At 73.9% G+C, this 56546-nt stretch carries 47 protein-coding genes (1 of these 47 running past the window's edge); 15 read left to right on the forward strand and 32 right to left on the reverse strand.

Annotation, left to right across the window (positions count from 1 at the left end):
• The 3 genes from ACZ6EM_RS31955 to ACZ6EM_RS31965 form a co-directional block, all read right to left on the reverse strand.
• Positions 1-713 (reverse strand): ABC transporter permease (locus ACZ6EM_RS31955; RefSeq protein ID WP_401056577.1); only part of this gene is annotated, 713 nt, incomplete at its 3' end.
• Complete coding sequence (locus ACZ6EM_RS31960) at positions 710-2305, reverse strand: sugar ABC transporter ATP-binding protein (RefSeq protein ID WP_452177736.1); 1596 nt, start codon at positions 2303-2305, stop codon at positions 710-712. The genes ACZ6EM_RS31960 and ACZ6EM_RS31955, both read right to left, overlap by 4 nt.
• A gap of 5 nt (positions 2306-2310) precedes the next feature.
• Positions 2311-3360, reverse strand: a complete 1050-nt coding sequence (locus ACZ6EM_RS31965; RefSeq protein WP_401048109.1) for a substrate-binding domain-containing protein — start codon at positions 3358-3360, stop codon at positions 2311-2313.
• Between the two features lie 186 nt (positions 3361-3546).
• On the opposite strand from ACZ6EM_RS31965, the gene ACZ6EM_RS31970 reads away from it, so the two are divergent.
• The 8 genes from ACZ6EM_RS31970 (at position 3547) to ACZ6EM_RS32005 (ending at position 9887) form a co-directional block, all read left to right on the forward strand.
• Positions 3547-4314 (forward strand): SDR family NAD(P)-dependent oxidoreductase, encoded by a 768-nt coding sequence (locus ACZ6EM_RS31970; RefSeq protein ID WP_401048112.1) that lies wholly within the window; start codon positions 3547-3549, stop codon positions 4312-4314.
• Between the two features lie 60 nt (positions 4315-4374).
• The gene (locus tag ACZ6EM_RS31975; RefSeq protein ID WP_401048114.1) at positions 4375-5091 is read left to right on the forward strand and encodes a FadR/GntR family transcriptional regulator; all 717 of its coding nucleotides are present in this window, start codon (positions 4375-4377) and stop codon (positions 5089-5091) included.
• Positions 5088-6233 (forward strand): galactonate dehydratase, encoded by a 1146-nt coding sequence (dgoD, locus tag ACZ6EM_RS31980; protein WP_401048117.1) that lies wholly within the window; start codon positions 5088-5090, stop codon positions 6231-6233. Before ACZ6EM_RS31975 ends, dgoD begins: the two co-directional genes overlap by 4 nt.
• A complete protein-coding gene (locus ACZ6EM_RS31985) occupies positions 6227-7114 on the forward strand; it encodes a hypothetical protein (protein ID WP_465773868.1) in 888 nt (295 codons plus the stop codon). The genes dgoD and ACZ6EM_RS31985 overlap by 7 nt, the downstream gene beginning before the upstream one ends.
• Before the next feature lie 15 nt (positions 7115-7129).
• Complete coding sequence (locus ACZ6EM_RS31990; RefSeq protein WP_465773869.1) at positions 7130-7756, forward strand: bifunctional 4-hydroxy-2-oxoglutarate aldolase/2-dehydro-3-deoxy-phosphogluconate aldolase; 627 nt, start codon at positions 7130-7132, stop codon at positions 7754-7756.
• Complete coding sequence (locus ACZ6EM_RS31995; RefSeq protein WP_401048123.1) at positions 7753-8718, forward strand: sugar kinase; 966 nt, start codon at positions 7753-7755, stop codon at positions 8716-8718. Before ACZ6EM_RS31990 ends, ACZ6EM_RS31995 begins: the two co-directional genes overlap by 4 nt.
• A gap of 18 nt (positions 8719-8736) precedes the next feature.
• The gene (locus ACZ6EM_RS32000; RefSeq protein WP_401048125.1) at positions 8737-9621 is read left to right on the forward strand and encodes an SMP-30/gluconolactonase/LRE family protein; all 885 of its coding nucleotides are present in this window, start codon (positions 8737-8739) and stop codon (positions 9619-9621) included.
• Positions 9622-9692: 71 nt separating this feature from the next.
• On the forward strand, positions 9693-9887 hold the full coding sequence (locus ACZ6EM_RS32005) for an integrase core domain-containing protein (protein ID WP_465773904.1): 195 nt from the start codon (positions 9693-9695) through the stop codon (positions 9885-9887).
• A gap of 1314 nt (positions 9888-11201) precedes the next feature.
• On the opposite strand, the gene ACZ6EM_RS32010 is transcribed toward ACZ6EM_RS32005, so the two are convergent.
• From ACZ6EM_RS32010 to ACZ6EM_RS32130, 25 genes are all read right to left on the reverse strand, one after another.
• Positions 11202-12617: a DUF6519 domain-containing protein gene (locus tag ACZ6EM_RS32010; protein WP_465773870.1), complete on the reverse strand. Its 1416-nt coding sequence runs from the start codon at positions 12615-12617 to the stop codon at positions 11202-11204.
• A gap of 29 nt (positions 12618-12646) precedes the next feature.
• Positions 12647-14866 carry a hypothetical protein gene (locus tag ACZ6EM_RS32015; RefSeq protein WP_465773871.1) on the reverse strand — a complete coding sequence of 740 codons (2220 nt, stop codon included), beginning with the start codon at positions 14864-14866 and terminating at the stop codon, positions 12647-12649.
• A gap of 64 nt (positions 14867-14930) precedes the next feature.
• Positions 14931-18710: a putative baseplate assembly protein gene (locus ACZ6EM_RS32020; protein ID WP_465773872.1), complete on the reverse strand. Its 3780-nt coding sequence runs from the start codon at positions 18708-18710 to the stop codon at positions 14931-14933.
• On the reverse strand, positions 18707-21916 hold the full coding sequence (locus ACZ6EM_RS32025) for a putative baseplate assembly protein (RefSeq protein ID WP_465773873.1): 3210 nt from the start codon (positions 21914-21916) through the stop codon (positions 18707-18709). The genes ACZ6EM_RS32020 and ACZ6EM_RS32025 overlap by 4 nt, the downstream gene beginning before the upstream one ends.
• Complete coding sequence (locus ACZ6EM_RS32030) at positions 21913-22353, reverse strand: GPW/gp25 family protein (RefSeq protein WP_401051361.1); 441 nt, start codon at positions 22351-22353, stop codon at positions 21913-21915. The genes ACZ6EM_RS32025 and ACZ6EM_RS32030 overlap by 4 nt, the downstream gene beginning before the upstream one ends.
• Positions 22350-22682: a hypothetical protein gene (locus ACZ6EM_RS32035; RefSeq protein ID WP_359900772.1), complete on the reverse strand. Its 333-nt coding sequence runs from the start codon at positions 22680-22682 to the stop codon at positions 22350-22352. The genes ACZ6EM_RS32030 and ACZ6EM_RS32035 overlap by 4 nt, the downstream gene beginning before the upstream one ends.
• A 14-nt stretch (positions 22683-22696) precedes the next feature.
• Entirely contained in the window at positions 22697-23206 is a 510-nt protein-coding gene (locus ACZ6EM_RS32040) for a phage baseplate assembly protein V (protein WP_401051365.1), read from the reverse strand.
• Between the two features lie 22 nt (positions 23207-23228).
• Complete coding sequence (locus ACZ6EM_RS32045; protein WP_452177744.1) at positions 23229-24386, reverse strand: hypothetical protein; 1158 nt, start codon at positions 24384-24386, stop codon at positions 23229-23231.
• Entirely contained in the window at positions 24379-24738 is a 360-nt protein-coding gene (locus ACZ6EM_RS32050; protein ID WP_452177745.1) for a LysM peptidoglycan-binding domain-containing protein, read from the reverse strand. The genes ACZ6EM_RS32045 and ACZ6EM_RS32050 overlap by 8 nt, the downstream gene beginning before the upstream one ends.
• Entirely contained in the window at positions 24738-25370 is a 633-nt protein-coding gene (locus tag ACZ6EM_RS32055; protein WP_380541228.1) for a hypothetical protein, read from the reverse strand. Before ACZ6EM_RS32055 ends, ACZ6EM_RS32050 begins: the two co-directional genes overlap by 1 nt.
• Positions 25371-25375: 5 nt before the next feature.
• Entirely contained in the window at positions 25376-25960 is a 585-nt protein-coding gene (locus tag ACZ6EM_RS32060; protein ID WP_401051372.1) for a hypothetical protein, read from the reverse strand.
• A gap of 20 nt (positions 25961-25980) precedes the next feature.
• Positions 25981-32190, reverse strand: a complete 6210-nt coding sequence (locus ACZ6EM_RS32065) for an eCIS core domain-containing protein (RefSeq protein WP_465773874.1) — start codon at positions 32188-32190, stop codon at positions 25981-25983.
• Positions 32187-32567, reverse strand: a complete 381-nt coding sequence (locus ACZ6EM_RS32070; RefSeq protein WP_465773875.1) for a hypothetical protein — start codon at positions 32565-32567, stop codon at positions 32187-32189. The genes ACZ6EM_RS32065 and ACZ6EM_RS32070 overlap by 4 nt, the downstream gene beginning before the upstream one ends.
• Positions 32558-34537 (reverse strand): ATP-binding protein, encoded by a 1980-nt coding sequence (locus tag ACZ6EM_RS32075; RefSeq protein ID WP_465773876.1) that lies wholly within the window; start codon positions 34535-34537, stop codon positions 32558-32560. Before ACZ6EM_RS32075 ends, ACZ6EM_RS32070 begins: the two co-directional genes overlap by 10 nt.
• A gap of 20 nt (positions 34538-34557) precedes the next feature.
• On the reverse strand, positions 34558-35826 hold the full coding sequence (locus tag ACZ6EM_RS32080; RefSeq protein ID WP_401046445.1) for a Pvc16 family protein: 1269 nt from the start codon (positions 35824-35826) through the stop codon (positions 34558-34560).
• A gap of 37 nt (positions 35827-35863) precedes the next feature.
• Positions 35864-36562, reverse strand: a complete 699-nt coding sequence (locus ACZ6EM_RS32085) for a hypothetical protein (RefSeq protein ID WP_465773877.1) — start codon at positions 36560-36562, stop codon at positions 35864-35866.
• Positions 36555-37286, reverse strand: coding sequence for a T4 family baseplate hub assembly chaperone (locus tag ACZ6EM_RS32090; protein WP_465773878.1), 732 nt, complete (start codon positions 37284-37286; stop codon positions 36555-36557). Before ACZ6EM_RS32090 ends, ACZ6EM_RS32085 begins: the two co-directional genes overlap by 8 nt.
• 11 nt (positions 37287-37297) lie before the next feature.
• Complete coding sequence (locus ACZ6EM_RS32095) at positions 37298-37822, reverse strand: phage tail protein (protein WP_049649365.1); 525 nt, start codon at positions 37820-37822, stop codon at positions 37298-37300.
• Between the two features lie 7 nt (positions 37823-37829).
• On the reverse strand, positions 37830-39677 hold the full coding sequence (locus ACZ6EM_RS32100; RefSeq protein ID WP_465773879.1) for a phage tail sheath C-terminal domain-containing protein: 1848 nt from the start codon (positions 39675-39677) through the stop codon (positions 37830-37832).
• A gap of 186 nt (positions 39678-39863) precedes the next feature.
• Entirely contained in the window at positions 39864-40322 is a 459-nt protein-coding gene (locus ACZ6EM_RS32105; RefSeq protein WP_465773880.1) for a hypothetical protein, read from the reverse strand.
• Between the two features lie 19 nt (positions 40323-40341).
• Positions 40342-42087 (reverse strand): peptidoglycan-binding protein, encoded by a 1746-nt coding sequence (locus ACZ6EM_RS32110; protein WP_465773881.1) that lies wholly within the window; start codon positions 42085-42087, stop codon positions 40342-40344.
• A 621-nt stretch (positions 42088-42708) separates the two neighbouring features.
• Positions 42709-43104, reverse strand: a complete 396-nt coding sequence (locus ACZ6EM_RS32115; RefSeq protein ID WP_401055986.1) for a hypothetical protein — start codon at positions 43102-43104, stop codon at positions 42709-42711.
• Positions 43105-43281: 177 nt separating this feature from the next.
• The gene (locus tag ACZ6EM_RS32120) at positions 43282-44187 is read right to left on the reverse strand and encodes a ketopantoate reductase family protein (protein ID WP_465773882.1); all 906 of its coding nucleotides are present in this window, start codon (positions 44185-44187) and stop codon (positions 43282-43284) included.
• Between the two features lie 61 nt (positions 44188-44248).
• Complete coding sequence (locus ACZ6EM_RS32125) at positions 44249-44977, reverse strand: hypothetical protein (RefSeq protein ID WP_465773883.1); 729 nt, start codon at positions 44975-44977, stop codon at positions 44249-44251.
• Positions 44974-45135, reverse strand: coding sequence for a hypothetical protein (locus ACZ6EM_RS32130; RefSeq protein WP_465773884.1), 162 nt, complete (start codon positions 45133-45135; stop codon positions 44974-44976). Before ACZ6EM_RS32130 ends, ACZ6EM_RS32125 begins: the two co-directional genes overlap by 4 nt.
• 382 nt (positions 45136-45517) lie before the next feature.
• Between ACZ6EM_RS32130 and ACZ6EM_RS32135 the strand changes: the two genes are divergently transcribed.
• The 3 genes from ACZ6EM_RS32135 to ACZ6EM_RS32145 all read left to right on the forward strand — a co-directional run bounded on the left by ACZ6EM_RS32135 (position 45518) and on the right by ACZ6EM_RS32145 (position 49057).
• On the forward strand, positions 45518-46246 hold the full coding sequence (locus tag ACZ6EM_RS32135) for an ABC transporter ATP-binding protein (RefSeq protein ID WP_465773905.1): 729 nt from the start codon (positions 45518-45520) through the stop codon (positions 46244-46246).
• 5 nt (positions 46247-46251) lie between these two features.
• Entirely contained in the window at positions 46252-47643 is a 1392-nt protein-coding gene (locus ACZ6EM_RS32140; protein ID WP_465773885.1) for an FtsX-like permease family protein, read from the forward strand.
• A gap of 160 nt (positions 47644-47803) precedes the next feature.
• On the forward strand, positions 47804-49057 hold the full coding sequence (locus ACZ6EM_RS32145; protein ID WP_465773886.1) for a sensor histidine kinase: 1254 nt from the start codon (positions 47804-47806) through the stop codon (positions 49055-49057).
• A gap of 112 nt (positions 49058-49169) precedes the next feature.
• Here the strand turns inward: ACZ6EM_RS32145 and ACZ6EM_RS32150 are convergent, their stop codons facing one another.
• Positions 49170-49838 (reverse strand): response regulator, encoded by a 669-nt coding sequence (locus ACZ6EM_RS32150; protein WP_465773887.1) that lies wholly within the window; start codon positions 49836-49838, stop codon positions 49170-49172.
• Positions 49839-49921: 83 nt separating this feature from the next.
• Here ACZ6EM_RS32150 and ACZ6EM_RS32155 point away from each other — a divergent pair, with 83 nt between their 5' ends.
• Both ACZ6EM_RS32155 and ACZ6EM_RS32160 read left to right on the forward strand, forming a co-directional pair.
• Positions 49922-50410 (forward strand): MarR family winged helix-turn-helix transcriptional regulator, encoded by a 489-nt coding sequence (locus ACZ6EM_RS32155; protein WP_380630730.1) that lies wholly within the window; start codon positions 49922-49924, stop codon positions 50408-50410.
• The gene (locus ACZ6EM_RS32160; RefSeq protein WP_465773888.1) at positions 50410-51909 is read left to right on the forward strand and encodes an MFS transporter; all 1500 of its coding nucleotides are present in this window, start codon (positions 50410-50412) and stop codon (positions 51907-51909) included. Before ACZ6EM_RS32155 ends, ACZ6EM_RS32160 begins: the two co-directional genes overlap by 1 nt.
• Positions 51910-51916: 7 nt before the next feature.
• On the opposite strand, the gene ACZ6EM_RS32165 is transcribed toward ACZ6EM_RS32160, so the two are convergent.
• Positions 51917-52447: a DUF5959 family protein gene (locus ACZ6EM_RS32165; protein WP_465773889.1), complete on the reverse strand. Its 531-nt coding sequence runs from the start codon at positions 52445-52447 to the stop codon at positions 51917-51919.
• A gap of 383 nt (positions 52448-52830) precedes the next feature.
• The gene (locus tag ACZ6EM_RS32170; RefSeq protein ID WP_452177757.1) at positions 52831-53829 is read right to left on the reverse strand and encodes a ScbA/BarX family gamma-butyrolactone biosynthesis protein; all 999 of its coding nucleotides are present in this window, start codon (positions 53827-53829) and stop codon (positions 52831-52833) included.
• A 461-nt stretch (positions 53830-54290) separates the two neighbouring features.
• Here ACZ6EM_RS32170 and ACZ6EM_RS32175 point away from each other — a divergent pair, with 461 nt between their 5' ends.
• Both ACZ6EM_RS32175 and ACZ6EM_RS32180 read left to right on the forward strand, forming a co-directional pair.
• Positions 54291-55019, forward strand: coding sequence for a ScbR family autoregulator-binding transcription factor (locus ACZ6EM_RS32175; RefSeq protein ID WP_465773890.1), 729 nt, complete (start codon positions 54291-54293; stop codon positions 55017-55019).
• A 281-nt stretch (positions 55020-55300) separates the two neighbouring features.
• Positions 55301-56155, forward strand: coding sequence for an AfsR/SARP family transcriptional regulator (locus tag ACZ6EM_RS32180; RefSeq protein ID WP_380541222.1), 855 nt, complete (start codon positions 55301-55303; stop codon positions 56153-56155).
• Between the two features lie 101 nt (positions 56156-56256).
• On the opposite strand, the gene ACZ6EM_RS32185 is transcribed toward ACZ6EM_RS32180, so the two are convergent.
• Positions 56257-56546 carry the 3' portion of an SgcJ/EcaC family oxidoreductase gene (locus ACZ6EM_RS32185; RefSeq protein ID WP_465773891.1) on the reverse strand. It continues 130 nt past the right edge of the window, so the window shows 290 of its 420 coding nt (coding positions 131-420); its start codon lies beyond the right edge, outside the window; it ends in the stop codon at positions 56257-56259.

A 56546-nucleotide genomic window follows, 5' to 3' on the forward strand; every position in this document is an offset into this window, starting at 1 on the left:
GCGGCGATCAGGTACTTGTTGAGGTTGATGCCGGCCAGGCGGGCGGCGGTGTCGTTGCCGCCGATCGCGTAGATGTTGCGGCCGATGTCGGTGTACTTGAGCAGGACGTGAACGGCGGCCGCGACGAGCAGCAGCAGCCAGACCATGACCGGCAGGCCGGCGATCTTGCCCCGGCTCAGGAAGACGAACAGGCTGTCGTTGAGTACGTAGCCCTGCGCCGAGCCGTTGGAGATGAGCTGGGCGACGCCCTTGTAGGCGGCGAGGCCGGCGAGGGTGGCGATGGTCGGGTTGACCCGGCCGTAGATGATGACGACACCGTTGAAGATGCCGACCCCGGCGCCGATGGCGACGGCGGCGCCGATCCCGAGGAGGGAGTTGGAGCCGGTCGAGGTGAAGACCATGGCGCTGGTGACGGAGGCCAGGCCGGCCTGGGAGCCGACGGAGATGTCGAGGCCGCCGCAGATGATCACGACGGTCTGGACGACCGCGAGCAGTCCGGAGATGGTGGCGGCCTCGGCGATGACCTGGATGTTGTCCCAGCCGACGAAGTTGGGGTTGAGCGAGCCGAACAGGGCGACGACGGCGACGAGGGCGCCGATCAGGCCCAGGTTCTGGCCGCCCGCCCGGGCCAGCCAGCTGCGGGCGTCGGTTGCCGGTGTCGGCCCGTCGCCGCTCTGGTCGGGCTCTCGGTCGACGGAGAGGGCAGTCGTCATCGGGTGCCTCCGGGGGCCGGGTCGGTTCCGGTGCGAGGCGCCGTGGCGCTCTCGTGCGGAAGGTCGGGGGTGAGGTCGTCGGCCATGGCGAGGGCGAGGATGGCCTCTTCGGTGGCCTCGGTGTGGTCGAGCCGGCCGGTGATGCGGCCGTTCTGCATGACGAGGATGCGGTCGGCCAGGCCGAGGACTTCGGGGAGTTCGGAGGAGATGACCAGGATCGCGGTGCCCTTGCGGGCGAGGTCGGCGATGATCTGGTAGATCTCGGCCTTGGCACCGATGTCGACGCCGCGGGTGGGTTCGTCGAGGATCAGTAGGGCGGGGTTGCGGGCGAGCCAGCGGGCGAGGACGACCTTCTGCTGGTTGCCGCCGGACAGGGTCCGGACCTCGGCCTCGATGGAGGGGGTACGCACCCGTAGGCGGTCCGCGTACTCCTGGGCGAGGGCCTTCTCCCGGGTCCGGTTGACGAACCGCCAGCGGCGCAGCCTGCCGAGGCTGACCAGCGAGGTGTTGTCGCGGATGGTGCGCTGCAGGAACAGCGCCTGGGCCTTGCGCTCCTCCGGAGCGAGGCCGATCCCGGCGCGGATCGCGTCGGCCGGGCCGCGCAGCTGGATGCGGTTGCCATCGACCCGGACGGTTCCGGATCGCAAGGGGGTGTCGCCGGCCAGGGCGAGGGCGAGTTCGGAGCGGCCGGCACCGATGAGTCCGGCCAGGGCGACCACCTCGCCGGCTCGGACCTGGAGGCTGACGTCGTGCACATCGTCGGTGCTGAGTCCGTCGACCTCCAGCACCACGCGGTCACCGGCCACGTGCTGGCGCGCGAAGAGGCTGGACAGGTCACGGCCGACCATGAGGCGCACGAGTTCACCCTCGCTGGTGGTCGTGGCCTCGACGGTGCCTGCGACGGTGCCGTCGCGCAGCACGGCGATCCGGTCGGCGAGCCGGAAGATCTCCTTCATCCGGTGGGAGACGTAGATGACGGCGATGCCCTCGTCGCGCAGCCGGCCGATGAGGGCGAACAGGGCGTCGACCTCGTGGTCGGAGAGCGAGGAGGTGGGCTCGTCGAAGGCGATGGCCCGTGGCGCGGTGTCGCCGGTCAGGGCCCGCATGATCTCGACCAACTGCCGCTGGGCCGCGGTGAGTTCGGAGCCGAGCAGGTCGGGGTCGAGGACGTTGTCGAAGCCGAGGCGTTCGAGGTCGGCGGTGATCCGGCGGCGCAGTTCGGCCCGGTCGAGCCGTCGGCCCGCGCGTCGCGGCAGGGCGCCGGCGTAGACGTTCTCGGCGACGGAGACGTGCGGGATGATCTCCGGCTCCTGCGGGATGATCCGGATGCCGGCGCGCCGCGCGTCGGTCGGCGAGTTGAGGTCGAGGACCTGACCGTCCAGCCTGATCCGGCCCCCGGTGGGCTGGTGGTCACCGGTCAGGATGCGCAGGAGGGTGGACTTCCCGGCGCCGTTCTCGCCCATGAGGGCGGTCACCTGACCGGGTGGGAAGTGCAGGGTGACGTCTCGCAGAGCCTGGACGGGGCCGAACCGCTTGGTGATCGATTCGGCCGCCAGCCCGGGCCCGGCCGTTGCGGTGCTGGGGATGTTCATTCGGCTCAGCTGCACTTCACGCCGGCGGACTGCCAGGTGGAGGCGTCGACCATCGCGGTCGGGGCGAACGCCTCGGCGGGCATCGGCTTGCCGTTCTTGAGGTTGTCGTACATGGTCTGCACGGCGAGGGCGCCGATGTCGCTGCCGTTGATGAACAGCGAGGCCTTCATGCCCGACGGTGCGCCCGGGCCCCAGTCCTTGCAGGCGAGGTAGGCGCCGAGGCCGACGCCGATGATGTTGTCGGGGCCGACGCCCGCGTTCTGCAGGGCCGTCACGCCGCCCTGCACGTTCTCGTCGTTGCAGCCCCAGACCACCCAGTGCTTGACGCCCGGGTTGGCGGTGATGGTCGCCGCGACCTTGTCCTGCGCACCGGTCGGGGTGTTGTCGGTGGCCACGTCGATGGTCTGCACGCTCGCGCCGGCGCCGCTGTTGAAGGCCTCCTTGGCGGCCTTCACGCGGTCGCCGCAGACGGTGACGTCCTGCTTCGAGGCGGAGATGACGCGGGTGTCGGCGGCGTTCCAGCCGGCCTTCTTGAAGTCCTCGGCGGCGCGCTTGCCGACCTCGGCGCCCATCTGCTGGCCGGAGAAGCCGATCCGCGGGACCAGGTTGGCCTTGTCGCAGTTGGCCGGGGTGGGGCTGTTGGTGCAGACCTGGTCGTCGGAGGTGAGCAGGGCCACCTTGGCGTCCCGCGCGGTCTGCACCACCTGCGGACCCACCGCGGGGTCGGGAACCACGACGATCAGGCCGTTGGTCTTCTGCGCGATCGCGGACTGGACCTCGCTGACCGTCTTGTTCGCGTCGCTGCCCAGGTTGACCACCTTCAGGTCGATGCCGAGTTCGGCGGCCTTGGCCTTGGCACCGTTGGCCTCGTCGATGAAGTACTGCTGGTCGCCCTGCTTCTGCAGGTAGGTGAGGGAGACCTTCCCGGTGACCGGAGCGACCGAGGCCGGGCCGGCGCCGCTCGACGAGGTCTGACCGGTCGAACAGGCCGTCAGACCAAGGACGACAGCCGCGCCCAGGACGGCGGCCGCACCACGGGTGCGCGCAGTGATCATTTCGAGCTCCTACCAGGGTGGGGGTGTTCAGGAAGCCGACTGGCCTTACGGGTGTGGTCCGGGAGCTGCGGCGGCTTCCGCCTCGCGCTGCCTGCTTGCCTGTCGTCCTGGGCTCGAATCCTGGGACCGGGCGACCAGGACTGTCAAGATATTTGCATAATTAATCAGAAGCGCTACGGTGGCGCCGTGACTGAGCAGACCTGTCGAAGATTCCAGGGCCGTGTCGCCCTGATCACCGGTGCCGCCAGCGGCATCGGTGCCGCGACCGCGCGGCGGCTGGCCGCCGAGGGTGCGGCCGTCATCGCCGTCGACATCGCCGATTCGGCCGGCCGGGCCGTGGTCGAGGCCATCACCGCCGAGGGCGGCCAGGCCGAGTACCGGCACGGCGACGTGACCCGCGCCGCGGTGTGGGACGAGCTGGCCGCGCACGTGCGCAGCCGCTACGGACGGCTGGACGTGCTGCACAGCAACGCCTACGCCGTGGTGGTCAAGCCCGCCCACGAGCTGACCGAAGTCGAGTGGGACACCCAGCTCTCGGTCACCCTCAAGGCGTCCTGGCTGGCGGTCCGCGCGTTCGCCGGGATCCTGCGGGACAGTGAGGGCTCGGTGGTGCTCACCTCCTCGGTGCACGCGCTGGTCGGCCTGCCGGGGCACCCCGCGTACGCCGCCGCCAAGGGCGCCCTGTGCGCGATGGGCCGTCAACTCGCCGTCGAGTACGGCCCGCAGGTGCGGGTCAACACCATCGTGCCCGGACCGATCATGACCGCGGCCTGGGACCGGGTGGACGAGGCCGGGCGGACCGACAGCGTTGCCGAGACGGTCGCCAAGCGCTTCGGCCGGCCCGAGGAGGTGGCGGCGGCCGTGGCCTTCCTCGCCTCCTCGGACGCCTCCTACGTCACCGGTGCGAACCTGGTGGTGGACGGCGGCTGGTCCGTCGTCAAAGCATCGTCGTGAACACTCGTCTGATCGGCGCGCGGGCCACCGGCCCGCGCGGAACAACGGAAGGGGGCCGCCGTGAACACCCCGGTACGAGGCCTGCACAGGCAAGCCGTCGAGGTCATCGGCGAGCAGATCGTCCGCGGCACGTACGCCCCGGGCGACTCGCTCCACCCCGACCGGATCGAGCAGGAACTCGGCGTCAGCAAGACCGTCGTGCGTGAGGCGCTACGGGTCCTGGCGTCCAAGGGACTGATCGACTCCCGACAGAAGCGCGGCACCTTCGTGCGACCGCGCTCCGACTGGAACCTGCTGGACAGCGACCTGCTGCGCTGGCAGGGCCGGGGCATCCCCGACGCGGCCTTCCTCGACAACCTCGGCGAGGTCCGCGGCATCGTCGAACCGGCCGGGGCACGGCTGGCCGCCGAACGCCGCGACGACGCCGACCTCGCCGCACTGGAGGACGCCCTCGACCGGATGGCCGCCGCGGGCAGCGACGCCCACGCCGCGGTCGAGGCCGACCTCGCCTTCCACCGCGCACTGCTGGCCGCCGCCCACAACGAACTCCTCACCCGCATGGAGGTCGTGATCGAGGCCGGTCTGCGGGTGCGCGACCACCTCGTGCACGGCGCCGACCACAGTGCCGACGCCGTCCCCGCCCACCGGGCCGTCCTGGACGCCGTCCGCGCCCGGGAGCCCGAGGCCGCCGCCCGCGCCGTCGAGGAACTGCTCGCCCAGGCAGCCGCCGACCTCCACCAGCTGACCGTCGACGCCGACCGGGGAGAGACCGGATGAAGATCACATCACTGGAGACATTCCTCGTCGCTCCGCGCTGGCTGTTCCTGCGCATCGCCACCGACGAGGGGATCACCGGCTGGGGCGAACCCGTCGTCGAAGGCCGCGCCGAGACCGTCCGGGCCGCCGTCCACGAACTCGCCGACTACCTGGTCGGCCAGGACCCGCTGCGCATCGAGCACCACTGGCAGACCCTCACCAAGGGCGGCTTCTACCGCGGCGGCCCGGTGCTCTCCAGCGCGGTCGCCGGCATCGACCAGGCCCTGTGGGACATCGCCGGCAAGACCCACGGCGTCCCCGTCCACCAACTGCTCGGCGGCCACGTCCGCGACCGGGTGCGGGTGTACGCCTGGATCGGCGGCGACAGCCCGGCCCATGTCGCCGAACTCGCCCAGGCCCAGGTCGACGCCGGCTTCACCGCCGTCAAGATGAACGGCTCCGCGCAGCTGCGCCCCATCGACACCCCCGCCCAGACCCGGGCCGTCATCGACCGGGTGGCCGCCGTGCGCGAGGTCCTCGGCGACGAGCGCGACGTGGCGATCGACTTCCACGGCCGGATGTCCACCGCCATGTCCCGGCGGGTGCTGCCCCTGCTGGAGCCCCTGCACCCACTGTTCGTCGAGGAGCCCGTCCTCCCCGAACACTCCCGCGACCTGCGCCGCCTGGTGGACTCGACGTCCGTTCCCCTGGCCGTGGGCGAACGGCTCTACTCCCGCTCGGACTTCCGCGACGTGCTCGCCACCGGCATCGCCGTCGCCCAGCCCGACCCGTCGCACGCCGGCGGCATCTCCGAGGTCCGGCGCATCGCGGCCCTGGCCGAGGTCCACGACGTCACGATGGCCCCGCACTGCCCGCTCGGCCCGATCGCCCTCGCCGCCAGTCTCCAACTCGCTTTCTCCATACCGAACTTCCTGATCCAGGAACAGAGCCTCGGGATCCACTACAACCAAGGCAACGACCTGCTGGACTACCTGCTGGACCCCGAGCCGTTCCGCTTCACCGACGGCCACGCCGCCCGGCCCACCGGCCCCGGTCTGGGCATCGAGATCGACGAGGCCGCCGTGCGCCGCGCCGCCGAGACCGGACACCGCTGGCGCAACCCCGTCTGGCACCACACGGACGGGTCCTTCGCGGAATGGTGACCGACCAGCCCGTCACCGTCCGCACCGACCAGCCCGTCACCGTCCGCACCGACCTGCCCGTCACCGTCCGCACCGACCTGGCCCACGGCGGCCGGTGGACCTCGCTGCGAGCCGGCGAACGCGAGTGGCTCTGGCACCGCCCCGACCCGGCCCGCGCCACCGTCCGCCCCGGGGACGCCTTCGTCGACGCCGGCGGCCTGGAGGAGTGCGTCCCGACCGTGCGCGGCACCCCCGACCACGGCGACGCCTGGTCCCGGCCCTGGCAACGCGACGGCGACGCGGACACCCTGCACTGCCCCGACTTCGTCCTGAGTCGACGCATCGACAGCGGACCGGTGGCGCTGCGCATCGACTACGAGCTGCACGCCGACCCGGGCTACCGGTTCCTGTGGGCAGCCCACGCCCTGCTCGACGTCACCCCGGACGCCCGGCTGGCCGCACCCGACGCCACGCCGACCCGGCTCTTCCCCGAGGCGGCCGAACTGCTGGCCCGGCCCTGGCCGGACGGCGCCCACCACCTCACCGGACCGTGGCCGGCGCCGCACGGCCTGCGCCTGGACCGGCTCGGCCCCGACGACGGCACCGCGGTCGGCGCGATCCTCACCGACTGCGCGAGCGTGACGGTCACCGACGGCCCCGACACGCTCACCTTCTCCCTGCACGCCGACGCCGACGCCGAGGTCCCGGTCTCCGTCGCCCTCTGGCGCAACCTGCGCGGCTTCCCCGCGTCGGCCCCCTACCGCAGCATCGGGGTCGAGCCGATGCTCGGCTCCGTCTTCGACCTCGCCGAGGCCGGGCCGGGAGACGCCGCACAGGTACCGCCCAGCGGGGTACTGCGCTGGCACCTCGACATCACCGCGACCAGCACCCGCACCGACTGACCGACAAGGGCTGCCATGCACCTGACCGAACTGCCGTACCGGACCCTGGCCATCGTGCGCGGCACCGACCGCGACGCGGCACTGCGCACCGTGCTCGTCCTCGCCGAAGAAGGCATCACCGCCGCCGAGGTGTCGCTGACCACCCCCGACGCACTCTGGGTGATCGAGCAGGCCCGCCGCGAACTCGGCCCGCACGCCACACTCGGCGCCGGCACCGTGCTGACCGCTGCGGACGCCGCCCGCGCCGCCGACGCCGGCGCGAGCTTCCTCGTCACTCCCGGCCTCGGCGACGACCTGCGCCGCCACCCCGTCCCCGAACTCCCGCTACTGATAGGCGCACTGACACCCAGCGAGGTGATCGCCGCGAACGAGTACGGGGCCCTCGCCGTCAAGCTGTTCCCCGCCTCCCTGGGCGGCCCCGGCTACCTGAAGGCCCTGCGCGCCCCCTTCCCCGGCGTGCCGTTCGTCCCCGTCGGCGGCATCGACGCCGCCTCGGCGCTCGCCTACCTCGCCGTCGGCGCGGTCGCCGTGGGCGTCGGATCACCGCTGATCGGCGACGCCGCCGGCGGCGGGGACCTGAACGCCCTCCGTGCGCGCGCCGCCGACTGGCGCACCGCCCTGACCGAGGAGATCGCGGCATGACCGGCTCGCCCCCGCTCGAAGTCGTCACCGTCGGCGAGACCATGGCCGCCCTACGGGCCACCGGCCCGGTCAGGCTCGGCGCGCCGATGCAGCTCTCCATCGCGGGCGCGGAGGCCAACGTCGCCATCGGCCTGGCCAGACTCGGACACCGCACCGGCTGGGTCGGCCGCGTCGGCGACGACGAGTTCGGCGCACTCGTCCTGCGCACGCTGCGCGCGGAACAGGTCGACCTCAGCCACGCCCGGCTTGACACCGACGGCCGCCCCACCGGCCTGCTGGCCCGCGAGGACCGCATCGCCGACCTGGTCAGCGTCACCTACTACCGTGCCGGTTCGGCCGGCTCTGCCCTCCGGACCGAGGACGTCCTGCCCGCCCTCAACCCGCAGGTCCGCATCCTTCACCTGACCGGGATCACCCCCGCCCTGAGCCCCGGGGCCGCCGAAGCCGTCCACGCGGCGGCCATCAGGGCCGGTGAACTCGGCATCACCGTCTGCCTCGACGTCAACTACCGGGCCCGCCTGTGGTCACCGACCGAGGCCCGCGGCGCCCTGCTGCCACTGGCCCGGCTCGCCGACGTGCTGGTCGCCTCCGCCGACGAACTGCACCTGGTCGGCGAAGACCCGTCCCTGCCCGAGGACGACGCGATCGCCGCACTGCTCGCCCAGGGCCGCGGCGAGGTGGTGGTCACCCGCGGCGGCGACGGCGCGAGCGCCACCACCGCCCAGGGCACCGTCAGCACGCCCGCGCGCCGGGTGCCCGTCGTCGACGTGGTCGGCGCCGGCGACGCCTTCGTCGCGGGCTACCTCTCCGGCCTGCTCGACGGACTCGACGTCGAAGGCCGCCTCCACCGGGCCACCACCACCGGCGCCTTCGCCGTCACCTCACGCGGCGACTGGGAGGGCCTGCCCACCCGACGCGACCTCCCGCTCCTCGACCAGCCCGCCGGCACCACCCTGCGCTAGCCCTCCCGGAGAGTTCCGATGTCCTTCTCAAGCCACCTGCCCGGCCAGGTCGACGTCTGGGCCGCCGGCGACCACGAACTCGCCGAAGGCGCCCGCTGGATCGACGGACGGCTCGTCTACGTCGACATCCTCGCCGGCCGCCTCCTCGAAGTCCCCGGCCTCACAGGGCCGCGAACCCCGCGCGAGATCGCCCGCCTCGACGTCCCGCTCGGCGCCGTCGCGCCGGTCGGCGGCCGCCCCGGACACTGGATCGCCGCCGCCGGCACGGGCATCGCCCTGCTCGGCCCCGACGGCAGTCCGGACTGGCTCGCCCGCCCCGAGGACGGCTCCCCCGTCCCCACCAGGATGAACGACGGCGTCTGCGACCCGCACGGCCGCTTCTGGGCCGGCAGCATGCCCTACGACGGCACCCCCGGCGCCGGATCGCTCTACCGCACCGACCACGACGGCTCCGTGCACCGCGTTCTCGACGGCATGACGATCGTCAACGGCCCCGCCTTCAACAGCACGGGCAACCTCCTCTACGTCGCCGACAGCGCGGCGGGCGTCATCCACCGCTACGCCCTCGACCCCGACGGCAACCCGACCGACCACGCGGAGTTCACCCGCACGGCGGACGGCGGCTCCCCCGACGGGATGACCGTGGACACCGACGGCTGCCTCTGGGTGGCGATCTGGGGACACGGCGCCGTCCACCGCTACCACCCCGACGGCACCCACCTGACGACCCTGCGCCTCCCCGCCCGCCAGCCCACCTCCGTCTGCCTCACCCCGACCGGCGGCCACCTGCTGATCACCACCGCCCGCCACGGCCTCGACCACCCGGCCGGCCCGGACGGATCCGTGCTCCGCGCACCGGTCGCCGCAGCCGCCCCGCCCGCCCGCGCCTACCGGCAGGAGTAGCCGCACCCGACCGGCAGGACGGGGCCCTTCGGCATCGGCGTCGCCCCGCTCGACCTCGGACAGCGTCCGCGCTGGCCCGACCTCGGTCGTTCTTCGCCACGTTGAAGCGCGAACTGCTCTACGGCTCACGCCGGCTGATCAGGTTGCAAGCCCGCATGGCGGCCTTCGCCTGGATGGCCTGGTGCAACCGAGGGCGGCGTCACTCCGCCCTCGGCTACCGCAGCCCGGTCGACTATGAACGGCAACACGCCACGAGCGGTCATTAACCTGGGCTTGGTCGCATAACAAGCGAGTGTCTACAACATGGGGCAAAGCCCGTACCACGTCACGAAGGCCTGCGTCGCCCAGTGGGCCGCAGCCACGGCCCAGGGCGACCACGAAGCCGCTGACCAGTGGGCCGGGGTCGTCAACGAACAGCCGATGGCCGATGTCGTGCAGGCGATGCTGCATCAGGCGCTCGATCCCGCCGCCGAGCTCGTCTTCGAGGACGACTCCCGGCTCCTTGCACATCTTCGCGAGGTCGGGCTCAGGTCTGCCCTGCTCATCCGTTGGGCAATGCGGCCGGAGACCCGGTCGGCCATGCGTTGCCCGAAGGGAAGCGGGAGATTCCCGGCTACACCTGCCGACGCACATCAGTGGCAGCACGAACCTGACGCCGGCGAATCAGCAGTGCTCGCGTACGCCCCTGGTACGCGCCCCGAACGTGCGGCTTAGTCGGGTAGCCGGGTCACGGCAACGTGGCCCGGCTACCCGACTAAGTATTCGGCGGCGAGGGCGGGGAACTGGAAGGCGAGTGAGTCGAGGGATCGTGCGCCACTCGGGGCAGCGCAGGGGATCCGCGCACAGTTGGACCGTCTGTCAACGATCTCTGAATTTTCAGCGATCGGCGACACCATCACAGCGAGTTCGGTGAGTACGACCTGTGGATGGGTATTCCGAGTTCCACTGCTCTGTATGCGGTTGCCCACCAAGCGTGGCTGAGGGGCGCAGCGGAAGGGGTATCGGTGGGGACTTGTCGGGGACCACGCGTCGGTCACCACCTCCTCTGAGGAGCCCTTCGGTGAACGAACAGCGCGGGCTGTCTACCGTCTGACGTGCAGCGATGAGTCTCACCGGGCGACTGGGGGTCAAGTGGTTCTCGGAGAGGGGCAGGTTTCCGATCCGTTCGGTGTTTCGGTCTTCGAGACCGGGGCCCTGTGGCCGGGGCCGGCCGGTCAGTCGTCCGAGTCCACGCTCCGAGGTCCGGGCCCTCGCGGGGTCAGGCCCTGGGGATGAGGGTGTTTTCGTTGGTGCGGCCGGTGGCGTCGATGATCCGGCTGACGGCGGTGCGGGTTCTTTGTAGACGTCGAGGCCGACGCCGGAAAGGCGTCCGGCGCGCAGGGTCTCGACCAGGGCGGTGCTGTCGACGAGGCCGCGCCGCGACTGGAGTTGATGAGGATGGTGCCGTCCTTCATTCGGGCTGGTGCGGCGGCGACAGGCCGGGGGCGGCGCCCCTACCCCTCCCGGCCGGTCCGTGTGCCGGGCCGGGAGCCGGTGGAGCGGGCGACCGCCCCGCACCCGCTCCCACCGGGCTGCACGCCCTACTGCGGGGTGGGGGCGGTCAGCGGGGCGAAGGTCTGTCGGAGGTCGACGACCGTGGTCGGGCCCTTCACCCAGGCGAGAGGGGCATGGTGCACCCGGACCCCGGCCGGTTCCCGGAGCAGCGCCTCGCCGGCCGCGTTCTGCGGCCACTCCACCGAGCCGGTGGCGGTTCGCGCGGGGATGAGCCAGTAGTCGCCCCGGGTGTACTCGCCGCCCGGTCGGAAGTACACCTGGACGCCGTCCTCCAGGTCGAGCCAGGCGCCCTCCTGGAGCTGCCGGGCGCCGCCGGCCAGCGGCAGGGCGTCCCGGCCGCGGGGCGCCCGGTGGTCCCAGCGGCGCAGGAACGGGTGACGCCCGGCCGCCCGCCCGACCTCCGGCACCGGTTCGGCGGACAGTCGCACCCGGCGCCCCGGCAGGTCGGTCTCCTCCACCTGGAGCAGGTTCGCCGCCTCGCCCCGGCTGACGTACGCGCTGTCCGCGACCTCGACCCAGTCGCCGACCGAGAGGCTGAGTTTGTCGTCGTCGCCCAGCGTGGTGAGGTCGACCCAGACGCCCTCGATCGAGGCGATCGGCAGGACGACCGAGCCGTTCTCCCGGGACCACTTGAACGTGGCGCAGCCCTCCGCCGAGCCGCCGTGGTGGACCTCCACCCGGTACAGCTGGTTCTCCGGACCCCGGTAGCCGGCCTCGGGGTGGGCCAGGCACGGGTCCTCGCTCACCCGCTCCGGCCGCCGGGCGCGTGCGGCCAGCAGCCCGCCCGGCCGCTCGTGCGCGTCGGCCCACGTGTCGAAGGCCTCCCGCACCCGGGACGCCCCGCCGTCCGGAACGCTCAACTCCGAGGCGGGAAGGGCGAGTACCTGCCAGACGAGCTTGGCCCGGGCCGCCGTGTCGGGCATCGCCGCACCGAGCGCCACCTCGCGGATCTCCGGGTCCTCGACGGCGGTGACGCTGCGCTCCCAGACCTTCAGGTAGACCAGGAACGGGAACTCGCCGGGCAGCCGGTCGCCGTCGCGCTCCTGGTCCCGGTAGGCGTCCGGCTGGTCCCAGTACGTCCAGCCGGCGGGCGCCTCCCGGGCGTCGCCGCCGTTGCCCTGGCCGCCGTCGTCGGGCACGGCGATGCCGGGCTCGGGCCGGTCGGCCTCGCACAGGATGCCGTCCACGTAGTAGCGGCCGCCGCCGATGGTGAGGTCGTCCACGTCGTGGTTGCCCGGCACGTAGCCGATCGCGAATCCGGCCGCCCCGGCCGGTCCGCCGCGGCGGCCGATCAGGTCGGTGGCGAGCGTGCGCAGCTGGTACCGCTCGATCGCTGCCTGCTCGTTGGCGTCGGCGTCGAGCTGGACCCGGCCCTGCTGGGTCAGCACCGCGGAGTAGTGCTTGCCGGGCCGGAAGGTCAGGCGCGAGAAGTCTGCGTGCACGGTTTCCCTTTCGGAGTCATCAGGGCGGGTCAGGAGACGAAGAAGATCCCGGCGTCGGTGCCGGCCGGGGTGTACTCGGTCAGCCGCGCCCGCAGGTTGTCCTCGCGCTGGGGCTGGAACAGGTCGTGGAAGGCGCCGAGTTCGGAGCGGTCCTCGGCGCCGCGGGTGATCTCCGGGGCGCACCCGGCGGCCAACTGCCCGTAGCCGGGCGTGCCGTAGCGGAGGCTGGTGAACAGCGGGCGGACCCGCTCGGCCTCCAGCTCGCGCAGCCGGGCGGCCGGCGCCGGGTCCAGCTCGCCGCGCTCGACCAGCTCGGTCACCACCGAGCGCACCAGGTCGGGTTGGCACTCGTACCGGCGCGGGGTGCGCGAGCCCGGTGGGACGTAGCAGAACCGCAGGCAGCCGAGCGAGCGGCGGGCCATCCGCAGCCGCCCGGTGAACACGCAGTCCTCGGCGATCGGCACCGCGTGGGTGTGCACCTCGCCGACCACCGTGGAGCGGTGGGCGTGCAGCAGCGCGTGGGCGTGCTCGCAGTCGGGCCCGGAGAGTGCCGGGTGCTCGGGTCCGGTGGCGTCCAGGATGCTGTCGGCGAGGTGGATCTCCAGCGGGTCGGTGTCCACCTCGTCGCCGACGACCTGGATCGTGCCCAGGATGCTGCGCTCGATCGTCACGCAGGCGGTGGTGTGGTCCAGCACGAGGCTGGGCTCCTGCGGCGAGTGCGGCTCGCAGTGCGGCTCCAGCGACCAGCCCGGCACCAGGGTGCAGTGCCGCAGGGTGACGGAGGCCAGCGGTCCGGTGACGTTGACCCCGCGACCGGTGATCAGCAGCCCGTCCAGGACCAGCCGCCCGCCCGGGCAAACGCCCCGCACGTTGAGCGCGTCCGGCCGGTTGCTGTACCAGTCGAGCAGCCGGATCACCGGCCGGGTGCCCTCGGCGGCGCGCAGTTCGAGGCGGTCGTCCTCCGCCAGGTCGAAGTCCAGCTGTTCCTGGTAGGCGCCGCTGTCGGTGATCTCGATGACGGCGGCACCGCCCGCGCTGCCGTCCTCCTGGTCGGCGCGCCACTGCTGGTAGGCGTCGTTGATCCGCTCGTACGGCCCGCCGGGGCCGACCCGGTAGAGCGCCCGGTGCCGGACCTCCGGGCGGTCGCGCGGGTACTCCCCGCCGCCGGTGTCGTCGCCGAACGCGTGGTGGTAGTCGACCCAGACGCCGCGGCGCGGGGCGGAGCGGGCGCCGAAGGCGATCCGGCCGAGCAACGGGTCGACGGCGACCTGGCCGCGCTTGGGGCGGTACGTCCAGTCGCTCAGGTCGGCCACCGTGATCTCGGCGGGCGGGACCGGCTCCTGGGCGCCGTCGCGCCAGATGGCGAAGCTCTTGCCGGGTCCGTAGTAGTCGGCCAGGCGCTCGGCGAGCTGCCGGCGCCGGATCGGGGCCGGCACGTTGTCGAGCGCCGCGAGGTGGGTGGTCGACGGCTCCGGTTCGGGTTTGGTGACCAGCTGGGCGTCGTTGCCGAGGACCGAGAAGGTGAAGAGGTTCCTGGCCCGGTCGATGCAGTAGGCCGGCGCCCGGGTGACCGGGTACGGCTTCAGCCGCCAGACGTACAGGGCGACCCCGGCCGGCGTGCAGCCGCCCTGGCGGCGGGCGGAGGCGGCCCGGCGGACGTCGGCGGTGTGCGCCTGCCCGTCGAAGGGCCCGCCGAGCAGGTCGAGTTCGGCGCCGCGCCGCACGTCGACCAGCCGGCCCCGGCTCAGCCGCCGGCGGTCGGCCGCCTCCTCGTCGGGGCGCAGCAGCCGCACCGGCTGGGTGCCGCCGAGCAGCCGGGAGAGCTCCACCGCCCGGGCCGGCCAGTCGGCGACAGAGGCGGACAGCTCCTCCAGCAGGGCGAGCGTGCCCTTGCGCCGGCGGTAGGCGACGGTGTTCGCGACGTCGTGCCGCGGCGCCAGCCGGGCGGCGAGCCGGTCGCGGGCCGCGACCCGTTCCGGGGAGGCCCCGCCGTGCAGGCCGGTGGCGAGCACCTCCTCGTAACCGGGCAGGATCCGGTAGCCGACCAGGTCGCCGAGGTAGGCGACGGCCCAGTCGGCGGCGGTCTCGACGAACCAGTCCTGGTAGCCCTGTTCGATGCCGCTGCGCACGACGTCGACCTGCTCGGCGACGACGGCCAGCAGGGCGCGCAGCGGCTCGCCCGCCTCGGCGTCGCGCAGCCGGTGCCACTGCGGCAGCAGCTCCAGCAGTCCGTCCGGGTCGCGGCTCATCGGACGCACCTCTCGACGATTCGCTCTCCCCCGGCCTCCGGCCGGGGGGACCCCCGTCGCTCACTCATGCGCGGATCTCCTTGAGGATCAACGTGTCGGGAAGATTCGGTGACAGCAGGGCGAGTTGGGCCGGACGGATGCCGCGGAACACCGTCACCACGCGGCCGGCCGGCAGCGGGCGGGTATCGGTGACCGCCGGGTTGAGGCGCAGCAGCTCCGCGACGGAGATGCCGTTGCGGGCGGCGATGTCGGTGAGGGTCTCCCCGTCGGGGTCCCGCACCCGGTAGCGCTGCTCGTCGAAGCGGGCGGGCCGGGCCGGGACGGTCGGCTGCGGCTGCGCGAGTTGCTCGGACAGGTGCTCCAGGCCCTCCGGGGTGAGGCTGCCGGGCACACCGGTGAAGGCGTCGACGTCGACCCGGTCCACGCCGGGGACGGCCTGGGCGACGGCGAGCACCTCGGACAGGTGGGCGCTCTGGCCGAGTTGGCGCCCGGCGTAGCCGAGGCGGTCGAGCAGGGCGCGGCGCAGCGCCGGCTCGACCAGGTCCCAGGAGTGGTCCGGGTCGACCTTCACGTTCACGGCGACGACCAGCAGGACGAGTTCGCGCAGCGCGACCTCGACCGGCAGCTTCGGGTCCCCGTACGCGGTGAGCGAGGAGTGCAGGGTGCGGATCAGGTCGGAGTCGGCGGTGAGCGGGATGTCGTCCACCCCGGCCACCGTGACGTGGACGAGCTCCCGCCGGCCGTCCGAGAGCCGGGTGGCGCCGGCGCGCCCGATGCCGGCCCGGGAGCGGGTGAAGTCCTCGTAGTCGGGAACCGAGACCAGCCGGTCGAGTGCCGTGACGGCGAGCGGGATGTTGCGCCTGGCCGGACCCGGGCCGTCCGGGCCGGCGCCGCCGGTGGCGGGCAGCGGGTTGACGACGGCGGAGACGCCGAGCGGGCGGGTGGTGAGCTGGGTGATCCGTCCGGCGCCGACGTTGCCCGACTCGCCGATGCCGATCCGGTAGCGGGCGCGGACGTTCTCCCGGCCGGTGGGCAGGCGCGAACCGTGCACGCCGTCGCCGAAGGTGACGGTGGTGCGGCCGTCGGCCGCCGTCGAGGTGACGTAGACCCGTTCGTCGGCGCCGCGCCCGGCGAGGCTGTCGACCTCGTGCCAGCGCACCCCGTCGACCCGGATCTCCAGGGTGCTGCGCGCGCCCCTGGGGGTGTCGGCGGCCAGCCAGGTGAGCGGCGACTGCCAGAGCGTGAAGCGCTGGCCGGGGACCCCGGCGTCGCCGCTGCCGACGGCCTCGTCGCGGGTGGCCCCCTGGGTGGCGCGGACCACGTTGCCGAGGACCTGGACGGTGTCGCGCCGGTAGCGGTGGGCCAGCGGGGCACTGAGCGTGATCGCGGTGCGGACGGTGTCCCCGGGCAGGCGCGGGTCGACGCTCTGCCCGACACCGGCGATCATGGCGAGTTCGGTGCCCCGGACCCCGGTGGTGTTCGGGATGTCGGTCCGCTCGCCGCCGACCGCGATCCATCGGCCGGGGGTCAGCCCGTCGTAGAGCCGGGCGAGTTCGATCCGGTCGCCGTGGACCTCCTCGGTGACGGGCTCGTCGGCGAGCCGCAGCGACTCGCCGCGGGCGTAGACGGTGGTGTCCCGGATGTCCGAGAGCTGGGTGTCCTTCTCGTCCAACCACGGCTGCTGCAGCGACAGTTCGGTCACCTTTCCGGTGATGCCGAAGTCGGCGCGGGAGATCACGCGCACGTCGGTCACCTGGGTGATGACCTCGGCGAGGTCGCGGCTGCCCGGGATGCCGCCGTCGATCCCCTTGCGCGGGCGCTGGATGACCACCCAACTGCCGGGCGCGATCTGGTCGTAGACGGCGTCGAGGGTGAGGACCGTGCCGGAGACCGGCTGCAGCTTGGTGGTGAACACCACCTCGACCGCGGGCGGCGACTCGTCGGTGGCGGTGTAGCGGTGGACCCGGACGTTCAGCTCGCCGGACTCGCCGGTCTTCTCCTGGCCCGGTTCGAGCTGGTAGTCGAGCGCGGGGCCGGGCCCGCCGTCCACCGTCACGTGGATGCGCCCGTCGGCCTGCGGGCGGGACACGAAGACGGTGCGTTCGGGCAGTTTGGCCAGGAACCTGGCGCTGACCCCGGCCTCCTGGTCGGGAGCGGGCACCGCGGCGCGCACGGCGGCGGCGTGCGGGTTCGGCGTCGGTGCCGGCGGCTCGGTGGTGACCACCTTGACCTGTCCGGGGCCGAGGGTGAAGGTGTGGTCCCACGGCAGCGAGAAGCCATCGTGCGTCAGGCTGCCGGCCTCGACGTACGTGAAGTCGGCGGTCCTCGGGACGGTGCCGGCGGTGTCGAAGCCGATCCGGACTCCGATCAGCGTGCTGCCGGCGAGCGGCCAGTCCACGTAGCGGTCGATCCGGCCGTCGTTGCCGTAGACGGGCTTGAGCGGCGCGGTGGCGCCGAACGGGGTGGCGACCACCCGCATCGCCTGGATCTCGTGCACGGCGAGCGGCACCGTCAGGTCGACCCGCCGCCAGGCGGGGTAGAGGCCGTCGCGCAGCCGGGGGTCGAGTGCGGACAGCAGCTGCACGCCGAGGTCCGAGCCGGACGCGAACAGGCGCTGCGGGTCGCGGGTGAGGTCCCGGGCGCTCAGCGGGGGCCGGGTGGGGGCGGTGCGCAGCGCCGCCAGCACCGAGCCGAGCCCGCGGACGGCCGGGTCGGCGGCTCCGGTGCCGGGAGGGTTCGGCCCGGGCTTGTCGGGGGCCTGCGGCGGCTCCAGCTGGTGGGCGCGGTCGCGCAGGCCGGACAGCTCCTCGCCGAGGCGTCCGAACCAGTCGGCCACCGGCTGCTGGGAGTGCGCCAGTTCGGCGGCCTCGGCCGCCCGGGCCATCACCGGGGTGAGCCGCTCGGCGAAGTCGGCCGGGGTGCTCAGCGGGCCGGACGGTCGGTCGAGGTCGGCGCGCAGCGGGGCCAGCACCTGGTCGTCGAAGTCCCGGATGATCCGGCTGTGCCCGGGCCTGGGATTCGGGGCGCCCTCGGAGACGGTGATCCGGTCCGCCAGTTCGGCGCGCAGGTCCTTGAGGGTGCGCAGGTCCCGGGGCAGCCCGATCACCGTGACGTCGTTCTCGCGGTCGAGCCGCACCTCGGGCACCAGCCGCATCACCCGGTGGACCGGGTCGGCGGCCTTGTCGGCGCTGAAGACGAACAGCAGCCGGTCGCCGGGCTTGATGTTGTTGGCGGTCCCGGCGGCGAACAGCTCGGCCCGCCCGCCGGGGTTCAGCTGTCCGGGTGTCAGCTGGTACGGGCGGCGGCGCAGCACGGCCAACTCGTTCCAGGCCGAGCGGGCGGCGAGGTCCTCGGCGGTCTCGAAGGACTGCGGGTCCTCGCCGGGGCCGGGGACGCTCTGGCTGCGGGCGCCGCGCGGGACGACCACGGTCGGGTCCTCGGCGGCCCGCGGGTCGTGGTCGAGGGTGTAGGCGAGGTAGGTGTCGGCGGCCACGCCGGGCCGGGGCCGGTGCCCGACGAGGCGGCCGAGCAGGGTGAGCGACTCCTCCTCGACGGCGGTGCGCAGGTAGCCCTCGTTGGCGATCCGCTCCGAGTAGAAGGTGAGCACGTCGGCGAGCACGGCCCAGGAGTCCAGCAGCGCGATCGCCGGGTCGTCCGGGGTGCGGACGGTCAGGTCGCGCAGCGCCGGGTAGGCGGGGCCGGACAGCCGAGCGAGCAGGCTGTCGAGGAACTCCCCGTAGCGGCCGACCCGGTAGCCGATGGCGTCCAGCCCGGGCGGGTTGAACAGCGGGGCCGGGGTCGCGGTGGCGGTGCCCGAGCAGCCGCAGGTGCACTGGCCGTTCATCGGCCGCCTCCGATCACGATCGAGAGCCGGCCGTTCTCCGGCCGGTCGGGGTCGTTGTCGCAGCCGGCGATCTCCAGCGCGCCGGGCCGCAGCAGCCCGTCGGCCAGCTCGCCGTCGTCCCGCCCGAACTGCCGCCGCAGCCGGGTGACCCGGGCGCTGACCACGCCCGGCACGGCGGCGGCGACGGCCACCAGCCGGGAGACCCGGACCGGCTCGCCGAAGCCCAGCGCGTCCGGGTGGAAGAAGCCGAGCCGGCCGTCCGGCAGGGCGCGGCTGCCCAGCACCCGGCGCAACTCGGCCAGCACGTGGCCGCGTTGGTAACCGGGGGCGGCGCAGACCTGCAGTTCGAGGTCGAGCGGTACCACCAGGGCGGGGCGGACGACCAGGTCGTGGCCGATCCGGCGGTACGCCTCCAGGCCGTCGCCGACCGCCGCCAGCAGGGCGGTGTCGGCGGTGGCCTGCCCGTACGGCTCGACGGCGACGTGGACCTCCTGGACGCTGCCGGTCCAGCGGAGTTCGGCGGCGGCCCGCCGGACGCCCGGCAGGGCTGCGGCCAGCTCCGCGTAGTCGGCGGCGGTGACGGCACGCAGCCGGGTGCGGCTCAGCGCGAGCGGGGCCGACTGCCGTACCTGGTCGAGGGGTTCGGGATCGGTGCCGCCGCTCGCGGGCATCGGGTTGCGGACCCGGAGCAGCGCGTCCTGCGGCGGTACGACGGTACTGCGCCCCCTCGCGTGGGGCGGCTGGTCCCGGCAGACCACCAGGTGGTTGATGGCCTCCGCGCCGACGTTGCCGGCCGTGCCGTTGCCGATCCGGTAGGCGACCCGCAACTCCGCGCCGGGCCGGGGCGGCTGACCGTGCCGCCCGTCGCCGAAGCGCAGCGCGAGGCGGCCGTCGTCCTCCGGCTCGCCGACGAAGTGCCGGTCGCGCGGGCCGTCCGAGAGCAGGTCCCGGCGGGGCGTCCACTCCTGGCCCCCGGCGGTGGCCCGGACGGCCGGCAGTGCGGCACGAGGGTCCTGGACGGCGATCCCGGACGCCGGGCCGGCCGACGCGGGGGAGTCGGGGTCGAGCCCGGAGGCGTAGCGGCCGCCCCAGCTCTGGATCACCTCCCAGACGCCGGGCCGCCGGAGCACCCCGCCGGCGCGGGCCCGGGCGGTGAGCACCTCGAGGCGGCGCAGCTTGGCGGCGAGCAGGCGGGTGCGGCGGGCCAGCAGTTCGCGCAGTCCGGCGGCGGGCCGCTCCGCGAGGCGCAGCTCCTGCACCAGCTGGGCCCCGAACAGCAGGGTCAGTTCGGCGAGTTCGGCTCGGGAGAGGGGGTGGCCGCAGTCCGCCCGGTGCCACATCTCCTCCAGCCGCTGCCGGACCCGTTCGGGGATGCCGGCGAGCAGGACGGCCTGCCGGGCGCAGACGTGTGCCCGGTCCGGGTAGGCGGCCGCCTGGGTGACCGGCGCGTAGCGCAGCACCGGGCGGAAGGGCTGCGGCAGGACGGGGTAGCGGGTCTGGTCGAGCAGCGTCTCCAGCGTCGCCGCCTGGGCGTCGGCGGTGGGCGGCTCGACCGCGGCGCCCTGGCCGTCCTCGCCCTCCGCGCTCGCGCCCGGCGCGAGCTGGATGCTCAGCCCGGCCCGCCGGACCGCCGCCTCGCCGAGCAGCGCGTACAGCTCGCGGACCTGTCGCGGGCCGAGCTGGCGGCCGGTCCTGGTCCGGTCGAGCAGTTCGTGGATCGCCTCCGCCGCGGGGCTGCCCCCGACGCGGTCCGCGCAGCCGGACCCACCCGGACCGCAGGACGCCACCCGGACCGGCTCCGGCGGCACCGTGAAGGTCTCCGGGGCTCCGCCGCAGAAGGTGAGCGAGCGGCCGTGGTCGACCAGCACGACGTTGCCGCGGGCGACGCTCACGTCGGGGATCGGGCCGCAGTCGCTCCCGCCGCGCGCGGACAGGCAGACCGGGAAGGTGAGCGCGTCCTCCGGCGCCCACTCGACCTCGACCACGGGCTGCTCGTACAGCTCGTCGACCAGGTGGGTGACCGAGGTGAGCCGGACGGCCTGGCGGTGCGCGGGGTCGGCGTCGGCGGCGGCGCCGGTGCGCGGGCCGAGCACCTCCTCGACGATCAGCAGGTCGCCGGGGCGCAGCGCCAGGCGCCGGGTGCGGTCCTCCGGCCGGTCGGCCTCGTGCCAGTCGTCGCGCAGGGTGGCGGAGGTCGCGCCCGTCGGCAGGACGCAGTCCTGGTCGCCCCAGGTCCAGAACCGGATGGTGTTGTGCGCGGGGTGCAGCACCAGGTCCGTTCCGCCGAGCGGCTCGAACACCTCGACCGCCGCGGTCCGGGTGAGCGCGTCCACCTGCTCGTCGGGGATCACCGTGGACAGTTCCGGGCGTTCCTGCGGGCCGAGCCGGCTGACGTCGACGGCGGCGAAGCGGAAGGTGCCGGGGTGGAGGGTGAGCGGGCGGTCCGTCGTCAGGGTGACGAACGCCCGGGCGTTGCAGCCGTCGTGCACGGCGTAGTCGATCAGCCGGACGTGCCGGCGCACCGACACCCGGCGCCGGGCCGTGTCGAGGTACGCCTCGGTGGCCACCGCGTCCTGCTGGTAGGAGAGCTGGTCGGCGGTGTAGGCGAGCAGCTCGACCAGGGTGACGCCGAGGTCGGGCAGGTGCCGCTCGGTCCAGCCGGGGGTGGTCAGGCTCATCCGGTCCAGCACGAGCCGCCGCAGGCTCTCGTAGTCGCGGGCGGTGTAGTCGATGACCGGGGCCGGTCGGACGGCGGGCGGGCAGTCCTCCTCGGTGCGGCAGTCGTAGGGGGAGGGGCACTCGGCGCCGAAGGAGAACCCGGTGCTCGCGTACCTCGGGTCGAAGCCCGGGTACGGGCGGGGGCCCGGCCGGCCGTAGGCGTCCGCCTCGACCACGGTCAGTCGGTAGCGGGAGGTGTCGCCGGTGCGGTCGAGGGTGACGTGCATCCGGTCGTCCAGCTCCGGGTCGTCCGCGCGCTCGATGTCGACCGCGACGACGCGCAGGCCGGTGATCCGCCGGCCGCCGTCGACGCGGATGTTCTCCGGGCCCAGCTCCTGCGGCGCCCGGCCGAGGAAGGTCACGCTCAGCGTGCGCCCGTCGTCCTCCAGCTCGGCGCCGTCCACGCCCAGCAGGTGCGCCGCGCGCACGTCGGCGCGCCGCAGTTCCGTCCCGCACCGTGCCGTCGGACGTTCGGATCGCCCGGTCATGCCGCCACCCCGCCCTCGAAGACGTCCTGCCGCTGGGTACCGGTCCGGCGCACGACGTACGCCAGCTCGACCCGCACCACGTTGTCCTCGCTCTCCACGTCGAGCGCGGCGACCTCGATGACGTCGCCGAGCCACCGCTGCAGCGCCGCCTGGACGGACAGTTGCAGGGTGGCCGCCAGCTCCGGGCTGTTCGGCGCGAAGACCAGGTCGAGCAGCCCGCAGCCGAAGTCCGGGTGCATGACCCGCTCGCCCGGGCTGGTGAACAGCAACTGCTCGATCAGGTCGCGCACGTGGTCGTCGTACGCCGCCTCGGCGGTGCGCCCGCGGCTGTCGATCCGGAACGGGAACGCGATGTCCGTCCGGGCCGGGCCGGGCAGCGGAGCCGTCGGCTGGGCGCCGGGCCCGTCGAACTGTGCGGTGCTCGTCGGGGTGCTCATACCCCCACCGCCCGCTGCTGGACGACGGTCACGACCGGCGGCCCCTGAGGGACCTGCTCGGCGCTCTGGCACAGCCCGACGGCGGACTGCGGCAGCGCGGGGGAGCCGTTCACCCGGATCCGGGCGGACGGCACCACCCAGCGGATCGTGACGCAGGGCTGGGGCTTGCCGGCCACGGTGAACGGGCAGCCGGTCACGGTGTACAGGTCGGCCGTGCTGGTGACGGCCTGGCCGGCGACCAGCACCCGGGCCTGGGCGGGCAGGGCCGTCGCCTGGGCGCCGTGCGGGCAGGTCACCGTCGCATTGACGTGCAGCAGATTTCCGGGCACGAGTCTCTCCCCCGTCAGGTCACGCTCAGGGCGTCCTGGTTGATGGAAACGGTGGCGCCGACGAGCGAGATCGAGGCGCCCTGGCCGTTGCTGATCCGGATGCCCGAGTCGTTGATCACGATCGAGGCCCCGCTCGGTGTGTGGAGGGTGATCCCCGTGGTCGGGTCGTCGGACAGCACGATCGCCCGCCGCCCGGTGGTCTCCAGCACCTGGTTCGGCACGCCCGGCGGGCCGGTCGTCGCCTCCACCGGCACCTCGGAGGCGGAGCCGTACCAGCAGCCCGTCCAGATCGGATAGCTCTGGTCGCCCTGCTCGAACTCCATCCACACGCCCGCCCCCACCGGCGGGACGGCGTAGTGCCCCATTCCCGGGCCGGCCACCGGGAAGCAGGGCATCGCCCAGGTCGACGCGACCTCGCCCAGCACGTCGGGCACCTGGGCCTGGATGCGGCCGATCCCGAGCGGGTCGACGTTGTTCACCACCGTCCCCCGGAACTTGCCGAGGTAGCGGGTCGGTTCGGCCATGTGGGCAACTCCTGCTGCAGCGTCAGGGGACGACGGTCGGCTGGAGGGCGATCAGGCCCTCGCGGGTCAGTGTGAAGTTCTGGGTGTACGAGCCGCGCTTGAGGTTGTGGGTGACGCTCTTGACGAAGTACAGGCCGTCGTAGGTGAGTCCGGCGCCGCGGACGCCGACCAGCTCGCGCGGCCGCAGCACGTGGCCGTACCGGACGACGTCGAGCTGGCCGGAGCCCGAGACGGCGTCCGCCGACTGCATCGCCTTGGCGATGGTCTCGGCGACGGCCTGGGAGCTGTCCTTCTTGGCGGTGTCGGCGATGACCTTCTTCTTCAGCGCCGGCGCGGGCCTGAGCGCGAGCGGCGGACGCAGGATGCTGACCTCCGGCACCGGCAGGACGGCGGACACCTTGGTCGCCGGGAACTGGACGCGGGCCTCCGGCTCCTCGCGGGCGGTCCCGTCGAAGGCGAAGGTGAGCTGGTCGACGTTCGACAGCGCGTCCATGTTCACGTTCAGCGCGTGCTGCGGCACACCGAGCCGGATCTCCGGGCCCCAGTAGCCGCGGCTCATCCCGGGGGCCGGGCCGGGGTCGAGGTAGAACACGTAACCGTTGGCCTTCGCCAGCTCGTTGACGTACCCGAGGTCGGTGCCCTTCTGGAAGTCGATCCGCCGGGTCGGCATCGGCGTCTGCGGCACCAGCTCGGGGATGACCAGCGGCACGATGCCGTACTGCCCGTACTTGGCGATGATCGCGGCCACCCGGGCCGCCGGGGACATCGCGGGGAACGGCACGCCGGCCTGCTCCTCCAGGTCCATCAGCACCGTCAGGTCCTCGCCGGTGACGGTGAGCGTGGACTGGCCGGGCTGGTTGCTGATGCCGACCTCCTGGCGGATGATCACACCGTCCATCAGCACGGTCGGGGTGCCCGTGACGGTCACCATCAGCACGACCCTGACCTTCGGGTCGAAGAAGCCGCCCGGCAGCAGCGCGGTGTTGATCAGACCGTGCTTCGACAGGTCGAAGGCCAGCTGGAACCCGCTGCGCTGCCCGGAGGCCACCGTGACCTGCGCCGACAGCAGCGCGTCGGTCACCGGCTGCGGCACCGGCACCGGGAGCTGCGGGCCCATCAGCAGGCTCAGGTGGATCGACCCGATCGGCCCGCCCCCCGTGACGGCCGAGGCGTCAGCCATTCCCCACCCCCGGCCCGGGCACCGCGCCGGGTAGCGCGATGGTGATCCGCCGGCCCGGGGTGGCGGTCAGCTCCCGCGGATCGAGGACCGGATTGGCGTCGGCGATCCGCCACCACCGGTCGGCGCTGCCGAGGTAGCGGTAGGCCAGCAGGTCGGGGCGGTCGCCGGCGCTGACGGTGTGCTCGGCGAGCGGGGTCAGGCCGTCCGCACTGGGCAACAACCGCCGCTTGAGGAAAGGGACGTGCCGCCCGTTCGGCTCGGTGTGCAAGACGACCGGGATGCCGTGGTACCGGCTGGTCAGCGGGTACGGCGAGGGCGCGGGCAGCGCGTTCGGCGGGTCGTTGACGGTCATCAGAACCCCCCTCCGAGGCCGAGCGCGCCCAGCCGGCCACCGGCCGCCGTGCCGACCAGCCGCTCCTTCTGCGCCAGGTGTGCGAGGTACAGCTCCGCCCCGCGGTGCCCGGTCGGCAGATCACTGACGGTCAGGACGCGCAGGCCGATCGCGACGGCGGCCCTGATCGGATTCAGCTCGATGTCGAACGCCTCCTCGGTGATGGTCAGTTCGGTCAGCCGCACCGGCAGGATCCGCTTCCCACCCCAGGTGAAGAGGGTCAGCGGGGCCTCGATCGGGGTGATCTCCAGCGTCCCGAGCGCGGCCAGCGCCTGATTGCTCCGCAGCTGCGCACTGGCCGGCTGCACCAGCAACTCCAAGGTGGCCAACTGCGGATGGATCCCGTTCGGCGCCGGCACCTCCAGCTGGTCGGTGGCGTCCAGCTCCGCCGTGAACTTCCACGTCTCCACGGCTGGACCCTTCAGCCGCAACGCCTCCGTCCGGTCCCCGCTCCCGTCGGCTCCTGCCACCTGCGGGGCGAGCGACCGCTCCAGGCTGTCGGGGTTGAACTGCAGCACGACGATCCGCTGCGGCGTCCCCCGCTGCGGATCGACGATGACCAGCCCGGCCCTGATGGGCTTGGGGGCGTCCATGTACGTCACGTCGCTGCCATCTCCTCAAGCACGGACCGGGCGATGTCGGCCACCTCCTCGTCCTGCTCTTCGTCCAGCAGTTCCTCCAACAGCGGCGCGTAGGCGGGCCACGGCTCGTACGTGATCGCCCACACCGCGTTCTTCCGGACCTCCGGCTGATCGCTCCGCAGAGCGCGGCGGACGCTCCGGAAGAATTCCTCGTCGAATTCCACCGGTGCTCCCAGCCCCAGACGCAGGACCTCCGCCGCGTAGGTGTCCGGATCCGCCTCGGGGTCGGCACTTCGGACGAGTTCGGGGAGCCGCCAGGTGTTCAGCGTGGACTCCGCGAGTTCCACCGTGCTCCGGATGACCTTCTCGTCCGAACCGGTGATCATCACATAGAAGAAACCGGAGAGGAGATCCTCGCAGTAGGTGAGGACGATGGCCGGGCCGACGTACCAGGAGATCTGGCGGGGCGTCCATTCCTCGGGGTCCGCGGGAATGTCGATGCGCCGCGGCCAGCCGATCAGCGCGGCCAGTTCCTCCACGGCGGATTCGTCGGCGTCGTCCCGCAGGACCAGCCGTCGGCTTCGGTCGAAAATCTCGGTCATCGGTCGATCACCTCGGGGAGCTACTTCAGTCCGTACAAGTGGAAAAGCTTTTCGCGGATCCGGCCCTTGAGTTGTTCGAGAGTGGTGATCTCGCTTCCTTTCTCGGTCTTGATGTCAAGGGACTTGATCCACATCTGGATCACCAGGATTTCACGGTTGGCCAGCCCCTGGATGTTCTTTCCGTTGAAGGCCTTCTCGCTCGTGTCCGCACCCGATTCACGCTCCTTCGCGCGCTGCCGGTCGAGCGTCCTGGCCTGCTCCATGGCACCTCCCCCCTCCATCGGGAGGTACTTCAGCGCCTCGGCGACGGGCATCGCCTCGCCCCGGTGGACCCGGAGGCCGGGGAGGCTGGTCTTCGGGTCGGCGGTCGGGGCGACCCCGGAGACCCGGCTGCCCTCGGCGGCCATCTGCAGCAGCATCCCCGAGTGGATGATCGACCGATCGTTCCGGTGGACCTCCTTGCCCATGATCAGGCTGCCGAGGAACGCGGCGTCGCGCCCCACCTGCCCGTCGACCCGGCCGCCGGCGGCCATCGTCCGGACCCCCTCGACCACCTCGCGGTTGTGGTCGGGGTCGTTGAGGATCCGTTCGGCGATGCCCTCCTTGAACGTGCCGGCACGGTTCTTGCGGCCCCGGTAGCGCAGATGCTCCTCGGCCTGGCCGTTCTCGTGCTGCCGCTTGATCACGGCCCGCTGGAGGCGCTGGGCGCTCTCGACCGCCCGGAGGCTCTCCTGCTCCTCCTTGTCGGCACCGGCCGCGATCCGCTTCTGCTGGGCGTTCCGCATCTTGTTGGTCTCGCGCAGCACGGTGTGCGTGACGGCGGCCGGGGTCCGGTCGGGCCCGTCCTCGAACTCGAACACGTCGTGTGCGCTCTCGTTCGCGTGGTCGAAGCCCGCCATGCTCGGGCCCTGATGGTTCATGAACCGGGCCATCGAGGCGAAGCCGACTCCCTGGGGGACTCCGAACCGCCGTTGGTCCGCCGCGGAATCGTCGTCCTTCCGGTGGATCCGGTTCGCACCGCTGACGGTCCGGGAGTGGTTCAGGATCTCGGCGGACAGCTCGTCGAGCATCGCCAGCAGGTCCCGCTCGTCCAGGGTGAGCGCGTCGGTGAGCTTCACCTGCGGATTGAGGGTGGCCGTGACGGCGAAGTTCCTGTCGCCCTCGATGCCCAGGCTCGACAGCCGGTACCACATGCGCATCGCGGCGAGCAGCGCCCGCAGCACCGGGCCCCGGACGCCTCGGTGGAGCAGGCGCTGGATCCGTGGCCGGATGCGGGCGGCGATCAGGTCAAGGCGGTTCTGCTTCGCCTCCGGCGAGTTCTCGTGGGCGCGGCGCTGGGCGCGTTGCTGCTGGCGCTTCCGGTGCCAGGCACGCAGGCGGTCGCGCTGCTTGCGGTAGGCGTCGCGGAGCCTGTGCGCGCCGTTGGTGAGGGCGCGGCCCAACGTGCTGTCGAGGAGCTTGCGGCCGAGGGTGCGCGCGGCCGTCCGCACCCGGTTGAGGGCGGCCTTGACGGTCTGGCGGGAGGCGTTGAGGGCGCGTCCGACGGGGGAGGTGGGGTGGCGGCGGGAGGCGGGCTTCGGGCGGGTGACCTCGCGGCGGGGGAGTCCGGAGGTGGTCGACGGGTGGCGCTCCGCGTGGCGGACGGTCTGCCGGGCGGGGCCCGTTCGCGCGGGGCGGGTGCGGCCGGGGGAGGGCCGCTTGCGCAGGGACCGGGTGGCCCGGCGCAGGCCCGTCCGGGCCTTGTTGACGGCCCGGCCGGCCGCCTTGCGGGCGCCCCGGCCGGCCCTCGCCAGGCCCTTGAGGATCTTCTGCGCGATCCCCTTGAGCTTGGTCCCGACCGCCTTGCCGGCTCCCTTGAGCTTGCTGAGCAGGAAGTTGGAGATGAAGTCCAGCAGCGCGACCACGCCCGCCGCGACCGCGTCGGCGAACAGGCAGGCGGCCGAACCGGACTTGACCGCTTTGAGAAAGGTGACGAACTTCCCGATCGCGGCGACGATCTTGCTGATGGTGTTCCACGCCGCCACCAGCCCCTGGATGATCGCCATGATCGCGCCCGCCGCCGGCACGATCAGTGACACCAGCTTCTCGATCACGATCGAGACGATCATCCCGGGCAGCGAGGCGACGATGGCCTGCCAGGCCATCCGCCCGATCTGGGCCATCGAGATGCAGCCCTTGACCAGCACGTTGACGATGGTGGAGGTCAGGCCGACCACCGACTCGACCTTCTCGTTGAACCACTGCTTGACCGCGCTCTTGATCGCACCCCACAGGTAGTGCTGGATGCCGTCGATCGCGGCGCTGCCGAGCTTCTTCAGCCAGCCGCCCGGGTCGGAGGCGATGTCGCCGATCAGGACCGCGAACTCGCCGAAGACCGCGATCGCCTTCTGCACGAAGTCGATGGCGTCCATGACGGTCTTGCGGACCGCCTCGATCGCGGCCTTGAGTCCCGCCTCCAGCGCGTTGAGCAGCGCGTTCAGCCCGGCCGCCAGCAGGTCGAGCAGCTTGTTGACGGCGTTCTTGAGCCTGTCCGCCCACTCGTTGACCTTGGCGACGGCCTTGTCGCGCCACTCCTCGATCTTCTTGCGGAACCTGTCCCGCAGTTCGGGGAAGGCCGCCAGCAGCACGTCGCAGATCTTGATCAGCGCGTCCGCGAGCTTGTTGATCAGGTCGACGGCGAACTTCCGCGCCTGGTCGATCGCCCAGTTCGCGAACTTCCGGAAGCCGTCGATGATGTCGTTGATCAGGCCGCGGAAGAAGTCGAAGACCTTGGTGACCGCCTCGACCAGCGCGTCGAAGGCCGCCTTGACCTTGGACTTGACCCAGCCCCACCAGCCCTCGGACTCCTCCTTCTTGCGGTCCTTCTCCTTCTGGGCCTTCTCCTCGGCCTCCTTCCGCTTGTCCTGGATCTTCTGGTTGTCCTGCTGCTGACGGTCCTGGACGTCCTTGTCGGCCTCGGTGCGCTTCCTGCCGATCTGTTCGGTCTTGTCCTGGTGCTCCGCGGCGGAGTCCTGGTCCGCGGTGGAGACCTTCCGGTCCTGCTCGGTGCGCCACTGCTCGCGCTCGGCCCGGACCCTCTCCGCGGCCTCGCCCCGCTCGCCGGCCTGGGCCTCGGCGTTGTCGGCCACCGCCTGGTCGGTCTCGGCCTGGTTCTGCCGCCGTGCCTCGGCCTCGCCCTGCTTCTGCTCGGCCCGGGCGGAGCCCAGTTGACCCTGCCCCTGGCCGACCGCGGCCTGGATCTGCGGGCCGCGTTCCTGCTGGGTGACGATGCCGATGCCCGGCTTGGTGTCGGTCGCGCCGCGCGCACCGGCGCCGCCGCGCCTGTGGCCGCCCCCGGGGACGGAGGCGGTGAGGGTCTCCTTCGGCACGTCCGGGTAGATCCGGTCCTCGCCCATCGGCTTGGCGGCGTCCTCCCGGCCGACGCCGAGGATCCTGGTCGAGCTCTCCTTGAGCTTCGTGGTCTGCCGGTCGGTGCGCGCCGGGTCGCTCTCCCCGGTCAGCTCGACCTTGGGCGCCGGGCCGACGGTGGTGTTCAGCGCCGGGTCGGACGAGGGCACGCCGTCGACCGCGACCTGGGCCTGCTGGACCTCCTGCGGCGAGACCTGGTTGCCCGGGTCGTCGGCGACGTGCGGCGGGGCGACCCGGTCGCCGGGGTTGCGGCCCTCGGCCTTCTTCTCCTCGGCCCGCTGCTGCTCGCCGTCCGCGCCCGGCGGGCCGACCCGCTCCAGCCGCTCCGTCACCGCCTCGGCGGGCGGCGCGGCCTCGGGCGTGCCGGACTGGGTCTGCGGGGCTCCGGACGGGCGCTGGACGGTCGGCGGGGCGGCCTGCAGCCGGGCCTGCTGCTCGCCGACCGTACGGTCCACCGAACCGTCCACGCCGTCCAGGGTGGTGGCCATCCGATCGGGCGGCAGGCTCGCGGCGGTGGCGAGCGCGCTCTGCGGGTCCTGGCCGGAGACGTCGGGCGGGGCGGGCTTCTGCTCCTGCTGGGCCGGGGCGCCCGCCGCGCCGCCCCCCGCTGCGCAGCCACCGGCTCCGGCACCGTCCGGTTCCGCCTCGGTGGTGGGCTGCTGCGGGCCCGCGCAGGCGCCGCCGCCGGACTCCAGGGAGGCGTCCGGGGCGGGCTGGCCGGCGAGTCCGGCGGGCGCCTCGGCCTGCTCGGCCGCCGGACCGGGGGCGGTCTCGGCGGCGGTCCCGGGGGAGTCCGCGCCGGGTGCCGCTTCGGGCCCGCCGGTGTCCGGACCGGCGCCGTCACCGCCCGGGCCGTCCCCGCCGACCGGCCCTGCCGCGGTGGGCGCGGCCGTGCGCTCCGCGCCGCCCGGCTCGGGCGAGCCGGCCGGTTCGGGGGCCGGTTCGGCCTCGCGCGCCTCCTCGGCGGGGGTGTCGGGCCGGCGCGGTTCCACCGGGGCGGGCTCGGCGGCGGCCGGCGCCGGGGCGGCCGGGTTCGCGGTGGGTTCGGGGCCGATCTCCTGCTCGACCGGCTGTTCCGGCTGGAGGTCGCGGGCGCTGCGGTCCTCGGCCTCGGGGGCGGGGGCCGGTTCGGGGGCGGCCGGCGGTGCCGCCCCGGGCTGCGCCTGTTCCGGGGGTGCCGCCGCAGGCTCCGCGTCCTCCTCCGGCCGGCCGTCCCGCTCGGCCTGCACCTGGTCGGCCTTGGTCGCGGGCGGCTCCGGGAACTCCGGGGCCTCGGCGTTCCCGGCCGGAGTGCCGTCCGGTGACAGGCTGATCCGATCGGCTGTCGGGACGGCCGACACGTCGAGGTCGGACGAGGGAAGGAAGTCCCCGGGCGAGATCTCCGGCCCGGCGTCGGCTGACGCCGGCTGCCGGTCCTGCTCCTTGCCCGGTCCGTCCTGGACCTCGGACTCCGCGTCGGGCTCCATGCCCAACGGCCGTTCCTGGTCCGGTGTTTCGGATTTCTCGCGGTCTCCCCCCAGCAGCCCGTGCCGGGCCGGCGGACCGTCCTCGGCCCGGGCGACCGTGTCCACACGCTCGGGCTTGACCGGCGCGGGCTGCGGCAGCGGACGGGCGGCGGGGTCCTGCGGCTTCGTGCCGGCCGAGGGCTGGGCGGCGGGGTCCGGCTGCCCGGCTTCGGGAGAGCCCGGTACGACGGTGGCCACGGGCTGGGCGGCGGCCTCCTCGACCGGTGCGGGCGACTGCTCCGAGTCCGCGTCCGGGGCCGCCTCGACGGTTGACGGCTTCGCCTGCCCAGGAGGCTGGGCCTGATCGGCCCGCGGCTGCGCGGCCTCGGCCTCCGTGGGTGGCGCCTGCTGTTCGCCCCGCTCCTCCGGGCGTTCCGCGTCACCGTGACCCTTGCGGCGCCTGCGCCGCCCCTTCGGGTCGTCCGGCTGCCGTGCCTCCTCGTCGAGTTGCCGCTGCCGGTCCCGCTCGCCGCGGTCCCTCCGGTCGGTCCGCTCGCGGTCGTCGGTGGTCCGGTCAGCGGCATCGGTGACCGGTTCGGGCGTCTGCGCGCCGTCCGGGTCGGCCGGGCGGTGCTCGGCGGCCTCGACCAGCTCCAGCACCCGGGTGTAGTCCGAGGAGGGCAGCCGGATCTCCAGGCGCTCCAGCACGGAGGCCTGCAACTCGGGGGCGAAGCGCGCGAGTTGCCAGCGGACCCGGCCGGCGGAGTCGGTCGGGTCGCCACGCAGTGAGCGCAGGATGCCGGCCGCCAGCCGGTCGACCAGGGTGGCCGGGTCGAGCCGCTCGGCGCGGAACCGGTCGGCGTCGACGGTCGCGTAGCGCAGCCACCCCGGCGTGGCACCCGGCGTCGCCGCCGTCGGCCGGTCGTCGCGCGCGCCCTGCTCCGCCTCCCGCTCGATCGCGTCCTGCGGCAGGCTGACCGCGCCCAGGTCGCGGCCGACCCGTAGCGCGCCGAGCGGGTTCGGGACCTGGACGGTGTGCAGCAGCTCGTGGGTGAGCAGCCGCCGGCCGTCCTCGGCGGCGGGCCGGTACTTGCCCTCGCCGAAGAAGAGGTCCGGGCCGACGGCGACGGCGTCCGCGCCGATCAGCTCGGTCAGCGCGGCGGAGTCCCGGTCGGTGTGCACCCGGACCCGGCTGAGGTCGTGCCCGAGCCGCGCCTCCAGCTCCCGGCGCACGCCCGGGTCGAGCGGCTGGCCGGCGCCGGAGACGATCTCCTTGGGCTCGGGTGTACGGGCCTTCGGCGCCCGGGTCCTGCGCCGGGCCGAGCCCTGCTCGGTGTCCGGTGCGGAGTCCTTGGTCGCGAGGGCGGGTCGAGTCATGTCCGCCCCCGTCCCGGCGGCCGGCCACCGCCGGACAGCCCGGCGTGCACGGCGCGGGCGAGCGCCTCGCCGAGCCGCTGCGGTGAGGCGCCGGCCGGGAGCGGCGGCAGCCCGGAGAGCAGGTCCAGCGTGCGGTCGCCGCCGACCGCGAGCGGCACGCCGCGCGCCTCGACCAGGCGGGTCAGTTCGCTCCGGAACGCCGCCGTCAGCCGGTCGTGGTCGACGGGTGCGAAGCCGTCGAGGACCAGCTCGCCGATCTCGACCTCGATCCGCCCGGCGCCCCCGTGCCCGGGCTCGGCCCGTTCGGCGCCACCGGGCTCGGCCCCGCTCCGCCCGGCGCCGTCCCTCCCCGTCGCAGCCCCGTCGGTCAGATCCATCCGCCGACCTCCGAGGGTGTCAGCGAGCGCTCCAGCTTCAGGTACTCGGTGCGCGCGGCGGCCAGCAGGTGCCGCATCTGCATCGGGCAGTCCTCGTCGGCGGCCAGGAAGGCGGCGGACAGCGCGATGTTGCGGATGGAGCCGCCGGCCACGGTGAGCTGGGCGAGCCGCTCCGGGGCGAGGCCCTGGCTGGGGGTCTCCTTGGGGATGACCCGGCGCCAGATCTCGGCGCGCTCCGGCACCCCGGGGAACGGGAAGTCGACCACGAACCTGATCCGCCGCATGAACGCCGGGTCCAGCGCCTTCTTCATGTTGGTGGTGAGCACGGCCAGGCCCCGGTAGGCCTCCATCCGCATCAGCAGGTAGCTGACCTCCAGGTTGGCGTAGCGGTCGTGGCTGTCCTTGATCTCGCTGCGCTTGCCGAACAGCGCGTCGGCCTCGTCGAACAGCAGCAGTGCGCCGCCGCGTTCGGCCGCGTCGAAGACCCGTCGGAGGTTCTTCTCGGTCTCGCCGATGTACTTGCTGACGACCTGGGAGAGGTCGACGACGAACAGGTCCACGCCGAGCTGCCCGGCGACGACCTCGGCCGCCAGCGTCTTCCCGGTGCCCGACCCGCCGGCGAACAGCGCGGTGACGCCGAGGCCGCGGCGCAGCACCGACTCGAAGCCCCACTCCTGGTAGACCGTGCCGCGCCGGCGGACGTGGGCGACGATCTCGCGCAGGATCGAGCGCTGGCGCTCCTCCAGCACCAGGTCCTCCCAGCCGGCCCGCGGCTCGACCCGCCGGCCCAGCTCCTCCAGGGACATCCGGGCCTCCGTCAGACCGGCGTGCCAGGCCAGCGGGCTGATGTCCCGGCCGTCCTCGGCCGCCCGCCGCGCCGTCGCCGCGGCCGCGCGGATCACATGGCCGGGCAGTGAGAACTGCGCGGCCAGCGCGCGGAGTTCGCCCTCGGTGACCCCCGGCGCACCGTCCAGTTCCGCGGCCCAGATCGCCAGCTGCTCCTCGGGGCCGAGCGCGGGTACGGTCAGCCTGGCCCGGTCCGAGGCCCCCTCCGCCGGGAGCTCGTCGCCGGAGACGACCAGCGGCACCGCCAGGCTCGTGAGGAAGGCCTCCGTGCCGTTCGGGGACCGCGGGTGCTCCCGGCCAGGCTCGCCGCCCTCCACCAGCAGCGCGGCCGGGATCAGGATCGCCTCCCGCTGCCACAGCCGGGCGAGCTGCTCGCGCTCGGTGGGCTCGGTGGGCAGGTCCTCGCGGTGCGCGGCGTAGAGGCCGAGCCCGGCGCGGTGGGCCGCCGCCGCCGCGATCTCCCAGCGGGTACGGCGGTCGGCGCCGGTCAGTTCGGTGTGCGGCGGGCCGGTCAGCCCGGCCGCGGTCCACCCCAGGGCCAGCTCGGCCGCGCACCGCTCGTGGGGCTCGGGCAGCTCGCCGGGCGGCCCGACCCGGGTGAGCAGGCCGTGCAGCCGCACGTCCAGGTACGGCACGCCGACCAGGAAGTGCAGCACCCGCTCGTCGATCCGCAGCCGGGAGGCGGTGAGTGCGGTCTCGTCGTCCAGCTCGACCAGCCGGAAGCGGCGCAGCGGGCCGACCGGGGTGAGGGCGCTCCAGTGCGGCTGCTCCAGGGCGGCGAGGGCGAGCGAGAAGGTCGGGTGAGCGCGCCCGGGGTCGCCGCCGGCCGCGGCGCACCGGGCGGCGGCGGTGGGGTCGATCACGGGAGCGGCGGCCAGCACGAGGACGTCGCGCTCGAACGGGGTGAGCCCGAAGGAGGCGCTGAGCGCGTCCAGGGCGGTGGTGGGCTGCCGCCGTCCGCCCCGGCGGCCGGCGGGCTTGTCGGACGACGTGGGGTCACCCGCGTCGCGGCCGGCCGCGTGCGCGTCGACGCGGTCGAGCACGGCGGCGACCGCGGCCGACAGCGCCTGCCGGTGCGGCTCGTCCGCCGGGCCGTCGCGGCCCTGCCTTCGACGCGTGCTCATCCGGATCCCCCGTCCTGCGGTCAGTGCGTCAGGTCCACGACGGGACCGTTGAACGTTCCGTCGCTCGACACCGTCAACTCGCTGGGCACCCCGTCCACCTGGACCCGGGCCAGGTACGCGGTCGGGCGCACGCCGACGACCGGCACCCGGACCTCGTACGGGTCGGTGCGCGGCTGCGGCGGCGCGGGCGCGCGGAACTGGTGGCTCGCCCCGCGCCGCCCGGCGGGCGGGTGCAACTCGTCCAGCAGCAGCAGGACCTGCTGGTCGTCCCGGAGCGGCAGGTCCAGCCGGACGTCCAGCCGGGCCGAGACCCCGGAGGGTCCGTCGCCGCGGTCCGCCGTGCCGATCGGCCCGACGATCCGCGGCTGCCGGGCGAAGGTCTGCGCGTTGGACTCCAGCGCGAGGTGGTCGGCGGCGGGCCTGCCGTCCAGCGCCAGTCCGTGCAGGACCTGCACCTGGTACACGCCGGGCGGCAGGTCCTCCGGGACGGCGACCACCAGCCGGTCGTCCCGGACGCCGCCCGGGTCGACCGGCACCCGCCGCTCGCCCAGCCGGGCCACGACCAGGTCGGCGCGCAGGCCGGTGCCCTCCAGCACCAGTTCCCGGTCCTTGGTCACCGGCCCTTCCCCGGGAGCACCGGGGGACCCGGCGGGCCGGGACAGCACTCGCTCCACGACCGGCCCACGGGACGGCACGGCCCGCACGGTACGGCGCAGCACCGGCTTGCCGGCCACCGGATCGACCCTGCCCTCCACGAGGACGGCGGCGGCCTGGTAGGTCACGGACAGCGCGTACGGCGTCTGGAGCAGCGTGCTCCACAGCTTGGACAGCTCCTCGACGTCCATCGTCGTGGGCGTGAAGCGCACCCGCTGCGGCGAGGCGGCCAGGTCCGTCCCCACCAGGTACGGCTGGGCGGCTGCCTCCTCGATCAACTGCCGGGACAGCACCGGCTGTTCGGTCAGTGCCCGGACCACGCAGCCGAGCAGCCGCTGGCCGACCAGCTGGGACTCCTCGCCGTAACAGCTGATCAGGTAGTGCAGGTCCAGGGCGGAGGCCGGCCGGGCCAGCACCGTGCCGTCCGTCGCGCGGGTGGGCGCGTCGCGGTTGCGCAGCGAGGCGTTGGCCGTGACCTGATAGAGGAAGACGGTGATGGTCGGGTCGGTGGGCGGCTCGGTCGGCGGCTTGCGGGCGCCGACCTCGACCGCGAACGGGATGTCGGGCGAGAGCGCTCGGGTGATGAGCAGCCGCAGCGCCTCGCTCACGGTGGCGATCGCGAGGTGGTTGCTCACGGGTTCGTCCCCTCGGTCATGTGCCCCACCCGCCCGCTCATGAGGTCTCCCGGTCGAGGTACTTGTCCAGGTCGAGGGCCGGGCCCGGGCGGGCGGCCGCCGGCTTGGGCGGTCCGGCCGGGGTGCGCTGGGCGGCCTTGACCTCGACCCGCCCGATCTGGACCCGCACCACCCGCTCGACCGGCCGCTGCCGGCGTCGGGCCCCGGTCCCGTGCGCCCGGCCCGGAGCAGCTGCCCCGGCGGCCCGCCGTACGGACGCCGGTGCGGCGGCCGGCCGGGCCGGTACGGGCGGTGCCGCGGTCGGCGGCTCGGCGGCGGCCGCCAGGTGCCGTGCGGTGACGGGCGTCGGTACGGCTGCCGGGCGGGCGGCCTCCCTCCGCACCGCCGGCTCGACGGCCGGTGCGGCACCGGGGGTGACCGGCGGCGCGATCAGCAGCGGCGTGCGCGGCAGCGGAAGGACGGGTGCGACAGCCGGCCTGTCCTCACCGACCACCGCCCGCAGCGCCCTTTCGACCGGCGCCGCGGGCGGCGTCGCCGGCGGCCGGGGGAGTGGCACGGGAACGGGTCGTCCGCCCGAGCGGCCCGGCCCGAACGACTCCTCGTCCACGACCGGCGGCGCCGGAGCGAGCGCGTCGAGCCGTTCGAACGGCCCCGGCAGGCGCGGGCGCACCCGTACCCCGGTCCGGTCCCTGCCCGGGCCGCCCTTCGCCACCAGGCGGTCGAAGTGGTCAGGCATCTGCACACAGCTCCAGGTAGTAGCGGCGCCGCAGTGGGCTGAGCGCCAGGATCTCCGCCTCGCTCCAGCCGTAGGCGGTGGCCAGGAGGTGGACATGGAGCAGGGTCGCCCGGGCCCAGTCGTCCAGCTCCTCCCAGAGGTAGGAGGCGATGTCCAGCTCGGCGAGGGCCTGCTCGCCGCACTCGGGGCAGCCGAGGTGCAGCCGGACGTCGGCGCAGGGGTCGGCTGCGGCGGCGGCCTCGGCCACGCGCCGCTGGACCGGTTCGGGGAGCTGCCGGGCGGCGACCGGCTCCCCGCCGTGCTCGGCGATCAGCACGCACCGCTCCAGCACCACGGCCCTGGCCTGGTCCGCGGGGGTCTGTTCGGCGGCGGCCAGATCGCCGGGGGTGGGCAGCCGGAAGCCGACCTGCCAGCCGTCCAGTTCCACCCGCAGCGGGCCGTCCGCCGGCCGCGCGGCACCGACCACCTCCCCGGAGTCGAAGGCGAACTCCATCTCCTCCGAGCAACTCGGGCAGCTGACCCGCACATTGAGCCGTTCGCCGAACAACTCGGCGCGCAGGCCGTACAGTTCGGCGTCCCGATGGCCGAGTGGAACGGCCAGCAGCTCCTCCGTCCCGGCGCCCGGACGGGCGACGGCGTGCAGCAGCAGGGCCCGCCCGGTGCGGCCGGCCGCCAGCCCGGCCTCCCAGGCGGCCAACAGGGCGGCCTCGCCGGCGAGTTCCATCGGTCGGCCGCTCAGGCCGGCTGCTGGAACGAGGGCTCTTCCGGTTCGGGCGTCTCCTCGTCCCGCTCCCAGCCCTCCACTTCCAGCTTGAGGCTCTGGATCGCCACCGCGTTGGCGTTGGCGTCCAGTTCGCCGAGTACCTGGTACTCACTCGGCCAGGCGCGGTACAGCTTGTGGGCGACCGCCACCTGACCGGCCTCGTTGAGCACCTGGATCACCAGGTCCTTGCGGAAGTCCCGCAACGAGACCTCCGCCCCGCGGCCCGCGCCGACCATCCAGACCTTGTTGGCCCAGCGGTCGAACTCCGGGTCGTGAGTGACCCCGCGCTCCAGGGTGACCGCCTCGAAGTCGGTGCGCCCCGGCGACTTGCGCGGCGCGCTCGGATCGCCCCCGCTGCGGTGCTTCACCACCTCGGTGGTGCGCTTGAGCGGGCTGATCTTGCTGATTCCGGCGACGACCCGACCGTCCCAGACGACCAGGAACTTGAAATTCTTGTACGGATCGAACCGGTGCGGATTGACGGTGAACTCGACCATGGAGATCCTAAACCTCGAACTGTCCGGCGAGCTGCTCGATCTTGACGATCACGAATTCCGCGGGCTTGAGTGGCGCGAATCCGACCACGACGTTCACCACACCGCGATTGATGTCGTCCTGGGTGGTGGTGTCCTTGTCGCACTTGACGAAATAGGCCGAGCGCGCCGACGTGCCCTGGAACGCGCCCTGCTGGAACAGCGAGTGCAGGAACGCGCCCACGTTCAGCCGGATCTGCGCCCACAGCCGCTCGTCGTTGGGCTCGAACACGACCCATTTGGTGCCGCGGTAGAGGCTCTCCTCCAGCATCAGCGCCAGGCGCCGCACCGGGACGTACTTCCACTGCGAGCTGAGGACGTCGGCGCCCGCCATGGTCCGCGCGCCCCAGGCCACCGGGCCCACCACCGGGAACGTCCGAAGGCAGTTCACCGCGAGCGGGTTCAGCAGGCCGTTCTCCCGGTCCGTCAGCGGGACGGTCAGCGCGCGCACCCCGGGCAGTCCGGCCTCGGTGCCCGCGGGTGCCTTCCACACGCCCCGCTGGCCGTCGGTGCGCGCCATCACGCCGGCGATGGTGCCCGACGGCGGGAAGCTGCGCAGCCGGCCGGTGAGCGGGTCGACCAGCTCCAGGTGCGGGAAGTACAGCGCGGCGTGGTCGCTGCGCACCGAGTCGAAGGCGGACAGGCCCGCCCGGGCGGCGTCCAGCGTCGTCCACGCCTGCGGCGAGTCGACGATCAGGAACATCCGCTGCTCCACGCAGAGTGCCTGGGCGGCCGAGACGACCGTGACGGCGTCGTCCAGGCTGGCGTAGCCGGCCAGTTCCGGCAGCACCAGCAGGTTGACGTCCGGCACGTCGCGCAGGGCCTGGATGCCGGTCTTGCCGGCCTCGCTGCCGATCAGGTCGGTCATGCCGGGGGCTGCGCCGTCCTGGCCGCCGGCGAGGGCGAGGACCGGCGGGTTGACCGAGCCCTCCAGCCCGAGGTTGTTGGCGGCCTCACCGAGGAAGCGCACCACGTCGGCCGGGTCGGTGGAGCCGGCGACGACCTGGAGCTGCCGCCCGAACACGCTCACCCGGGTGCCCGCGAAGGCCCGCTTGCCCGGGGAGTCGGGCAGGGCCCGCAGCTTGCGCTCCAGCAGCAGGGCGAGTTCGGGGACGGTGGTCGGCGCGGTGCCGTCTGCGGCCGGGTCGTAGATCTTGACGGTCCGCGAGACGTCGGCGATCTTCACCTGGATCTCGTGGGTGAGGTCCGGCAGCGTGGCCGCGAAGGGCTTGGAGACGGTGCCCACCGGGTCCGGTCGGCTCTCCGCCAGGACCTTCGCCCGGACGACGCCCGAGCCGCTGTTCACCACCGTCTCGGCGAACCGGGGGCTGGCGGCCCGGACCGACAGGTCCGCGAAGGACTCCCGGACGGCGCCGGAGGTGTCGAAGACCTGGAGGTTGAAGGTCTCGGCCGGGGTCGGCGTCCGGTAGTCCACGGCGACCCGCAGCCCCCCGCCCCAGAGTCCCGGCTCGACGGCCGTGACCTCCAGGGCCGGGGTGGCGGTGGAGGACTGCGTCGAGTTGAGCGTGACGCCCGCGGCGGCGCCGGTGCCGGCCGCCGCGACCCGGACCACGACCCCGACCGAGCCCCCGTTGAGGAAGAACTGCTGGACGGCGTAGCTGACCGGGCTCTGACCCGCGAGTCCGCCGAAACGGCGTTCGAAGTCCGCGAAGCTGGTGATGGTGACCGGCTGGTCGAGCGGGCCGCGCCGGGTGGCCCCGACGAAGGCGGTCACCGAGGTGCTCACCGCGGTGATGGTACGGACGCCGCTGGGAAGCTCTTCGATGTAGACGCCCGGGTAGGTCGGTGTCGTCGGCAATTCCCCCTCCGTTCACTTCGTGCATCAAGAGGCCGTTGAATGGGATCCGGATGCATTGGTGGCAGGCTCAGTCTCGGATTCAGGTGACAATTCGTCAAGGCCTGAACGTGAAAGGCTAATTGTATTACTGGGCCTGATTTCGGGGTTGCGGAATATGGTGGTCCGCAACCCTTGTGCGGGTGCCCGTCAGCCGCCTTCGGGCAGGTTCCGGTAGTCGGGTCGGGCCGGCGTGGGGTCCGGCGGCGTCGTTGCGGGCGCGGGCGCGGGCGCGGGCGCGGGCGCGGGCTCGGGCTCCGGCTCGGGCGCGGGCTCCGGTGCCGGCGCGGGCGTGGGTGCGGACGGCGCAGGCGTAGGTGCGGCGGGCGCAGGCGCGGGTGCGGCAGGTGCGGGTGCGGGTGTGGGCGCGGGGACCGGCGGCTGGTAGGACGGCGGCCGGGCGGCCCCCAGGAACCAGCCCCAGCTCGCGCCGAACCGGTGCTCCAGGAACCGGAACGCGGCGTAGTAGACCGTACCGAAGCCGGTGACCAGGGCGGAGGTGACGGAGGCGTTGTCCAGGTGGATGCCGAGCCGCGCGGCCTGCACCACGAGGAACGCGACGATGTAGGGCACGCACGTGCGCCACAGCGACAGGGCGAGTTGGTACATCTGTCCTCCTCGGCCGGTGTCAGCCGACGACGGTGAAGCCGTGCGCCTGGCCGAGCCGGGTCAGCGAGTTGATGCCGGGTATGCCGTCCGCCTGCTGCCCGCCGTACCCGTACCGGCGCTGCAACTCGGCGTAGGCGTCGACGGTCTTCGTGCCGAACGAGCCGTCGGCCCACTGCCGGTCGAGCAGCCCCTCGGCGACGAGCGCCCGCTCCACCGTGTACACGTCGTCCGGGTACGTGGTGGCGCCCTGGGCCGCGTCCGGGTCCTGGCGAGCCGCCGCGACCACCCTCGACTTCGACACCTCGGCGAGCGGGACGGCCCCGCCGAGCAGCCGGCGCAGCGAGGCCTCGCCGGGCACGCCGTCCGCGTCCCCGCCGGAGTAGCCCAGACCGCGCTGGAAGTCGGCGTAGTTGAGGGTGTCGGCGTCGGTCCAGTCCGGGCCGGGGCCCTGGCTGTAGTGCGAGCCGAAGTCCGCCGCCACCAGCGCCTCGCCGACGAGGGTGACCTGCGGACCGTGCGCGCCGTAGCCGTACAGCAGGCCGCCGACGCTGTTCTGGTACCGGGCCGGGGTCGGCTCCGGGGTCGGGTCCGGCTGGGGCGCGGGCTGTTGGGGCGGGGTGACCACCGTGCCGGAGGGGCGCGGCGCACCCGACGTCACCCAGGCGTACAGCGCCGGGCCGGGACAGTCGGTCGAGTAGCCGTCCTGGTGCCCCTTGATCTCCGGGCCCGCCGGGCCCTGCTGCTCGCAGTACTCGATCGCGTCCCGCAGCCCGTTGAGCTGGTCCGGGGTGGGCACGGTCGAGCCGGAGGCGCCGACCAGCCCGCACACCGCGTAGTGCGCCTCGTTGAGCGGGACATCGCCGTTGGCGCTGTTGCGCCGGTTCAGCCCGCGGCCCTCGAACACGTGGCCGTGCTCGCAGACCACGAAGCTGTAGCCGATGTCCGACCAGCCGTCGTCGTCCATGTGCGAGGCCTGGAGGCGCCGTACGTAGGCCGGGCAGGTGTCGTGGCTGTCGAAGGTGTACGCCGTGCCGAGATAGTGCACCTTCACTCCGGCGCGCGGACCGGCGTACGGGATCGAACCGTTGGGCTCGCGCCAGGGCCGCGCGCCCCACTGGTCCCGGGGCACCAGCTGGAGCCCCGGCCAGTCGGGCGGCTGCGGCCCCGGGGTCGGGGTCGGCGCGGGAGGCTCGGGGTCCGGGGTCCGGCCGGCGCCGGCCCACGCCCGCAACTCGTCCAGCGAGCCGTTGAACACGTCCGCGTCGAGCGGGTCGTCGCTGTACTGGTGGAAGCGCCAGGACGCCTGGATCCGCGGCGAACCCGCGGGCACGTAGTCCGCTATCCACAGGAAGTCACCGGCGTTGTCGTCCGTCCGGAACCAGTAGTCCCGGTTGGTGTAGAGCCCGACCAGGCGGTCCGGGTAACGCTGCTTGACCGCCGCCAGCCACCGGTTCTTCGCCTCGGTCGCGTCGCCGTCGCCGACCGACTGTCCGTACGGCTCGAAGTCCAGCACCAGCAGCTCGCCCGCGGGCACTTGCCCCACGACCCGGCAGAAGTGCTCCACCTCACCGTCGACCGGGTTCTCCGCGTGCAGGAAGTGGTAGTGCCCGACCACCAGCCCGCGCCCCCGGGCGTCCGCGAGCTTGTCGGTGTACCCCGACTGGCCGGTGTGGCCGCCTTCGGTGGCCTTGATGAAGACGAATTCCGCGTCCCCCGGGATGCCCGACTGGAAGTCGGAGACGTCATAACCCTTCGCGTATGCCATCAGGATGCTCCCCCTTTGCGCCGATGGCAGCCACGGCCGACCGGCCCCATCCCCCGGGGCGCCGACGCCGGCCAGAGCGTCATGTTCACTCCACATGACAACTGACTGAGCGTCAACTCCCTTGATTTGAAGGTGTTCTGTTGATTCTGCGGGCCTCCTGCGAGTGGCCCGTTCAGCAGACCTGTGCCACGGGCACATTTGCCGGACGACACGCCGACGCGAGGGTGTTCGGAGGGAGGGGCCTGTCCGGTGGTCGGGGGGCGTGGTCGGGCCGGCCGAGGCGGCGCCCCGAACGGGTACCGCCGAGCGGATGTGCTCCGGCGCCGGGGCGTCGGTCGGCGCGGCCGGGGTGGGAGCGGGCGGCCTGCCGCGGGTCGAGGACGTGGTCGGGCGGGCCGGGGTGGGAGCGGGTGCAGGGCGGCCCTGGCTGCCCTGTCCCGTCAACGGGTGAGCCCTGCGCGTGCCGTAGCAGCGGCGCGGGTGACCGGCGCTCGTGAACGATGCGGCAGGGTCCGCGATGGGCCTGCAGGCCCATCGCGCTCCCGGCCGGGCTGTGTGCCGGGCCGGGAGCCGGTGGAGCGGGCGGCGGGCGGTGCGGGAACCGGGAAGCGCGCCGGCGCGTCAGGAGTCGGCGCAGGCCTTCCCGATGTCGCCGGCGGCGTCGGTAATCGGCTTGAAGTCGGGCTGTTTGCCCTTGGAGACCCGGTCGATCGCGTCGTTGACGGCCTTGGCCAGCCGGTCGGCCGCGGGGTCGATCTTGTCCCCGCCGTCCTGGCGGATCCTCTTGGCGTCGTCGGCGACCTTCCGCAAGGCCTCGACGGTGTGGTTGCGGCGGTTCTCGTCGGTGATCTGCCCCACGTTGATCGCCGAATCGGCGAGGTCCTGGACGTCGCCGGTAAGGCTGATCGCCCGCTTTCCGCAGTCCAGGGCCTTGTCGGCGTCGCAGGCGGTGAACAGTGGGGCCGCGAGGAGCAGCGCGAGCGTGGTGGCGGCCAATCGGTACGGCTTCCTTGTCATGTCTCTATCCCTCCCGCCGTATCAACGCCGTTCCGCCGTACGGAGGTTCCGGAAGACCGGGTGAACCGTTGGGAAAGTCTTTGCCCGCCCTGGAAGATGATGTTCCGTCATGTGAGCGAAGACGTGCGGGCGTTCACCCCACGGGCGCCGTGCGTGGAGTGAACGCCTGTCCCGGCCCTACCGGTTGGCGGACCCGGACAGTTCGCGCACCAGGCGGGCGATGGTCGGGGCGGCCACGGCGTGGGCGTCGGCCGCCCGCAGCACGGCGCCGCCGATGGCGTCCAGCTCGGTCGCCCGGCCGGCCTCCACGTCGCGCTGCATCGAGGACTTCATCGCCGCGGGGAGGCGGTCGAAGGAGGTGAGCAGCGCCTGCGCGTCCGCCGGCGCGCCGACCGCCCGGGTGACGGCGGTGATCTCGTCCAGCACCGCGAGGAGTTCGGCCCGGTGCTCGGTGCGCACGGCGCCGATCCCGCTCGCGTGGCGGGTGGTGAGCAGGGCGAACGGGGCGAGGAAGGAGAGCTTGCCCCACAGCATCGCCGTCTCGTCCTCGCGCAGCGTGACGTCCAGCCCGGTGTGGCGCAGCCGTTCGGCGAACCTGGCCACGGGGGAGGCCGGTTCGGCGGTCGCGCCGAGCTCGACGGCGGCGAACGGACTGGTGTGCTCGATCCTCCCGGGCGCCGTCCGGGTGGCCTCGACCCGGATCGTGCCGGCCACCACGCGCCCGGCCGGGTAGCGTTCGCGCAGCAGCGCCATGTGGTCCAGGCCGTTCAGCAGCGGCACCGCGATCCCGGTGCCGAGCACCTCCGGGGGCATCCGGTCGAGGGCGGCGGCCAGCGCCGTCTCCTTGACCGTCACGAAGGCCGCGTCGACCGGCTCGCGCAGCTCGGTCGCGGCCTCGACCCGGGCGGTGAACTCGCCGAACCGGCCGCTGCGGACGTGCAGTCCGTCCCGCCGGACGGCGGCCGCGGTCTCCTCGCCGGCCAGGCAGACGACCCGGTGGCCGTCGCGGGCGAGCAGCCCGGCGATCAGTCCGCCGACGCCGCCCGGCCCGAGGACGGCGACGGTCAGAGGGGTGGTGGTCATGGTGACTCCCGTGGGTGGGGGTGGGTGGGTGAGGGAGGGCGACGCGGAGGGGCGGGCCCGGCTACGACCCCTCCCAGCAGAACCGGCCCTCCAGGCCGTCCGGGCTGAGGAAGCCGAAGCCGTTGCCGTAACCGAAGTCGAGGAAGTACGGATCGCCCTCGTCCGGGGCGTCCGCGAGGGCGAAGAGGTACTGCCAGGGCGCCGGGACCCGGGCCCGGCCGTTCGCGTAGGACGGGTCTCCGCCGAGATGGTCGTACACGTGGTCGCCGTCCGGGAAGGGCACCTCGGGGCCTTCGTCGCGCAGGTGCCGCTGGAAGGCGGCCCGCTGGTCCATCGCCCGGTCGACGTCGTCCGACAGCGGCACCACGTCCAGGTGGTACTCGACCGGGGTCCGCTCGCCGTCGGCTTCGCAGCGCCAGAGCGTACGGCCCCGGGTGCCGGGCGGGCCGATCACGGCGAACGGCGGGATGCGCCCGCCCGGCTGGACGAGCAGCAGGCCGTCGCCCCGCTCCGGGTCGAGGCCGCCCATGATCTCGTCCTCCTCCTCCAGGAAGAGGTACGCCAGCCGGCCCGGCTCGCCCGGGACGGGGAACTGCCCGATGAACACCAGCGGTTCGCCGGTGGTGGGGGCGAGCGGCCAGGTGGGCTCGGCCAGCCAGCACGGCTCGCCGCCGAGCTTGGGGACCGGTGCGGTGATCGGCCGCTCGGCCGGGCGCGGGGACAGCCGGCGGCGGGGCAGGTAGGCGGCGTCGTGCGGACCGGTGGCGGTGCCGGTCGGGAGGGGGATCATGCGGCGGCCTCGGTGGGTGCGTCGTGCTCGGCGGGTGCGTCGTGCTCTGCGGGGGCGGAGCGGGGGAGGGAGCCGGAGGAGAACGGCTCCTTCCGGTGCGGCTCGCGGCCCGGGGCGGGCAGCCGGACGCCGCGGCCGGTCAGCAGGTCGATGGTCACCGGATCATGATTCCCCGTCGGGCGGAGTCGACGGGAGGCGGGGTGGGGACAGGTGGGCGGGGGAGGGTGCGCCAGGCCGTGGCGGGGCCCGCCGGGGCCTCCGTCCCCGCCCCGCGGGACCGCCCGCGGGCGGCGGTCGGGGGCGAACCGTTCGGGCCGCCGACCGCGCCGCAGCACGGGGACGGCCACCGGGCGGGAGCGCTCCGGAGCCGGCCACGGCAGTGCCGCGACCGGCCCGAGGGGGCGTAGCACCACCTGCGGGGTTCGGTTTTCCGAACCCCGGATTCGGGTGCCAGCACAATCGATCTCCCGGCCCTGGACGCCCACGATGGAGGGCATGAACGGGATGACGACAGCCGCCACCGCGGCGGCGAACGACGGGATGACGGGCGCGGCCCTGAGCGCGGTCGGGCTGAACCGGGAGTACGGGCGCGGCGCGGCGGCCGTGCGGGCGCTGCGCGGGGTGTCGGTGGGCTTCGCGCCGGGGACGTTCACGGCGGTGATGGGGCCGTCGGGATCCGGCAAGACCACCCTGCTGCACTGCCTGGCCGGGATGGACCGCCCGACCAGGGGCACCGTGCGATGGGGCGACACCGAGGTGTCCGGGCTGCCCGAACGGCGGCTCGCGGAGCTGCGCCGCACCCGGGTGGGGTTCGTGTTCCAGGCCTTCAACCTGATGCCCGCGATGACGGTCGCGCAGAACGTCGAGCTGCCCGGGCGGCTGGCCGGGCGGCCGCCGGAGCGGGGCGCGGTGCGGGAGGCGCTGGCCCGGGTCGGGCTGGCCGGGCGCGAGCGGCACCGGCCCGGGCAGCTGTCGGGCGGTCAGCAGCAGCGGGTGGCGATAGCCCGGGCCCTGGTCTCCCGGCCGGAGGTGCTGTTCGCCGACGAGCCGACCGGCGCACTGGACCGCGCCACCGGGCAGGAGGTCCTCGGCCTGCTGCGCGCGGGCGTCGACGTCGACGGACAGACCTGTGTGATGGTCACCCACGACCCGGTCGCCGCCGGGTACGCGGACCGGGTGCTGCTGCTCGCCGACGGCCTGCTGGTGGACGAGCTGATCAGGCCGACGGCCGCGCAGGTCGGCGAGCGGCTGAGCCGGTTGGGCGGGTGAGCGCCGTGAGCAGTCCCGTGCTGAGCCTCTCGGCGGGGCAGATCCGCCGCCGCCCGGCCTCCTTCGCCGGGCTGGGAACGGCGCTGTTCCTGGCGGTGGCGGCGGTGACGTTGTTCGGGTCGCTGGTCGCCGCGCAGGTCACGGCACCGGCCGCGGTGTCCCGGACGACGGTGTCCGGGCCGGGCCTGGTGTTGATCGCCGGCGCGTTCGGCGAGATCGCCGTCCTGGTCGCGCTGTTCGTCGTGGTCAACGCGCTCGGCTTCACGCTGCGCCAGCAGCACCGGGAGCTGGCGCTGCTGCGCACCGTCGCGGCGACGCCCCGTCAGGTCCGCCGGGTGGTGCGCGCGCAGGTGGTGGCGACGGCCCTGCTGGTGGCCGTGCCGGGCGGCCTGGCGGGCTTCCTCGCGGCCCGGGCCTTCCTCGCCGCGCTCCAGCGGCGCGACATGGCGGCACCCGGGCTCCGCATACCCGGGGCGCCGGTACCGGCGCTGGTCGGGCTCGGGGTGGCCCTGCTGGTCGGCCTGGCGGCCACCGCGGTCGCGGCCCGCCGGATCACCCGGCCCGCCCCGGCCGTCGCGCTGACCGAGGGCGCGGGCGGGCCACGGCGGACGGGCGCGCTGCGGGTGCTCGCCGGGGTGGCCGTGCTCGCCGGCGGCGGGTTGCTGCTGCGACTGGCCGCGAGCCGGCCGGCCGGAGAGCTGGACAAGGCGGGGCAGGCCGCGCTGCTCGGTTCGCTGGTGCTGCTGATCGCGGTCGGACTGCTGGGGCCGGTGGCGGCGAAGGGCCTGGCGGTCGTGCTCGGCGCCCCGGCGCGGGCGCTCGTGCCCAGGGCCGGCTGGCTGGCGGACGCCAACCTCCGCGGCTACGCGGCCCGGCTCTCCTCGGCTGTGGTGCCGGTCGCGCTGCTGGTCGGGCTCTGTGGCACCATGCTGACCCTGACCAGCACCGCGGAGCACGTGGCCCGGGCGACGGGTGCCGCGACCAGCGTCACCAAGGAGAGCGACATCTGGCTGCGCGAGATGGAGCTCGGACTGCTGGTCTGCTTCGCGGCGGTCTCCACGGTCAACACCCTGGTGGCGCTGACCGCCAAGCGGCGCCGGGAGTTCGCGCTGCTGCGCCTGGTCGGGGCGACGCGGCGGCAGCTGTTGCGGATGCTCTCCGTGGAGGCGGCCCTGACCACGGCGATCGGGGTGCTGCTCGGTGCGGCGGTGGCGGCCGCGGCCTCGGGGGCGTTCAGCCTGGCGGTGACGGGCTCGGTGGTCCCGGTGGTGCCGGGCGCGGCCTGCGCCCGGGTGGTGCTGGGAGCAGCGGTGCTCACGGTACCGGGGATCGTGGGCACGGGGCTGTGGGCGGTCGGCGGCCCGGCGGTGGCGTCGACGGGCGGGGAACGGCGGTGAGACGAGGGAGGCCGAGGCGGGCGTCGACGGTGGGCGGGCCGCCGGGTCGGTGCCGTGGTGGTTCGCGGGGCCGCCCGGACGGAGGGGCAGGTGGGTGCGGTGGCTCCGGATTCCTGGTGGATGCTGGAGGCCGGTCGGAGGGTGAACGGTGAGGTGGACGGTGGCTGAGCGGCGGCGGTACCGGTCGGTGAGCGGCGGCGAACTGGCCTTCGCGGTGCTCGGGTTGCCGCTCGGGGTGCTCGGCGGGGTGTACGCCGTCGCGGTCCTCTATGCCGGGGCGCTGCTCTCGCTCACCGTGCTGGGCCTGCCGTTCGTGGCCGCGGCGCTGCTCGGGGCGAGACGGCTCGGCGGGCTGCACCGGTGGCTGGTCGGGCGGCTGCTCCGGGAGGAGGTGCCCGCGCCGCCGCCGTTGCCGCGCCCGTCCGGGGTGTTCGCCCGGGGCCGGGCGATGCTGACCGACCCGGTGGCCTGGCGGACGCTGCTCTACCTCCTGCTGCGGCTGCCGCTGGGCGTGCTCGGGTTCCTCGCCGTGGTCGTGCTGCCGCTCGGCGGCGTCTGGCTGGTGGGCTTCCCGCTCTGGGTGCGGATGATGGAGCCGGGCCCGCGGTCGATCGGCCTGCTGGACCTGGGAGCGGTCCCGATCGGCCTCGCGGTGCTGGCCGTCGTCCCCGCCGCGGTGCGCGCCCTCGGCGGAGCGGACCGCACGCTCGCCCGCGCCCTGCTCGGGCCGGTGCGCTCGCAGCAGCGGGTGCGTCAGCTGGAGAACGCCCGGGCCACCCTGCTGGCCGAGAACACCGACCGGCTGCGGCGCCTGGAACGCGACCTGCACGACGGCACCCAGGCACAACTGGTCGCGCTCGCCATCACCCTGTCACTCGCCGACGACGTCATGACGGAGGGCGTTCCCTCCGGGGGCGGACCGGCCGGTTCGGGCGGGCCCGACCTCGGGCGGCTGCGCACCCTGGTCGACCGGGCCCGTGGGCAGACCGACGACACCATCGCCGGCCTGCGCCGGCTGACCCGGGGCATCCACCCGGTGGCACTGGACGGCGGGTTGGCCCAGGCCCTGCCGGGGCTGACCGCCACCTCTCCGGTGCCGGTCGACGTCCGGCTGGACCTGCGGGAGCGTCCGGAGGAGGTGATCGAGCGGGCCGTCTACTTCTGCGCGGCCGAGCTGTTGACCAACGTGGCCAAGCACAGCGACGCGCGGTCGGCGGAGCTGACCGTGACCGCGGCCGACGGGAGGGTCCGGCTGACCGTCCGCGACGACGGGCGCGGCGGCGCCGCGATCGGTGCGGGCACCGGCCTGGCCGGCCTGGCCGAACGGCTCGCGGCGGTGGACGGGACGCTGCGGGTGGACAGCCCGCCCGGTGGGCCGACGGTGGTCGGTGCCGAGTTGCCCGGCCGGCTTTGACGGGGGCACGGTCATTGCCTTCGGGGCCGTCGCCCTCCGGGTCCGTCGTTCTCCGGGGCCGCCGGTCTCGGGGTCGCCGGCCTTGGGGTGTCGCCGTTCCGGGTCCGTCGACTCAGGAGGCGCCGCTCTCCGCGAGGTAGGCGAGCACGGCCTTGACCCGCCGGTTGTCGGCGTCGGTCGCGGGCAGGTCGAACTTGCCGAACACCGCGGCCACGTGCTTCTCCACCGCCCGCTCCGAGACCGTCAGCACCGTGGCGATCGAGCGGTTGGAGTGCCCCTGCGCCATCAGCTCCAGCACCTCCCGCTCGCGCGGGGTGAGCGCGTCCACCCGGCTGCGCCGCCCGCCGTGCATCAGGCCGTTGACGATCTCCGGGTCGAGGGCCGTGCCGCCCGCGGCGACCCGGTGCAGGGCGTCCACGAACTCGGAGGTCCGGGCCACCCGCTCCTTGAGCAGGTAGCCGATGCCCGCTGCGCCGGCCGCCAGCAGCCGGGCCGCCCAGACGGTCTCGACGTGCTGGGAGAAGACCAGGATGCCGACCTGGGGCAGGGCGGCCCGGATCTCCACCGCGGCCCGGATGCCCTCGTCGGTGTGGGTGGGCGGCATCCGGATGTCCACCACGGCCACGTCGGGCCGGTGCTCGGTGACGGCGGCCACCAGCTCGGGCGCCGTACCGGCGGTGGCGACCACCGCGCACCCACGGGCGGTGAGGAGTTCGACCATGCCGTCCCGGAGGATCACCGAATCCTCGGCGAGGACGACGCGGAGCTGATTGTCGATCATGCCGTCATTATCCGGCCCGCCGTTCCCGGGAAATCCTTCAGTCCAGACTGGACAGTCCAGACTGATGAAATTACCGTGGAGCCATGACCGAGAAGCGAACCGGCCCCCAAGCCGCCGCGGCCCGTAAAGCCCCCGCCGAGGCCGTGGCGCCCGACACCGCGGCACTGGCCGCCCGCGAGCTGCGGGCCGTCTTCAGCCGACTGCGCCGCACGCTGCGGGAGGCGAGCGGGACCAGCGACCTGACCCCCTCCCAGACCGCCGTGCTCAGTCGGCTGATCAACGACGGTCCGGCCTCCGCGAGCGCGCTGGCCGCCGCCGAGCGGGTCCGTCCCCAGTCGATGGCCGCCACTCTCGCCGTGCTCGAACAGCACGGACTGGTCGGTCGCCGTCCCGACCCCGAGGACGGTCGCCGCCAGGTGGTCAGCCTCACCGAGGCGGGCCTGGCCCACGTCGCGGACAGCCGCCAGGCCCGTCAGGAGTGGCTGACCCGGGCCATGGCGGAGCACTACACCGAGGCCGAGCGCGCCACCGTACTGGAGGCACTGGCCCTGATGGACCGGCTGAACCGGTGATGGCCGGTCCGTCCGCCCTGCTGGCCCGGCTCCGGTCCCGCCGCCGGCTGCCCGCTCCGGAGGACGGGTTCAACCGTCGGCTGATCGCACCGATGGTGCTCGGCTCGGCGCTCAACCCGATCAACTCGTCGATGATCGCGGTGGCCCTGGTGCCCGTGGGCGCCGCCTTCGGCGCGCCGCCCGCCGAGACGGCCTGGCTGGTCACCGCGCTCTACCTGGCCACCGCCGTCGGCCAGCCGGTGATCGGGAGGCTCGTGGACACCCACGGGCCGCGCCGGCTCTACCTCGCCGGGACGGCCCTGGTCGGCCTCGCCGGACTGCTCGGCGCGCTCGCCCCGACGCTCGGACTGCTGATCGCCGCCCGGGTGCTGCTCGGCCTGGGCACCTCCGCGGCCTACCCGGCCGCGATGCACCTGACCCGTGCCGAGGCCGAGCGGACCGGGCAGTCCAGTCCCACCGGGGTGCTGACGCTGCTGGCCGTCGCCAACCAGACCGTCGCGGTGGTCGGCCCCACCCTGGGCGGTCTGCTGATCGGCGCGGGCGGCTGGCGGACGGTCTTCGCCGTCAACGTCCCGCTGTCACTGGCCTGTCTGGCGCTCGGCGCGGCCCGGCTGCCCGTCACCGACCGCCGCTCCGGCCGTCCGGACGGCAGAGACGGGACCGACGGCAGAGGTAGGCCCGACGGCAGACGCGGGTCCGGCCGCGGCGACCACCTCGACCGTCCGGAGCGCCTCGACCACGCCGGGATCGCGCTGTTCGCGGTCCTGCTGCTCGCCCTGATGCTGTTCCTGATGCGGCCCGACCCGGCGCGCTGGTACCTGCCGGTGCTCGCCGTCCTGGCGGCCGTCGCCTTCGCCGTCCGCGAGCGGCGGGCCCGCGCCCCCTTCATCGACCTGCGGTCGCTCGCCGGCAACCGCCCGCTGATCGCCACCTACCTGCGCCAGGTCCTCGGCTACACCTCCGTCTACGCCTTCCTCTACGGCTACACCCAGTGGCTGGAGGAGGGGCGCGGCCTGTCGGCGGCCTCCGCCGGACTGGTGCTGCTGCCGCTGTCGCTGACCGCGCTCACGGCCGCCGGGGTCACCGGCCGCAGTCCGGGTGTGCGCGGCAAGCTGCTGGTCGGCTCCGCCTGCCAGATCGCGGCCTGTGCCGCCCTGCTGTCGGTGCGCGCGAGCAGTCCGGGTGCTCTGCTGATCGCGGTGGGTGTGCTGGCGGGCGTCTCGCAGGGGCTGATCGGGCTCGGCACCCAGACCGCCCTCTACCACCAGGCGGACCCGGCCGCCATCGCCTCGGCGGCCGGGCTGCTGCGCACCTTCATGTACCTCGGCGCGATGGCGGCCTCGGCCGCGAACGCCGCCTTTTTCCCGCACGGTGCCACCACGGGCGGGCTGCACCGCCTCGCGCTGTTCATGCTCGGCGGCGCGGCCCTGCTCTTCCTCCTCACCGTGCCCGACCGTTCGCTCGGCCGGTTGGGACGTCCTGTGCGGACTCGGGGATGACGGATGATCAGCTCTCCTCCATCAGGGTTCCGCGCCAGGCGTGGAGGCCCGGGGCGAGCTCGACCGCCTCGGCCGGATAGGCCTCCCGGACGAGCTTGAGCAGCGCGCGCTGCTCGTCCAGCCAGTCCGGTGCGGGGGAGAGGACGACCCGGAGCGTGACGCCCGATTCCTCCGAGTCCGAGACGGTCACCCAGAGCCCGCCCGGCCGCGCGGGCTCGATCCGCAGTTCCGGGCCGTGCTCCTCGTCCAGCCAACGGACCGCGGCGCCGCGCCCGAGCCGCTCCAAAGCCGTTTCCCACTGGGTGAGATGGCGGTCGGTCACCAGCGTGACGAACTGCCCGCGCACCGAGTCGGCGGTGACGGTGATCTCGCAGTCCAGCCAGTCGTGTCCGAGCAGGGAGCCCGGTGCGTGTCGTCCGAGCACCCGTACCCGGACGTTCCGGCCGCCGGTCCGCCCGTCGCGGCCGGGGGCGTCGTCGGTTCCGGGGCGGTCGGTCAGTCTTATCAACTCGTTCTGCTGCGAAGCGACTTCGCTCACGGCGTGCTCCTGTTGGCAGCGGATCAGGGGCTGACATCCTTGCGTAGGTGTTCGCCCCGGTGCCAGCCCGGAATCGGGATGTTCCGGTCGTCGCCGACCGGCGGGAAACGCCCGGTGTCAGGGGGCGCCGCCCCGGCAAGCGTCGTCGGCACGCGGACGGCCTCCTGGACGCGTACTGCCTGCCGCCGGCGAACGGTCCGCGTGCGGACGAACGGCCCACCCGGACCCGGACTGCCCACCCGGACGCGGACGGCCCGCCGGACCGGGAAGGTCGGGCGGGCCGTCCGCGGGGCGGGGCGGGGGGTGCGTCCGGTGGTGCGGCGGGTGTGGACCGCTGCTCGGGCCGTACCGGCTGCCCGGTCGGCGCGGCGGCGGCCGTCGGGTCAGCGGTGGTCCGGGTGGCCGGTGAGCACGGTGGTGAAGATCGGTTCGCCGTGCTGGTGGCCGGTCACGGTGGTGGTGAGGCTGTCCGGCTCCTCGCCGGGGGTGTGCCGGGCGGTGATCGTGGTGGGCGCGTCGTGCTCGGCGTACCGGTGGAAGGTGGTGGCCGCGGCGGCCGGGGTGACGGTGACCGGGCTGCTCAGGGCGTTGGCCGCCTGCCGGGCCGCCTCCAGCAGCACCATGCCGGGGATGTGGTCGTTGGCGTGGTCGAAGAGGATCGGGTGCCGGAAGTCGGGAGTGAGGTGCCAGCTGCCGGGGGCGTCGGCCGGGGTCAGGACGACGTCGCTCGGGCGGAGTCGGCCGACCCGGGCCGGCGGGAGCGGCTCGGCGGTCACGGTCGGCGCCGAGGGGTGCTCGGCGCCCTGGCGCCCCCGGCGCAGCCGCTGGTAGGTGGAGTCCGGGACGGTGGTGAACCGGGCGTACCCGGTGGCGGCGAGCTGGGCGCCCCGTCGGACGACGGTTTCCAGCGTGAAGTCGACCGTGGTGCCGGAGCGGCGCGGCTGGGCGAGGAGCTGGACCTCCAGGGTGAGGTCGGTCGGTGCCGCTCCGATCGGCAACTGCCGCGGCCGAGTGGTGTAGTCGAGGTTCCACATCATGAACTTGTGGTCGAGCGGTACACCGAACCGGGTGTGGGCAAGGTAGAGGCCGGCCTGGCGGATCGTTTCAGCTGCTTGCATCGGGTCGTGCCGGGTGCCGTCCGGCGTGCAGAAGAAGGTGTGCGCCCGCGGCCACTGCGCGGTGACGGCGAAGGCGGTGTCGGTCAGCTGTTCGCTGCCGGTGATGAAGACCTCGGCGTGGCAGGCCCGGTGCACGTACTCCTTGGCGACGGTGCTGGTCAGGCGAGGCGCCGGGGCCGCTGCTGCGGCGGGGCCGGGGATCGTCCGGGAGTCCGGGCCGGCGGCGAGGGCGGAGGCGGGCGTGCGGAAGGCAAGCAGAGTCATGGGGAGCGCTCCGAAAGGCCGTGATGGGCGGGGTGGGCTGCTCAGGGCTCGTAAGATACGTACCTACCGGTTTGGTTTTCAAGGAGCCAGAACAAAGGTTCGTCGGCGGCCGAGCGTGTTCGGCCGGGCACGGTGGGTGTGTGCCGGTCGCTGCCCCGAGATCAGGTTCACCGAATGGGCCTGCTTGACCTGTGGGAATGTCGATGGCCAAAGTTGTCAGGTCCATTGCTATGACTGGATCGTTCGTCGTCCCCCCGGGCGCAAGTGGGAGCTGTTGCTCCGGATATGGGGGCTGGCGGCGAGATGTCGGCCATCTGTTCGTCCCATACCGTCCACGCGGTTTTAGTCCACTTGAGGACGGCCCTATGTGACCTGGGATGCAGGGACCCCCGTCGACTGCGGCGGGTAAGATACGGGGTGTTTGGTTTTGTTTGCCGAGCGTTTCGGGTGGGGTGGTTGCGGTGGTGCGACAGGAGCGGGCGGTCCGGACGCGTCGGCTGATCCTGGAGGCGGCGGCGTCGGTCTTCGACGAGTACGGGTACGAGGGGGCGACGATCGGCGAGGTCGTGGCCCGCGCCGGGGTGACCCGCGGCGCGGTGTACTTCCACTTCGCCTCCAAGCGGGAGCTCGCCCAGGGGGTCGTGGAGGAGCAGTTCGGCCGGGACGAGATTCCCGAACGGCAGTGCAAGCTCCAGGAGTTCGTGGACCTCGGGATGGTGGTCGCCCATCTCATGCCGCGCGACCCGGTCCTGAGCGCGGGTGCGCGGCTCTCCCTCGGCCAGGACGTGTTCGGAGACTTCAGCGGCGGTGCGGCGCCCGGCTGGATCCAGCGGGCCGAGAGCGTGCTGGAGACGGCGGGCCGGCGCGGTGAGCTGCTGCCCCAGGTGGTGCCCGCCGAGACGGCGTGGCTGGTCACCGGGGCCTGGACGGGGGTGCAGATCCAGTCCCAGAAGATGTCCGGCCGGGCGGATCTGGAGCGCCGGATCTCCGCGCTGTACCAGCATGTGATGCCCAGTATCGCGGTGCCCGGGGTGCTGGCCACGCTCGACCTCGCGGTGGACCGGGGCGCCCGGGTGGTCGCGGAGCTCGCGGCGGCCCGGGTGGCGGAGTCCGGCTCGGACGGGGCGGGCGGGGCGGGCGGGGCGGATGGTCCGGACGGGGCGGGTGCGGCCGGCGTCGGACCGGCCTGAGTCGGGGCGCTCGGGGCGGCCCGGGTGGTCCGTGCGGGCCCCGTCCGAAGCGGTTCGAGGTCGGACGGGCGGTCCGGCGTCCGGTTCCAGTGGGGATTGCTCCGCCCAAAAACAAACAGCGCGTTCGGTTTTGTATTGACAAACCGTCTGTCCTGTTTTTGGATGGGCGTCGGGTGCTCGACCGACCTTCCAGCGGACCTGCGTGGACGGTGAACAGCGGAGCACCCGCCCGGCCGGCGGCCGTCGGGGCTGCCGATCCGTCTGGATATGGGGTGGTCGTCGTGGAGATCCGGGTGCTGGGGTCCTTGGGGGTCCGACTGTGCGGGGCGTCGGTGGTGCCGTCGGCGCCGAAGCCGCGGCAGGTGCTCGCCCTGCTGGCGTTACGGGCCGATCAGGTCGTGCCGGCGGGAGTCCTCGCCGAGGAGCTGTGGTCCGGCCGCCCGCCGCGCAGTGCCCGCACCACCGTGCAGACCTATGTGCTCCAACTGCGCGACCTCATCGACCGGGCGCTCGCCCAGGGCGACGGCGGCCCGGGGGCCTCCTGCGCGAAGGACGTCCTGGTCACCTCCGCCGGCGGCTACATGCTGAACAGTGGCGGCGGACTGGTCGACCTCCAGGAGTTCGACCGCCTCGCCGGGCACGGCTACCGCGCCATGGACGGGGGCGACTTTCCGCTCGCCGCCCGCCAGTTGGCCGACGCGCTCGCGCTGTGGCGCGGACCGGCCTTCGCCGACGTCCCGGTCGGCGGCCAACTCGCCGTCGAGACCAGACGGTTGGAGGAGATCAGGCTCTGCGCGCTGGACCAGCGGATCGAGGCCGACCTGCGACTCGGCCGGCACCGGGTGCTGCTCGCCGAACTCACCGTCCTGATCGACCGCTACCGCACCCATGAGAGCCTGCACGGCCAGTACATGATCGCGTTGCACCGCTCCGGCCGGCGGGGCGAGGCGCTGGAGGCCTACCAGCGCCTGCGGAACACTCTGGTAAGGGAGTTGGGCATGGAGCCGTCCGCGGCGCTGCGGCGGCTCCAGCGCTCCATCCTGCTCGCCGGCCCCGAACGTGCGGACCAGGAGCAGCCGGGCGCGCTCGCGGACGGCGCCGGCGCCCGCACCGCCCGGCTCACCCGGGTCGGCTGAGCCGGGCCGGTCGGGCCGGGTCGGCCGACCCGGGGCGCGGCGCCGGCGTCCGGCGGGGACGGGCGGGGACGGGCAGGGGCGGACGGCGGCGGACCCGGTGGCTATTCGGCGAGCACGCCGGTGTTCTGGCAGGCGTGCAGCAGCCACCGACCGTCATCCTGCCTGGTCATGACGTACAGTGGTGCGCCCTCCGAGTCCCCCTCCGGCGACCGGTAGACCTGGCGGACCTTGACGGCGGCCACGTCGGGGCGAAGGAACTGGATGTGCGCCGGCTCGTACGTGACGTCGCCGTCCCAGGTCGCGGCGGGCAGCACGGCACGGGTGAACTCGGCGATCGCGTCCAGGCCGAGGAGGACCTTGCCGTGCGCGGTGGTCCAGATCGCTTCGGGGT

Source organism: Kitasatospora sp. NPDC041917, assembly GCF_055589745.1.

Excerpts from the sequence above, each read along its gene's own strand:
- ACZ6EM_RS32025 (WP_465773873.1), bottom strand. The coding sequence starts at position 21,916 with ATGACCGGGCGATCCGAACGTCCGACGGCACGGTGCGGGACGGAACTG.
- ACZ6EM_RS32060 (WP_401051372.1), bottom strand. The coding sequence starts at position 25,960 with ATGACCGAGATTTTCGACCGAAGCCGACGGCTGGTCCTGCGGGACGAC.
- ACZ6EM_RS32085 (WP_465773877.1), bottom strand. The coding sequence starts at position 36,562 with ATGCCTGACCACTTCGACCGCCTGGTGGCGAAGGGCGGCCCGGGCAGG.
- ACZ6EM_RS32040 (WP_401051365.1), bottom strand. The coding sequence starts at position 23,206 with ATGGCCGAACCGACCCGCTACCTCGGCAAGTTCCGGGGGACGGTGGTG.
- ACZ6EM_RS32055 (WP_380541228.1), bottom strand. The coding sequence starts at position 25,370 with ATGGACGCCCCCAAGCCCATCAGGGCCGGGCTGGTCATCGTCGATCCG.
- dgoD (WP_401048117.1), top strand. The coding sequence starts at position 5,088 with ATGAAGATCACATCACTGGAGACATTCCTCGTCGCTCCGCGCTGGCTG.
- ACZ6EM_RS32015 (WP_465773871.1), bottom strand. The coding sequence starts at position 14,866 with ATGAGCCGCGACCCGGACGGACTGCTGGAGCTGCTGCCGCAGTGGCAC.
- ACZ6EM_RS32000 (WP_401048125.1), top strand. The coding sequence starts at position 8,737 with ATGTCCTTCTCAAGCCACCTGCCCGGCCAGGTCGACGTCTGGGCCGCC.
- ACZ6EM_RS31990 (WP_465773869.1), top strand. The coding sequence starts at position 7,130 with ATGCACCTGACCGAACTGCCGTACCGGACCCTGGCCATCGTGCGCGGC.
- ACZ6EM_RS31995 (WP_401048123.1), top strand. The coding sequence starts at position 7,753 with ATGACCGGCTCGCCCCCGCTCGAAGTCGTCACCGTCGGCGAGACCATG.
- ACZ6EM_RS32030 (WP_401051361.1), bottom strand. The coding sequence starts at position 22,353 with ATGAGCACCCCGACGAGCACCGCACAGTTCGACGGGCCCGGCGCCCAG.
- ACZ6EM_RS31985 (WP_465773868.1), top strand. The coding sequence starts at position 6,227 with ATGGTGACCGACCAGCCCGTCACCGTCCGCACCGACCAGCCCGTCACC.
- ACZ6EM_RS32070 (WP_465773875.1), bottom strand. The coding sequence starts at position 32,567 with ATGGATCTGACCGACGGGGCTGCGACGGGGAGGGACGGCGCCGGGCGG.
- ACZ6EM_RS32150 (WP_465773887.1), bottom strand. The coding sequence starts at position 49,838 with ATGATCGACAATCAGCTCCGCGTCGTCCTCGCCGAGGATTCGGTGATC.
- ACZ6EM_RS32105 (WP_465773880.1), bottom strand. The coding sequence starts at position 40,322 with ATGTACCAACTCGCCCTGTCGCTGTGGCGCACGTGCGTGCCCTACATC.
- ACZ6EM_RS31965 (WP_401048109.1), bottom strand. The coding sequence starts at position 3,360 with ATGATCACTGCGCGCACCCGTGGTGCGGCCGCCGTCCTGGGCGCGGCT.
- ACZ6EM_RS32135 (WP_465773905.1), top strand. The coding sequence starts at position 45,518 with ATGACGGGCGCGGCCCTGAGCGCGGTCGGGCTGAACCGGGAGTACGGG.
- ACZ6EM_RS32115 (WP_401055986.1), bottom strand. The coding sequence starts at position 43,104 with ATGACAAGGAAGCCGTACCGATTGGCCGCCACCACGCTCGCGCTGCTC.
- ACZ6EM_RS32045 (WP_452177744.1), bottom strand. The coding sequence starts at position 24,386 with ATGGCTGACGCCTCGGCCGTCACGGGGGGCGGGCCGATCGGGTCGATC.
- ACZ6EM_RS32090 (WP_465773878.1), bottom strand. The coding sequence starts at position 37,286 with ATGGAACTCGCCGGCGAGGCCGCCCTGTTGGCCGCCTGGGAGGCCGGG.
- ACZ6EM_RS31960 (WP_452177736.1), bottom strand. The coding sequence starts at position 2,305 with ATGAACATCCCCAGCACCGCAACGGCCGGGCCCGGGCTGGCGGCCGAA.
- ACZ6EM_RS32155 (WP_380630730.1), top strand. The coding sequence starts at position 49,922 with ATGACCGAGAAGCGAACCGGCCCCCAAGCCGCCGCGGCCCGTAAAGCC.
- ACZ6EM_RS32050 (WP_452177745.1), bottom strand. The coding sequence starts at position 24,738 with ATGACCGTCAACGACCCGCCGAACGCGCTGCCCGCGCCCTCGCCGTAC.
- ACZ6EM_RS32095 (WP_049649365.1), bottom strand. The coding sequence starts at position 37,822 with ATGGTCGAGTTCACCGTCAATCCGCACCGGTTCGATCCGTACAAGAAT.
- ACZ6EM_RS32170 (WP_452177757.1), bottom strand. The coding sequence starts at position 53,829 with ATGACTCTGCTTGCCTTCCGCACGCCCGCCTCCGCCCTCGCCGCCGGC.
- ACZ6EM_RS32125 (WP_465773883.1), bottom strand. The coding sequence starts at position 44,977 with ATGATCCCCCTCCCGACCGGCACCGCCACCGGTCCGCACGACGCCGCC.
- ACZ6EM_RS32065 (WP_465773874.1), bottom strand. The coding sequence starts at position 32,190 with ATGACTCGACCCGCCCTCGCGACCAAGGACTCCGCACCGGACACCGAG.
- ACZ6EM_RS32160 (WP_465773888.1), top strand. The coding sequence starts at position 50,410 with ATGGCCGGTCCGTCCGCCCTGCTGGCCCGGCTCCGGTCCCGCCGCCGG.
- ACZ6EM_RS32120 (WP_465773882.1), bottom strand. The coding sequence starts at position 44,187 with ATGACCACCACCCCTCTGACCGTCGCCGTCCTCGGGCCGGGCGGCGTC.
- ACZ6EM_RS32110 (WP_465773881.1), bottom strand. The coding sequence starts at position 42,087 with ATGGCATACGCGAAGGGTTATGACGTCTCCGACTTCCAGTCGGGCATC.
- ACZ6EM_RS32020 (WP_465773872.1), bottom strand. The coding sequence starts at position 18,710 with ATGAACGGCCAGTGCACCTGCGGCTGCTCGGGCACCGCCACCGCGACC.
- ACZ6EM_RS32075 (WP_465773876.1), bottom strand. The coding sequence starts at position 34,537 with ATGAGCACGCGTCGAAGGCAGGGCCGCGACGGCCCGGCGGACGAGCCG.